General features: G+C 60.9%; 40 protein-coding genes and 2 pseudogenes. 20 read left to right on the top strand and 22 right to left on the bottom strand.

The features are described from left to right. Window positions 1–107: pseudogene (locus AAFO90_RS15155) on the top strand (IS5/IS1182 family transposase); the annotation flags it as partial. Between the two features lie 13 nt (window positions 108–120). Here AAFO90_RS15155 and AAFO90_RS15150 read toward each other — a convergent pair. The 3 genes from AAFO90_RS15150 to AAFO90_RS15140 all read right to left on the bottom strand — a co-directional run bounded on the left by AAFO90_RS15150 (window position 121) and on the right by AAFO90_RS15140 (window position 3,622). Further along, window positions 121–1,494 (bottom strand): aspartate aminotransferase family protein, encoded by a 1,374-nt coding sequence (locus tag AAFO90_RS15150; RefSeq protein ID WP_347509900.1) that lies wholly within the window; start codon window positions 1,492–1,494, stop codon window positions 121–123. Window positions 1,495–1,574: 80 nt separating this feature from the next. Beyond that, complete coding sequence (locus AAFO90_RS15145) at window positions 1,575–3,050, bottom strand: NAD-dependent succinate-semialdehyde dehydrogenase (RefSeq protein ID WP_347509899.1); 1,476 nt, start codon at window positions 3,048–3,050, stop codon at window positions 1,575–1,577. Window positions 3,051–3,133: 83 nt separating this feature from the next. Beyond that, complete coding sequence (locus AAFO90_RS15140) at window positions 3,134–3,622, bottom strand: Lrp/AsnC family transcriptional regulator (protein WP_347509902.1); 489 nt, start codon at window positions 3,620–3,622, stop codon at window positions 3,134–3,136. Between the two features lie 321 nt (window positions 3,623–3,943). Here AAFO90_RS15140 and AAFO90_RS15135 point away from each other — a divergent pair, with 321 nt between their 5' ends. The 10 genes from AAFO90_RS15135 to AAFO90_RS15090 all read left to right on the top strand — a co-directional run bounded on the left by AAFO90_RS15135 (window position 3,944) and on the right by AAFO90_RS15090 (window position 12,088). After that, window positions 3,944–5,248 (top strand): M24 family metallopeptidase, encoded by a 1,305-nt coding sequence (locus AAFO90_RS15135; protein ID WP_347509898.1) that lies wholly within the window; start codon window positions 3,944–3,946, stop codon window positions 5,246–5,248. Next, entirely contained in the window at window positions 5,136–6,293 is a 1,158-nt protein-coding gene (argE, locus tag AAFO90_RS15130; protein ID WP_274836080.1) for an acetylornithine deacetylase, read from the top strand. The genes AAFO90_RS15135 and argE overlap by 113 nt, the downstream gene beginning before the upstream one ends. A gap of 62 nt (window positions 6,294–6,355) precedes the next feature. After that, complete coding sequence (locus AAFO90_RS15125) at window positions 6,356–7,051, top strand: GntR family transcriptional regulator (RefSeq protein WP_347509897.1); 696 nt, start codon at window positions 6,356–6,358, stop codon at window positions 7,049–7,051. A gap of 193 nt (window positions 7,052–7,244) precedes the next feature. Continuing rightward, window positions 7,245–7,859: a ribonuclease D gene (locus tag AAFO90_RS15120; protein ID WP_065272107.1), complete on the top strand. Its 615-nt coding sequence runs from the start codon at window positions 7,245–7,247 to the stop codon at window positions 7,857–7,859. Beyond that, the gene (locus AAFO90_RS15115) at window positions 7,856–8,824 is read left to right on the top strand and encodes a KpsF/GutQ family sugar-phosphate isomerase (RefSeq protein WP_347509896.1); all 969 of its coding nucleotides are present in this window, start codon (window positions 7,856–7,858) and stop codon (window positions 8,822–8,824) included. The genes AAFO90_RS15120 and AAFO90_RS15115 overlap by 4 nt, the downstream gene beginning before the upstream one ends. A gap of 33 nt (window positions 8,825–8,857) precedes the next feature. Beyond that, entirely contained in the window at window positions 8,858–9,457 is a 600-nt protein-coding gene (gene lptC / locus AAFO90_RS15110) for an LPS export ABC transporter periplasmic protein LptC (RefSeq protein WP_065272105.1), read from the top strand. 69 nt (window positions 9,458–9,526) lie between these two features. After that, window positions 9,527–9,970 carry an LptA/OstA family protein gene (locus AAFO90_RS15105; protein WP_347509901.1) on the top strand — a complete coding sequence of 148 codons (444 nt, stop codon included), beginning with the start codon at window positions 9,527–9,529 and terminating at the stop codon, window positions 9,968–9,970. After that, window positions 9,970–10,731 carry an LPS export ABC transporter ATP-binding protein gene (lptB, locus tag AAFO90_RS15100; protein WP_065272103.1) on the top strand — a complete coding sequence of 254 codons (762 nt, stop codon included), beginning with the start codon at window positions 9,970–9,972 and terminating at the stop codon, window positions 10,729–10,731. Before AAFO90_RS15105 ends, lptB begins: the two co-directional genes overlap by 1 nt. A gap of 274 nt (window positions 10,732–11,005) precedes the next feature. After that, window positions 11,006–11,569, top strand: coding sequence for a ribosome-associated translation inhibitor RaiA (gene raiA / locus AAFO90_RS15095; RefSeq protein WP_065272102.1), 564 nt, complete (start codon window positions 11,006–11,008; stop codon window positions 11,567–11,569). Between the two features lie 54 nt (window positions 11,570–11,623). Further along, window positions 11,624–12,088 (top strand): PTS sugar transporter subunit IIA, encoded by a 465-nt coding sequence (locus AAFO90_RS15090; RefSeq protein ID WP_065272101.1) that lies wholly within the window; start codon window positions 11,624–11,626, stop codon window positions 12,086–12,088. A gap of 55 nt (window positions 12,089–12,143) precedes the next feature. On the opposite strand, the gene AAFO90_RS15085 is transcribed toward AAFO90_RS15090, so the two are convergent. From AAFO90_RS15085 to cysQ, 8 genes are all read right to left on the bottom strand, one after another. Next, window positions 12,144–13,580 (bottom strand): nodulation protein NodH, encoded by a 1,437-nt coding sequence (locus AAFO90_RS15085; RefSeq protein ID WP_347509895.1) that lies wholly within the window; start codon window positions 13,578–13,580, stop codon window positions 12,144–12,146. A gap of 6 nt (window positions 13,581–13,586) precedes the next feature. Further along, on the bottom strand, window positions 13,587–15,326 hold the full coding sequence (locus AAFO90_RS15080) for a beta-1,6-N-acetylglucosaminyltransferase (RefSeq protein WP_347509894.1): 1,740 nt from the start codon (window positions 15,324–15,326) through the stop codon (window positions 13,587–13,589). Then, window positions 15,323–16,309: a glycosyltransferase family 2 protein gene (locus tag AAFO90_RS15075; RefSeq protein ID WP_347509893.1), complete on the bottom strand. Its 987-nt coding sequence runs from the start codon at window positions 16,307–16,309 to the stop codon at window positions 15,323–15,325. The genes AAFO90_RS15080 and AAFO90_RS15075 overlap by 4 nt, the downstream gene beginning before the upstream one ends. 187 nt (window positions 16,310–16,496) lie before the next feature. Next, window positions 16,497–17,540, bottom strand: coding sequence for a glycosyltransferase family 2 protein (locus AAFO90_RS15070; protein WP_347509892.1), 1,044 nt, complete (start codon window positions 17,538–17,540; stop codon window positions 16,497–16,499). A gap of 2 nt (window positions 17,541–17,542) precedes the next feature. Next, on the bottom strand, window positions 17,543–18,526 hold the full coding sequence (gene galE, locus AAFO90_RS15065; protein ID WP_347509891.1) for a UDP-glucose 4-epimerase GalE: 984 nt from the start codon (window positions 18,524–18,526) through the stop codon (window positions 17,543–17,545). Between the two features lie 66 nt (window positions 18,527–18,592). Continuing rightward, the gene (gene galU / locus AAFO90_RS15060) at window positions 18,593–19,486 is read right to left on the bottom strand and encodes a UTP--glucose-1-phosphate uridylyltransferase GalU (protein ID WP_274836072.1); all 894 of its coding nucleotides are present in this window, start codon (window positions 19,484–19,486) and stop codon (window positions 18,593–18,595) included. A gap of 187 nt (window positions 19,487–19,673) precedes the next feature. Further along, window positions 19,674–20,474, bottom strand: coding sequence for a manno-octulosonate cytidylyltransferase (locus AAFO90_RS15055; protein ID WP_347509890.1), 801 nt, complete (start codon window positions 20,472–20,474; stop codon window positions 19,674–19,676). Continuing rightward, complete coding sequence (gene cysQ, locus AAFO90_RS15050) at window positions 20,474–21,271, bottom strand: 3'(2'),5'-bisphosphate nucleotidase CysQ (protein WP_347509889.1); 798 nt, start codon at window positions 21,269–21,271, stop codon at window positions 20,474–20,476. The genes AAFO90_RS15055 and cysQ overlap by 1 nt, the downstream gene beginning before the upstream one ends. Window positions 21,272–21,392: 121 nt before the next feature. On the opposite strand from cysQ, the gene AAFO90_RS15045 reads away from it, so the two are divergent. Together AAFO90_RS15045 and AAFO90_RS15040 are read left to right on the top strand one after the other, a co-directional pair. Further along, window positions 21,393–22,214 (top strand): ABC transporter permease, encoded by an 822-nt coding sequence (locus AAFO90_RS15045; protein ID WP_065272092.1) that lies wholly within the window; start codon window positions 21,393–21,395, stop codon window positions 22,212–22,214. Continuing rightward, a complete protein-coding gene (locus AAFO90_RS15040; protein WP_347509888.1) occupies window positions 22,214–22,498 on the top strand; it encodes a hypothetical protein in 285 nt (94 codons plus the stop codon). Before AAFO90_RS15045 ends, AAFO90_RS15040 begins: the two co-directional genes overlap by 1 nt. Here the strand turns inward: AAFO90_RS15040 and AAFO90_RS15035 are convergent. Further along, window positions 22,470–23,072 carry an alpha-ketoglutarate-dependent dioxygenase AlkB gene (locus AAFO90_RS15035; protein WP_274829352.1) on the bottom strand — a complete coding sequence of 201 codons (603 nt, stop codon included), beginning with the start codon at window positions 23,070–23,072 and terminating at the stop codon, window positions 22,470–22,472. The two genes, AAFO90_RS15040 and AAFO90_RS15035, sit on opposite strands and share 29 nt — an antisense overlap. Window positions 23,073–23,283: 211 nt before the next feature. On the opposite strand from AAFO90_RS15035, the gene dnaK reads away from it, so the two are divergent. From dnaK to radC, 3 genes are all read left to right on the top strand, one after another. Continuing rightward, entirely contained in the window at window positions 23,284–25,203 is a 1,920-nt protein-coding gene (gene dnaK / locus AAFO90_RS15030) for a molecular chaperone DnaK (RefSeq protein ID WP_347509887.1), read from the top strand. 82 nt (window positions 25,204–25,285) lie between these two features. Then, on the top strand, window positions 25,286–26,440 hold the full coding sequence (dnaJ, locus tag AAFO90_RS15025) for a molecular chaperone DnaJ (protein ID WP_065272088.1): 1,155 nt from the start codon (window positions 25,286–25,288) through the stop codon (window positions 26,438–26,440). Between the two features lie 136 nt (window positions 26,441–26,576). Further along, entirely contained in the window at window positions 26,577–27,341 is a 765-nt protein-coding gene (radC, locus tag AAFO90_RS15020) for a DNA repair protein RadC (RefSeq protein ID WP_347509886.1), read from the top strand. Window positions 27,342–27,364: 23 nt separating this feature from the next. On the opposite strand, the gene AAFO90_RS15015 is transcribed toward radC, so the two are convergent. The 3 genes from AAFO90_RS15015 to secA form a co-directional block, all read right to left on the bottom strand. Beyond that, window positions 27,365–28,918, bottom strand: coding sequence for a substrate-binding domain-containing protein (locus AAFO90_RS15015; protein WP_347509885.1), 1,554 nt, complete (start codon window positions 28,916–28,918; stop codon window positions 27,365–27,367). 24 nt (window positions 28,919–28,942) lie between these two features. Beyond that, entirely contained in the window at window positions 28,943–29,872 is a 930-nt protein-coding gene (locus AAFO90_RS15010; RefSeq protein ID WP_347509884.1) for a hypothetical protein, read from the bottom strand. A 202-nt stretch (window positions 29,873–30,074) separates the two neighbouring features. Further along, a complete protein-coding gene (secA, locus tag AAFO90_RS15005) occupies window positions 30,075–32,801 on the bottom strand; it encodes a preprotein translocase subunit SecA (RefSeq protein ID WP_347509883.1) in 2,727 nt (908 codons plus the stop codon). Between the two features lie 178 nt (window positions 32,802–32,979). Here secA and AAFO90_RS15000 point away from each other — a divergent pair, with 178 nt between their 5' ends. From AAFO90_RS15000 to mutT, 3 genes are read left to right on the top strand one after another with little or no spacing between them, the layout of a single operon-like run. Next, on the top strand, window positions 32,980–33,831 hold the full coding sequence (locus AAFO90_RS15000) for a peptidylprolyl isomerase (protein WP_274829347.1): 852 nt from the start codon (window positions 32,980–32,982) through the stop codon (window positions 33,829–33,831). A gap of 4 nt (window positions 33,832–33,835) precedes the next feature. Next, on the top strand, window positions 33,836–35,062 hold the full coding sequence (gene argJ / locus AAFO90_RS14995; RefSeq protein ID WP_347509882.1) for a bifunctional glutamate N-acetyltransferase/amino-acid acetyltransferase ArgJ: 1,227 nt from the start codon (window positions 33,836–33,838) through the stop codon (window positions 35,060–35,062). Continuing rightward, window positions 35,059–35,457, top strand: a complete 399-nt coding sequence (gene mutT, locus AAFO90_RS14990; protein ID WP_347509881.1) for an 8-oxo-dGTP diphosphatase MutT — start codon at window positions 35,059–35,061, stop codon at window positions 35,455–35,457. The genes argJ and mutT overlap by 4 nt, the downstream gene beginning before the upstream one ends. A gap of 517 nt (window positions 35,458–35,974) precedes the next feature. Here the strand turns inward: mutT and infB are convergent. From infB to pip, 6 genes are all read right to left on the bottom strand, one after another. After that, the gene (gene infB / locus AAFO90_RS14985) at window positions 35,975–38,461 is read right to left on the bottom strand and encodes a translation initiation factor IF-2 (protein ID WP_065272080.1); all 2,487 of its coding nucleotides are present in this window, start codon (window positions 38,459–38,461) and stop codon (window positions 35,975–35,977) included. Window positions 38,462–38,469: 8 nt separating this feature from the next. Then, on the bottom strand, window positions 38,470–39,090 hold the full coding sequence (locus AAFO90_RS14980; RefSeq protein WP_274831714.1) for an RNA-binding protein: 621 nt from the start codon (window positions 39,088–39,090) through the stop codon (window positions 38,470–38,472). 29 nt (window positions 39,091–39,119) lie between these two features. Next, a complete protein-coding gene (nusA, locus tag AAFO90_RS14975) occupies window positions 39,120–40,754 on the bottom strand; it encodes a transcription termination factor NusA (RefSeq protein ID WP_347509880.1) in 1,635 nt (544 codons plus the stop codon). Continuing rightward, complete coding sequence (gene rimP, locus AAFO90_RS14970) at window positions 40,754–41,371, bottom strand: ribosome maturation factor RimP (protein WP_065272077.1); 618 nt, start codon at window positions 41,369–41,371, stop codon at window positions 40,754–40,756. The genes nusA and rimP overlap by 1 nt, the downstream gene beginning before the upstream one ends. A gap of 164 nt (window positions 41,372–41,535) precedes the next feature. Further along, entirely contained in the window at window positions 41,536–42,381 is an 846-nt protein-coding gene (locus AAFO90_RS14965; RefSeq protein ID WP_347509879.1) for an ABC transporter substrate-binding protein, read from the bottom strand. Beyond that, window positions 42,378–43,358 (bottom strand): prolyl aminopeptidase, encoded by a 981-nt coding sequence (gene pip, locus AAFO90_RS14960; protein ID WP_065272074.1) that lies wholly within the window; start codon window positions 43,356–43,358, stop codon window positions 42,378–42,380. The genes AAFO90_RS14965 and pip overlap by 4 nt, the downstream gene beginning before the upstream one ends. Before the next feature lie 49 nt (window positions 43,359–43,407). Here pip and ubiG point away from each other — a divergent pair, with 49 nt between their 5' ends. Next, window positions 43,408–44,157, top strand: coding sequence for a bifunctional 2-polyprenyl-6-hydroxyphenol methylase/3-demethylubiquinol 3-O-methyltransferase UbiG (gene ubiG / locus AAFO90_RS14955; RefSeq protein WP_347509878.1), 750 nt, complete (start codon window positions 43,408–43,410; stop codon window positions 44,155–44,157). Between the two features lie 339 nt (window positions 44,158–44,496). Here ubiG and AAFO90_RS14950 read toward each other — a convergent pair. Next, window positions 44,497–44,590, bottom strand: a pseudogene (locus AAFO90_RS14950) (IS5/IS1182 family transposase); the annotation flags it as partial.

Below are 44,590 nucleotides of genomic sequence, written 5' to 3'. Positions count from 1 at the left end.
TCGCAAAGATCAAGGAATTCAGAGCCATAGCGACCCGCTACGAAAAGACAACGTCCAGCTACGCCGCCAATTGGCATCTCGCGGCTGCCATCATCGCCTCACGATGAATGTCCACAGACCCTAGCCCAGAACCGCTTTCACGGCCCGCGCGGTTGCCGCAACCACGGTGTCGGCCTCTTCACGGGTCAGGCAGAAGGGCGGTGCAAAGCCCAGGATATCACCCTGCGGCATGGCGCGGGCAATCACCCGGTCCTGCTCCAGGAGCTTGGCCGAAATCTGCGGACCGATCTTGTCCGCCGCGTCAAAGAAGGTGCGGCTATCCCGACCCTTCACGAATTCTACCGCACAGAGCATGCCTTCGCCGCGGATGTCGCCGACATGGGCATGATCGCCCAGCGCGTCCTTCATCGACTGGTTCAGGTAGGCGCCAACGCTGCCTGCGTTTTCAACCAGATTCAGTTCATCGATCAGCTTGAGGTTGGCAACGCCCGCCGCAGCACCGATGGGGTGCGCCGAATAGGTCCAGCCGTGGCCGATGGGGCCGTTCTCATCGGTGCCCTGCTCCAGCACCTTCCAGACCTTGTCGGATACGATCGAACCGGACAGCGGCGCATAGGCCGAGGTCAGGCCCTTGGCGATGGTGATGATATCCGCTTCCAGCCCGTAGTGATCGCTGCCGAACATAGTGCCGAGACGGCCAAACCCGGTGACGACCTCATCCACGACCAGCAGGATGTCGTGCTTTTTCAGCACGGCTTGGATCGCTTCCCAGTAACCGGCGGGAGGCGGCACGATGCCACCGGTGCCCAGAACCGGCTCACCGATGAAGGCGGCGATGGTGTCGGCGCCTTCGCGCTCGATCAGCGCTTCCAGTTCTGCGACGCAATGGGCAACGAATTGTTCTTCGGTCTGGTTCTGATCCTCGCGGCGGAAATAATAGGGCGCATCGGTGTGCACCACCTGCGCCAGCGGCAGGTCGAATTTCTTGTGGAACAGCTCAAGCCCCGTCAGCGAGCCGGTGACCAGCCCAGAGCCGTGATAGCCGCGCCAGCGCGAGATGATCTTCTTCTTCTCGGGGCGACCCAGGATGTTGTTGTAATACCAGATCAGCTTGACGTTGGTTTCATTGGCGTCCGAGCCGCCGAGGCCAAAATAGACCTTGGACATATTCGACGGCGCCCGGTCGAGGATCATCTTCGACAGGGTGATCGAGGCCTCGGTGCCATGGCCGACATAAGAGTGGTAATAGGCCAATTCGCGGGCCTGATCTGCGATGGCTTCGGCGATTTCCTGACGGCCATAGCCCACGTTCACGCAGTACAGCCCGGCAAAGGCGTCCAGCAGCTTGGTGCCGTCGCGGTCTTCGATATGCACGCCGCTGGCGGTCTTGATCACCCGGTTCGGGCTTTCACCGCGCGCGTGCTGCGCCAGATGGGTCGAGGGGTGAAAGAAGTTGTCGCGGTCCCATTGGTCCAGTTGATCGTTTTTCAGCATATCTAGTCCTTCTGCGTTTCCCGGTGCCCGCACGGCCCGGGTGTGATCGTTTGATATTCAATTGCCCGGCAAGGGGCCCGTCATGCCCAGTCGCGGCAGACGTATTTGACCTCGGTGAATTCTTCCATGCCCAGACGCGCGCCTTCGCGGCCCAGACCGGATTGCTTGGCGCCGCCAAAGGGGATCGGCGCCCCGGTCACCTTGGTCCGGTTCACGGCCACCATGCCGAATTGCAGGGCGCGCGACAGCCGGTAGATGCGGCGTGGATCCTGCGTATGCACATAGGCCACCAGCCCGTATTCGGTGTCATTGGCACGCTGGGTGATTTCCTCTTCGCTGTCAAAGGGAGCCACCGGCGCCACCGGGCCAAAGGTTTCCTCGTGCATGATCTTCGCATCCTGCGGCACGTTGGTCAGCACGGTCGGCTGATAGAACAGCGGCCCCATGGCGTGGCGTTCGCCGCCGCAGGCCAGTTTGGCGCCCTTCTCAAGCGCGTCGCGCACGTGTTCTTCCTGCTTGGCCACAACCCGGTCGTGCATCAGCGGCCCGATGTCCGGGTCGTCCATGCCTAGACCAACGGTCAGCTTCCTGGTTGCCGCCGTCAGCCGTTTGCAAAACTCCGGGTAGATGCTGCGCTGCACGAAGATCCGGTTGGCGCCGAGGCAATCCTGACCCGAGGTCGCGAACTTCGCCTTCATGGTCTCTTCGACCGCCTGATCAAGATCGGCATCCTCGAAGACGATCACGGGCGCGTGGCCGCCCAGTTCCATCACCAGCCGCTTCACCGTATCGGCGCTTTGCCGGTACAACAGCTTGCCCACTTCGGTAGAGCCGGTGAAGGACAGCGCCCGCACACGGGTATCTTCGGTCCAGGGTTTGACCACGGTGGGCGCATCGCCGGTGACGACGTTGAACACCCCGGCAGGCACGCCCGCGCGCTCGGCCAATTCGGCCAGGGCCAGAGCGCTGAACGGGGTTTCCGCCGAAGGGTGCGCCACAACGGTGCAGCCCGCCGCCAGCGCCGCTGCTGCCTTGCGGGTCAGCATCGCGGATGGGAAGTTCCACGGCGTGATCAGCGCCACCACGCCAACCGGCTCGCGCCACAGCTCGACCTCGGCATCGGGCAGGTGGCTGGTGACGCCTTCGATGTTCGGACGCTTGGCCTCTTCGGCGTAGAACTCCACAAAACCCGCGCCATAGTCGATTTCGCCCATCGCCTCGGACAGGGGTTTACCCTGTTCCAGCACCATGATGCGGGCCAGATCCTCCTTATGGTCCAGCTGCAGCTGATACCACCGGCGCAGGATGGCCGAACGTTCCTGCGGCAAAAGCCCCGCCCAAGCGGCGAAAGCATTCTGCGCGGCATCGACCGCAGCAGAGGATTCTTCTGCCGAAAGGCTCGCGACATGGCCAACCACATTTCCGGTTCCGGGGTCCTTCACGGCAAAGGTATTGCCGTCTTCAGCCGTCTGCCACCGGCCATTCACATAAGAAAATGAACGGACTAGCGTTTTGTCCGCGATATCGCTGCGGGCAGAAAGGGCGGTGTCAGCCATGGCAAATCCTCCTGAAGTTCAGGAGGACATTCCTCTGCCCGATCCAGAAACAGTAGCCAAAGTTCCCCCATGACGGAGAAGATTCAGCTGCTGCGCCCCCCTCCCAGCAAAATATCCAGCGGCGGACCGCCCGGACCTTTGACCGGTTTGGTCACGATATAGGTGAAATAGCGCGACAGGCCGATGCGGGCATCCAGCATCGAATCGATCAGCCGCTGATAGGCATCGATGTCATGGGTGACGATCTGCATCAGGTAGTCGAAGCCGCCGCCCAGCGCCCAGCAGGCGGTGACCTCGTCATAACGCTGGATCGCCAGCTCAAATGCCTGAAACCGGGCTGCCGTGTGATCGGCGATTTCCACCGCCACAAACACCGTTATATGCGGCGCCAGTTTGCGCAGGTTGATGCGGGCGCCGTAGCCTTCGATCAGCCCGGCCTTTTCCAGCTTGCGCAGCCGGTCCCAACACGGCGTCGGAGACAGGCCGATGCGTTCGGCCAAGGCCGCTTTGGTAATGCGCCCCTCCTGCGTCAGCACGCGGAGAATGGCGATATCCCGGTCATCAAGACGTATCATGCGTCAGGGCTGTATCACGGGTGTGATCACTGGAAAAGCGCCCCGCGAATCTGTGAACACTGCGCCACCTGCCGTGCCGGAGAGAACACAGGTGACCGCGATACCGGCGTAGGTTCTACTCTGGACCAAAATTGTCCAAAGATTCGCCGGTTGTGCACAACAATCACGCAACCTGCCGCTCACGACGTCGTAAATGCCGATTATGCGTGTCGTTTTGAGCAAATCCTTTGCCGCGAATAGATCGGAATCGGAGGATGTACTCATCTACAAAGATTACAGTCCCTATTTCCGACACCCCTCCTTTGAACAGAGGTCCCCATGCCACTGGAACTTGCTCCGTTTACTGAGGGCGAATACGCCCGCCGCATCGCCAAGACCCGCAAAGCCATGGAGGCCGCCGGGATCGACGTTCTCTTCGTCACGGACCCGTCCAATCAGGCCTGGCTGACCGGCTATGACGGCTGGTCCTTCTATGTCCACCAGGGTGTCATCCTGGGGCTGAACGGTGATCCGATCTGGTGGGGCCGCACGATGGATGCCTTTGGCGCCCTGCGCACCGTCTGGATGGAAGAGCGCAGCGTCATCGGCTACGACGACCGCTATATCCAATCGACCACCTGCCACCCGATGGAAGATCTGGCCGCGCATCTGACCCGGCTCGGATATGGCAAGGCCCGCGTCGGCGTGGAAATGGAAAACTACTATTACTCCGCCAAGGCCCACGCTGTCCTGCAAAAGAACCTGCCCAACGCCAGCCTGCATGACGCCACCGCGCTGGTGAACTGGCAGCGTGCGGTGAAGTCAGACGAAGAGCTGATGTTCATCCGACGGGCCGCCCGCATCACCGAAAACATCGTCAATCTGGCCATCGAACGCGCACGCCCCGGATTGCGCAAGAACGAGCTGGTGGGCGACCTGCTGCAGGCCGGCACCTATGGGGTTGGCGAAGACTGGGGTGATTACCCGGCCATCGTGCCGCTGACGCCCTCGGGCCTGGATGCCACCGCCGCGCATATGACCTGGGACGGGCGCGAGATGCAGACCGGCGAGGCAACTTTCTTTGAACTCTCTGGCTGCTACCGCCGTTACCACGCGCCGCTGTGCCGTACCGTGCACCTGGGCCAACCGCCGCAGGAGATGCTGGACGCTTCTTCCGCGCTGAACGAAGGGATCGAGGCCGGGATCGAGGCTGCAAAGGCCGGCAACCGCGCCTGCGACATTGCCAATGCCCTGAATGGCGCCCTGAAAAAGGCCGGAATCGACCGCAACGGACGCTGCGGTTACCCGATCGGCCTCAGCTACCCGCCGGACTGGGGTGAGCGGACCATCTCGCTGCGGGACACCGATGAAACCGTGCTGATGCCGGGGATGACCTTCCACTTCATGCCTGCGCTCTGGATGGACAGCTGGGGGCTTGAGACCACCGAGACGATCCTGATACGCGAGAACGGACCAGCCGAAGCTCTCTGCGATGTGGAGCGCAAAATCTTTGTGAAAGACGAGGTTCTGAATGACCTTCCTGCCCCGAACGACGGATTTGTTGGGAGAACTCATCGCGCAACCGACCGTGTCCGCGAGCAGCAACCTGACATTGATGTCGCTATTGGCGGACCGGCTGGATAGCGCAGGCGCACAGGTTCATCTGTGGACCGACGACACCGGCAGCAAGGCCAATCTTTTCGCCACCATTGGTCCCGATACCGATGGTGGCATCGTTCTCTCGGGCCATTCGGACGTGGTGCCTGTGACCGATCAGGACTGGTCCAGCGATCCCTTCCAGATGGTGGAGCGCGACGGCAAGCTGTTCGGGCGTGGCACCTGCGACATGAAGGGATTCATCGCGGCAGCAACCGCGATGGCGCCGCATTACGCGGCGCTGAACCCATCCCGGCCGATCCATTTCGCCTTCACCTATGACGAAGAGGTCGGCTGCTTTGGCGCGCAGGCTCTGGCCAAGTCGCTGAAAGAACGGGAGATACGCCCCTCGGTCTGCATCGTCGGAGAGCCTACGATGATGCGCATCATCGAAGGCCACAAAGGCTGCTATGAATATTCGACCCATTTCACCGGGCTCGAAGGGCACGGATCCGGGCCGGATCTGGGGGTCAATGCTGCGGAATACGCAGCGCGCTACGTCGCCCGCCTGCTGGAGCTGAAGGACGCCCTGCGTGCCCGCGCCCCCGAAGGCAGCCGGTTCGAACCGCCCTGGACCACCATCAACACCGGCGCGCTGGTCAGCGGCCACGCCCATAACGTGATCCCCGGCAAAGCGAGGGTCGACTGGGAAATGCGCCCGGTGCAGAAATCCGATGCCGACTTCGTCAAAGAAGACCTGCACCGGCTATGTACTCACTCCCTGATCCCGCAGATGCAGGCGGTGTTCCCCGAGGCTGGTATCGTCACCGAGGTGATCGGAGAGGTCGACGGTTTGGAGCCAGTGACCGACAACGAGGCCCGCGAGATCCTGCAGGAGCTGACCGGGGCAAATGGCGCCGACCTGGTGGCATTCGGCACCGAGGCCGGGATTTTCCAGGGGCTTGGTATGAATGTCGCCGTCTGCGGACCGGGATCGATCGAACAGGCGCATAAACCCGACGAATACGTCTCGCTCGACCAGCTGTCGCAATGCCTCGGGCTGCTCGAAGGGCTCTCTGCCAAACTGGTCTGAACAGATATTTGCGCCGACGGGCGGGGACAGCTACACAGGCACCCAACCAAGGGAGGCCTCCAATGACCTCATCCTCGCCCAACACGGCGCTGGATCTCGACAATGCCGACTATAGTGCCCGTGACCGGTTCGAACTGATGCACCGGGAAATCCGGGATCGTATCTGTCTGCTGGACTATGCGCCCGGAACCCGCCTGTCGGAAACCGAACTGGCCGAGGAATTCGGCGTCAGTCGCACCCCGCTGCGCCGGGTTCTTGCCCGGCTCGAAGACGAAGGGCTGGTGCAATCGGTACACGGCGTAGGCACCTTCGTCACCGATGTGAACCTTGAGGAACTGGCGCAAACCTACCAGCTGAGGATGGAACTGGCCGGCATGATGGGCCACATCATGCCCCTGCCGCCCAGCGACGCGCTGCTTGCCGAGTTCCGCGCCCTGTCGGATCGCTCACAATCGCTGCTGCAGGACCCGGCCCCGCGCGAATTTGCCCGGCTGATCACCGATTTCTTCCTCGCCACGCTGAAACTGACCGGCAACATGCCGCTGCGCACCACAGCCGAACGGCTGTATTATCAGACCTCGCGGATCTGGCTGACCTCGGTGATCGATTCCATCATCGACCTTTGCGATGAAATGCGCATCTTCGATGGCGAGATCAGCACCGTCACTGCAGCGCTGGAGGCTGGCGACCTTCAGGCTGCCGCGATGCTGCAACAGGCTCATATCTCGATGAGTTTCAGCCGCATGAGAGCTGGATAAAGACTGCCGGGCCGAATGCTTTGGCAGGTTTCCTATTTGGCTGACCTGCCTTAAACCCCATGTTAGCAGAAATATCGTCCAGTGCTGCCCAACACCAAGGGCTGGGCTGGGCTACAGTTGAGTTCAGAGGCTTTAGCCCCTATTTCGGCAGAAAGGCGGGCCACGCGCCCTGCCCAGACAAAGGACCGCTCCATTGGCCAATCATCTTTACAAAAACGACCTGCCGGACGGGCTTGACCTTGGCCCGGTTGTTGCAATCGATTGTGAAACCATGGGGCTCAACCCCCACCGCGACCGGCTGTGCGTGATCCAGATGTCCGGCGGTGACGGCAACTCCCATATCGTTCAGATTGAGAAGGGCCAGAGCGAAGCACCGAACCTGTGCCGTATGCTGGAAGATCCCAATGTGCTGAAGCTGTTCCATTTCGGGCGTTTTGACATCGCCGCCATGTACCACGCCTTTGGCGCGCTGGCAGCGCCGGTTTACTGCACCAAGATCGCAAGCCGCCTGATCCGCACCTATACCGACCGCCACGGATTGCGGAACCTGTGTCAGGAACTGATCGGTGTCGATATCTCGAAACAACAACAGATGAGCGACTGGGGTGCCGAAACCCTGACCGAAGCGCAGCTGGACTATGCCGCCTCGGACGTTTTGCACCTGCACCGCCTGCGTGAAGAGCTGGACAAACGTCTTGCCCGTGAAGGCCGCACCGACATGGCGCAGGCCTGTTTCGACTTCCTGCCGATGCGCGCGCGCCTTGATCTGGCGGGCTGGCCCGAAACCGATATCTTTGCGCACTCATGAGCGGGTCGGAACACTTTCTCGCCACGGCGCGTCAGGTCGTGACCGACGAAGCCCGCGCACTGGATGCGCTGGCTGCCGGTTTTGACGAGCGGTTCGCCGATGCGGTGCGCCTGATCCTGAAGGCCGAAGGGCGGGTGATCGTCAGCGGTATCGGCAAATCCGGCCACATCGGTCGCAAGATCGCAGCGACATTGGCCAGCACCGGCACACCTGCCCATTTTGTGCATCCGGCCGAGGCCAGCCACGGCGACCTTGGAATGCTGTCCAAGGGCGATGTGGTTCTGGCCATCTCCAACTCGGGCGAAGCGCCGGAGCTGGCCAACCTTCTGGTCTTTACCCGCCGCTTTGAAATTCCGTTGATCGGCCTCTCCAGCAGGTCGGAAAGCACCCTGATGACCCAAGCCGACGTGCAGCTGGAAATCCCGGCCCTGGGCGAGGCCTGCGGATACGGGATCGTGCCGTCGATTTCGACCACACTGACGCTGGCCATGGGCGATGCGCTCGCCATTGCCATTATGAAGCACCGCGATTTCCGCCCCGAGAACTTCCGCGATTTTCACCCCGGCGGCAAACTCGGTGCGCGCCTGTCCAAGGTCCGCGACCTGATGCACGGCGGAGATGCCCTGCCACTGGTCGCTGAAGCCAACCCGATGTCCGAGGCGCTGCTGGAAATCAGCCAGAAGGGATTTGGCGTGGCCGGTGTCACCGGTGCTGAGAACGCCCTGACCGGCATCATCACCGACGGCGACCTGCGCCGCCACATGGACGGGCTGCTGAGCCAGACCGCTGCCGATGTCATGACCTCCTCGCCGACAACCATCGGCCCCGACGCCCTCGCCGAAGAGGCGCTTGCGGTGATGAATGCCCGCAAGATCACCTGCCTGTTTGTGGTGGATCCCACCCAGGGCCCGCAGGCACTGGGCCTGATCCACATCCACGATTGCCTGCGCGCGGGCCTCGGCTGAACCGCAACGCCAAAAAAAGAAAGGGGACACCGGATGGACCGCTATTCGCGCACAGTCGCCTATCTCAAGGTGCTGCTGCCGCTGGCCGCGCTGGCGCTGCTGTCGACGCTGTTCCTGATTTCGCGCGGCGTCGACACCGAGGCGGTCATCCCCTTTGCGCAAAAGGAGATCGAGGAACGCATGCGCGGGCAGCAGGTTACCCGCCCCTTCTTTTCCGGCACCACCGCGCAGGGCGATGAGATCATGGTGATGGCCTCGGTTGCTCAGCCCAACAGCGACAGCGGCGGCGCCACGGCCACCAATCTGCAGGCCGAAATCCGCATGGCCGAGGGCGGCCGCATGACGTTGGTCTCTGACAGCGGCGCGGTGCATCCCGATCAAGGTCTCGCGCGGTTCAGCGGCAACGTCAAACTGACATCCGCGGATGGTATGACGGTTGAGACAGAATTACTGGAAACCGCCCTGGACGGAGTGCGCGCAGAAAGTCCCGGACCGGTTCATGCCACGGGCGCCCTTGGCGTTCTGACTGCAGGGCAGATGCTGGTGACGGCAAAAACCGAGGGCGGACCGGTGCAAATGGTATTCAAAAACAGAGTCAAGCTGGTATACGATCCCAATACTAAAGAAAGATAGCCCGTGTTCAGATTGCCCACCTTGCTGATTTGCCTGTCTTGCACCCTTGCATCGGTTGCACCGGTTGCGATGGCCCAGACGGACGTGATTGCCTTTGGCGAGGTTAAGGCCGACCCCAAGGAGCCTGTCGAGGTGACAGCCGATGCGCTGGCGGTCAACCAGGCCGATGGCTCGGCCGAATTCACTGGCAATGTGCTGATCATCCAAGGGGTGATGCGACTGTCTGCGAACCGGGTTCTGGTGATCTACAAGACCGATGAGACCGGCAAACGTGGCATCGACCAGCTTGAGGCGTCCGGCGATGTGCTGCTGGTCAGCGGCCCGGACGCCGCAGAGGCCGAGAAGGCGGAATACACCATCGACAGCGGCACCATTGTGATGACCGGAAATGTCCTGCTCAATCAGGGAGCCAGCACGCTGACCTCGAACCGGCTTGAGGTGAACCTGACCACCGGCACCGCGAGCATGGCCGGACGGGTCAAAACCATCCTCAACCCGGATGGCGGCAACTGATGGCGACAAAACCCGAACTAAAGGTCACCGAAGGCTCGTCCGGCCTCAGGATCGAACACCTGCGCAAAAGCTATCGCAAGAAGGTGGTGATTCGTGACGTGACCATGCGTCTGGACCGGGGCGAGGTTGTCGCCCTTCTGGGGCCGAACGGGTCCGGCAAGACCACCAGTTTCTACGCCATCGCGGGCCTTGTCTTTCCCGAGGCGGGCACCGTCACCATCGACGGGCAGAACGTCACCAACCTGCCGATGTACCGCCGCGCGCGGCTTGGCATTGGTTACCTGCCGCAGGAAATGTCCATTTTCCGGGGCCTGTCGGTCGAGGACAATATCTCGGCCGTGCTGGATATTGCCGTCAAACACGACCACAAGCGGCGCGAACGGCTAGAAGAGCTGCTGTCGGATTTCTCTATCGAACATCTGCGCCGCGCCCCTGCGCTGGCCCTGTCGGGCGGTGAACGGCGCCGGGTGGAAATCGCCCGGTGCCTGGCGGCGGATCCGAAATACCTGCTGCTGGATGAACCCTTTGCCGGGGTCGACCCGATTTCGGTTGGCGATATCCGCCATCTGGTCGCCGATCTGAAGAAACGCGGCATCGGGGTGCTGATAACCGATCACAACGTGCGCGAAACCCTCGAAATCGTTGATCGTGCCTATATCCTGCATGACGGTCAGGTTCTGATGTCCGGCAGCCCCGAAGAGGTGGTCGAGAACGAAAACGTGCGCCGCGTTTATCTGGGTGACAATTTCCGTATTTCCTGAACCGAACCGTGCCTTTCGGGCCTCGGCCTGTTCCTGCCGGTTTCCTATTCCTTCACCATCTGCATCGCTTCTCCATTGACTCTTTTCGTCAGTTGTCATGGAATTGAAGTATGGCAAATGTGCAGTCCGATGCAGTCCGCAAGCTGGCCTTGGCAACAGGGTCCGCATGGTTGCTTCCGGCGTATTTGCCTAATCCCCTCATCCGCAGCTGACGATAGTCTGCCGGGCTTGGCCCCGGCGGTGTTGCGGGTGGTATTATTGTGAAGGAGATCACATGCGTTACAAAATCAGCGGTCAACAGATCGACATCGGCGAAGCGTTGCAGTCCCACGTTAAGGATGAACTGGGAACGGCTGTCGCGAAATACGCAGAGCGCCCGACGGACGCCACCGTGGTCTTTTCCCGTTCGGCGCATGAATACGTCTGCGAGGCCACCGTTCACCTGTCCACCGGTCTGACCGCTCAGGCCAAGGCTCATGCCACTGAAATCTATGCGTCTTTCGAAGGCTGCTGCAACAAGATGGAAAAACAGCTGCGCCGCTACAAACGCCGCCTGAAGGACCATCACCGCGACCGCAGCGAACCGGTTGAACATTTGGGCGCCAGCTCTTATATCCTCGCCTCTGATGAAGCGGAGACCGGGACCGAACCCGACTCGCTGCAGCCGATCATCGTGGCCGAGATGGAAACCAAGATCCCGTCCCTGTCCGTTGGCGAAGCAGTGATGCAGATGGAACTGGCCGGGGCGCCCGTTCTGGTTTTCCGCAACGAAGGCAAAGACGGATTGAATGTGGTTTACCGCAGGGATGATGGCAACATCGGTTGGATCGATCCTTAAGCAGTAGCCCAGCGGCCCACCGGATAAGGTGGTCGAGCGGAGCAAATGACCGAGATGCAGATTTCCAAGATCCTCAAACCGGACGCCGTCCGCGTGATTGGTGCAGCCTCAAGCAAGAAGCGGCTGTTTCAGGAGATCGCCGAGGTCGGGCATCTCGCCTATGGTCTCAATCCGCAACCCACGGTTGAGGCGCTGCTTGATCGGGAAAGCCTTGGCCCGACAGGGGTAGGACACGGTGTTGCCCTGCCCCACGCCCGCCTTGATGGCCTGTCCGAGGTCTGCGGCGTCTTCGTGACCCTGGAAAAACCGCTGGATTTCGCGGCCGTCGACCGGCAGCCCGTCGATATCGCCTTTGCCCTTTTTGCGCCCGAGGACGCAGGCGTTGAACATCTGAAGGCGTTGGCCCTGGTGTCCCGCACCCTGCGGGAGCAGAATTTCTGCACCAAACTGCGCGCCAATAACGATCCGGCGACGCTGTTCACCATTCTCACCGAAAACCAGCCCGTTCAGGCCGCCTGAGAGCGGCATTGAACAGTCTATGGGGAAAACTGCCCTTGTTCAGGGCAGACACTCTTCAGCGCTGCGGCCTCCAGGCATCGAACCCCAGCATCATATAATCCCGCTGATAGAGCGCTGTGATCATCTCCTCCAGCGCTGCATCATGAATATCGCCCAGCGTATAGGGCTGCGATCTCGGCTGTGACGGCGCATAGGCGGGCGCGGAGGCTGCAAACCTTTGTGCCAGGGCGGGCAGTTCCACCACCAGTTCCTCTTCGCGCAGGATCATGTCTGGCGGCCCAAGCTCGGCAAAGCCCGACAAGGCCTGTGACTGGCTGGACCATTCGGCATCCACCCGGATCGAGGTCTGCCCGGCAAGGTTGGCTTTGACGAAACCCAGAAACCCTTCAAAGGCGGCGCGGTGATCGGTGCGGGAATAATCCTCATCCGGGCCATCCTTGGGCAGCGGCACCTTGAATTGACGGCGCAGGGTTTCGCGAATGGCACCATAACTGCCCGGCCCCTTTTGCAGAATGCGCTGGCAAAACACCTGGTGAATTCGCTCGGCCGGGTGACGCAGAACGGTGAAACTGCGAAAGCCCTTGTTCTGAGTTTTCCACTGGCGCAGCTCTTTCTGGTTCATCCCGGAGATCAAATCCTCCGACGTCACACCATCCAGCGCTGCCAGCCATTCCGACATGGCTTCCTCGGGCCCGCCCCGCATCGGCAGGTAAAGGAGCGGCGTCTTGGCGGCGGCCAGATAGCCGCGCACCGCCGGGCCACGGCGCGGTTCGAAATTCGGCGTGCGCGACAGGTTGAACCAATCCATTGCCGCCAGTGCTGCCGTCATCTCATCCGGGTTGGCCACCTTGGACAGGGTCGGCGCCGGGTTCTGCCGCTTCAGCTTGTCATCCAGTGCCACCAACCGGGAGTTGACGCCCAACCATTGCGCCAGACCGTTCATCACATCCAGATTCTGCAGGTCTTCATAATCCACATAGAACGCGGTCTGGCCTGAGGACTGAAGCCGGTTCATCAACGTGATCTGAAATGCCTGAAGATCCTCGACATGGCGGGAAAACTCCGTCGCATCGAACTCCGCCTGCGCTTCTTTGCGGCGCTTGATATTGGTCAGCTTCCACTGGCCGGTGGCCGCAGCGATCTTGCGCGAGACGTAGCTGTCCAGCGGGTTGCGGGTCAGGATGATCTTGGCGCAGCGAGGATCCTCCAGCGCAATGTCCAGAACCCGCGGATCGTGATCGTGGAAATACCGAAAGCCGCCAAAGGCATCGGGCTGCGACCGGATCCGATCGATCAGCTTGCCAGGGTCCGCTTCGCGCATCTCCTGCGTCAGGCCCAGAACCTCGGTGCGGTTCGGGTAGCCTATGAAATGAGGATTGAAGGCCTCTCCGTGGCAGATCACCCCTTCTAGCGCGTTGAGGTTGGCCTCCAGAAAATTGGAGCCCGTGCGCATTTCAGCAAAAACAACGAAGTAATCAAAGGGTTTGGTCATCAGAACCTATCGCACCAAATACGGTTTTCGGGGGGACTTTGGCATGCTCACCGGTCCTTGTTCCACCGGGAAATCCCCCATCAAATAGGGGTGCATGCCCTGGTTCTTGAGGTTCTGCAGAAACTGTCCAAAGCCCTCCAGATCCGCCATCGTCGGCGCCTCGTTCAGATGGCGCGGGGCCTGCGCCCCCAGATCGTCCAGAATGGCCTGCAGGGGCTCCATCGGTGCCTCGACAAATTCCGCCATGGTCCAGATGCGGACGCGGGCCTTGGTATGCTGATCACGCAGCAGATGCAGATGCGCAGCCTCGATCCGCTGCAGGCGCGCCGCGATGCGCCGCAATTCGGAAAAACTCTGCGTCGAGCGGAACAAGGGCACTGCCCAGGCGCCGCTGATCACCGACACATGCGCATTGGGATCGCCTGCGATAAAGGCGCCGATTTTCTGGTTGTCCTGCGGGCCGAACTGGAAGCTTTGCCGTTGCCCCCGGGTATTCCAGATCAGATTGGTGAGGAAGCTTTCGGGATTATAGTCGCGCAATTTTGCCGTATCGCTGAGTGCGCCATTGATCATGCTGTCGCCGTCGGCGAATTCGGCCCTATCCGGCGCAAACAGATGGCCATGCACCCGGCTGCCCGTGGTCCGGTTCAGCCAGCTTTCAAAATCGACGAAGAGCTCAGCAAAGCCCTGGAACACCGAATAGGGATTGGCGGTCACATTGCTCACCGACCATTTGCTCGGGAACCGGCTTTGCATGTAAAGACCCGGTCGCCCCCGGGTGCGCCGCTCCACCGCCTTGGAGAAGACCCGGTCGATCTTGCCTGGGTTGGGTTCCGTCCGCTTCATCGCACCTGCCGGATGGGTCAGGAAGGCATCATAAAGCCGCTGCGCCCGTGGCCAGATCTTGCGGGCAACGAAACAGTCGGACCGGCGCAACAGCTGCAGGTGATCGTCATAGAAGATATGCGGTTTGCCCTCGAAATCGAACTTCGACAGGGTCAGCGAACGGCTTTCGATCTGCGCCGAATGCTGCCGCGCGAGGGTCTGGAAATAGCTTTCGTCGGGGATCCAGACCTTCTTGAAGTAGCGATCATGGATTGGCCGGTCCGGGTCCTCAAGAATCGCCGACAGGGTGCGGCGGGTCAGGCACCACCATTGGCTGCCCATGTGGGGCACCAGACCGGGGGGAATGCGCCGCTTGATCCCTAGCCTGCGCTGCAGATTGACATAACCATCGAATAGCGCGCGCTGCTTTTTCCAGGAAAAGGGAAAGCGCAGGGTGAAACGTTCCACATCCAGACCGCCCACGATCCATGGCACATCGGCGGTGGTGGCACTTTCGATGAAATCGGTCTGCGGGCGGGCGGCCAAATAATCGACAAGTTCCTGCACCGGTCTGAGCGGCAGGCAAGAGCCTGACGACAGGTAGACGTGGCGCACGCCGGGACAGGACCGCAACATCATCTCCGCTGCCGATTGCGAGGCGGCGACGATGCCCCAGGTGCCCCATTCGCAGGTGTGGCGCGGCGAAAACCGGATCAGCTGCTCATCCGACAGCCCGTCGCGGAAGGTTTTGAACGTGGTCTGCGGCACCTTACGGTCCACATGGATCACCACTGGGCAGCCCGCCGCCGCCCAGTGGCGCGCCACCTGCTCGGCCCGCTCCAGCGCCGTATGCACCAGCATGACGATGCCGACCGTGCCCTTGGTGGCCTCTTCCTTGCTAGTTTGGCCTGCGCTGCTCATGCCCAGTTGCCCTTGGACATGAGACCCAGAATCTCAAGCTGGCGCCAGTTGATGTATTTCTCGCTCCATTTGCACCACAGGTCCGGTTGCTCGGCCAAGAACGCGGCATAGGCCTTGTACTCGGCCGATTGCGCATAGTGCTGGCTGCGCGTCACCTCTTCGCGGGCCTTGTCACCAAAGGTGTCCAGAAACTTGGTATGGAGCAGCGCGCCGCTGGTCTTTTCGCCGCCATTGGTCTCATAAACTCGGTTCAGCCCGCGCGGCAGCAGGGCGTGGGTCGAACTGACATAGGCGTATTTCCGGTCCCATTTGACCAGTGGTATCTTGTTCAGCGCCGGTGCCTTCTTTGGCCGGTCGGCAAAGAACATGCGGGCACGGGGGCCGCCCTGAATCCACAGGTTGCCATAGGTCGGGTTCGGGCTGATCGTGTAGTTGCCGCTGTCGAACCAGTTGGCGATTTCCAAAGGATCCTGACCGGGCTGATAGGCTGCATCGGTGATGCGCCCCTTGGGATAAACATCGATCAGCATGGCGGCAAAACTGCGGATCGCGGAATTGTCCAGCCAATCGGTCAGCGCCCGGATCGGGCGCGTGTCGCAGAACGGATAGATGAACAGCTCATCCGGATCGACCACCAGCACCCAATGCCCATGGGCATAGCGGCGCTTGAGCGCATTCATCCAGTCCACACCGTAGTTTGCCCGCCGATAGCTCGCATCACTGTGCCAGAGAGACACATCCGGCATGCCTTGCAGATAGTCGCGGGTGCCGTCCTGCGATCCGTTATCGACAAGGAGAAAGTGATCGACCCCAAGGTCCCGGTAATAGTCGAGAAAATAGGGCAGGCGGATCTTCTCGTTCCGCATCGTGGAAACCAACAGGATATCATCCGGCCGGATCTGGCCGGTGTTGTCCTGAATGGTCTTGAGTTCACGGGATTTACGCAAGGCCCGGGCCAGCCTGTACCTGCGCCGTACACGCATACGGTAAGAATCCCAAAGACCCACGGCTACTCCATATCCGTCTGTTTCCGACCCTGTACGCTCCGCGCGGGTAGGCCCCGGCGCGCGACTGCCTGCGCGCAATATGTCACGCGCCAAGTCTATTAACAACGAATTTAGAAACAGTTACGGGGGCTACCCGCACCACCGAACTCGGGTAATTCACACCCTACCACGCGGGCGCCCGCATCAACCCCAGATCGGCCAGTTGCTCTGGCCCCGTGTATTTCAAAGCGTTCTCAAACCACAGGTCCGGGGCCGAGGTCAGATGGTCATAATAGGGCTCGAAATCCTCGGGCGTATGGAAGTGCTGTTTTCGCTGCTTTTCTGTTGCCGATTTTGCGACAATTTCGGGCAGGAATTTTGTGTGCAGCAGCACGCCCGACGGCTGCGGCCCGCCCGGCCCGTCGTATAGGGCGTTCAGCGCCGGCGGCAGCGCCGCATGGGTCGAATTGACATAGGCGTAGCGGCGGTTCCAGCGGATCAGCGGGATCTTGTTCAACGTCGGAGAGCGATGTGGCTCCCCGGCAAAGAACACCCGCTCCCGCGCGCCGCCCTGCAGCCACAGGTTTCCCATCGGGTGCTGCCGGACCGCACGGTAAGGCACCGCATCGAACCACTGCAAAACCTCCAGCGGGTTCTGACCCGGCCTGTAGCTGACCTGATTCAGCGGCCCGCGCGGATAAAGATCCAGCATCATGGCGCCAAACCCGACCTGCCCGCTGCGGTCAAGCAGTTCGGTCAGCGCGCGCAGATCATGGGTGGCAATGCCGCCATAGGTCAGCAGTTCATCCGCATCCACCGTCAGGCACCAGTGATCCCTGCCATAGGTCATCAGCAGGAAGGTCAGCCAGTCCAGCCCGAAGCGGGAGGCCTTGTAGCCCGCGGACGTCTGCCAGAGCGAGACATCGGATTGCTGCCGCAGCATCTCTGCGCTGCCATCATCACTGCCATTGTCGATGATCAGGAAGTGCCCGACGCCGAGGCGCCGGTAATAGTCCAGGAAATACGGCAGCCGCGTCGCCTCGTTACGCAGCACAACAAAGGCCAGAATGTCCTCTGCCCCGATTGCCGCTGTCTGATCGCGCAACAGGCTCAGCTGGTGACGAGAGCGCCAGGAGCGCCACAGAAGCCGCCGCCGTTTCCACCGCATCCGGTAGGCTGCACGCCAGCCGATATCCGGCATCTCGGCGGCGGGGCGGAGCGGCTCCATGCTCAGGCCTCGTAATTGCCCGTCTGATGCCATTTCCAGGCATCAGCGATCATCATCTCAAGACTGGAACGCTGTGGGTCCCAGCCCAGATCTGTGATCGCCCGGGTCGATCCCGACACCAGTTTGGTGCAATCGCCCGCCCGGCGTGGCCCCACGGTGCAAGGTACCTTGCTGCCGGTGACCTCTTCAGCCTTATCCATGACCTCGCGCACCGAAAACCCGCTGCCGGTACCGAGGTTGAAGATCTGGCTGCCCTTGCCATCCTTCAGCCACTGGAGACCCAGAACATGGGCATCCACCAGGTCGCAGACATGCACATAGTCGCGGATGCAGGTTCCATCGGGGGTGTCGTAATCGGTGCCAAAAATGGTCAGCGCATCGCGCTTGCCGTCGATCGCATCCAGCACCAGCGGCACCAGGTGGGTTTCGGGGCGATGGAATTCGCCGACTTCAGCCTCGGGATCTGCGCCTGCCACGTTGAAATAGCGGAAGACCACCGAACGCAGCCCATAGGCCGCGCCGAAATCCTTCAGGATATCCTCGACCGCACGTTTACTGGCACCATAGGCGTTGAGCGGCAGCTGCGGCGTGTTTTCATCCAGCACCACGTTATCGTGCTCGCCATAGGTGGCACAGGTCGAGGAAAACACGAAATCAAGGCATCCGGCAGCAACGGCGGCCTCGATCAGGTTCAGCGATCCACCGGTGTTATTGGCCCAGTAGCGGCCCGGCTGGCTCATCGCCTCACCGACCTGGCTGAGAGCCGCAAAATGCATCACCGCAACCGGTTTATAGGTGGCAAAAACCTCGTCCAGACGGGCGCGATCCGCAAGGTCGCCCTTTTCAAACGGGCCGAATTTGACTGCGTCCTGCCAACCCGTGACCAGATTGTCATAAGTGACGGGTGTAAACCCCGCCGCCTTCAGCGCCTTGCATGCATGCGAGCCAATATAGCCGGCACCGCCGGTTACCAGAACATTTGCCACTGTCCGTATACCCCTAATTCGATCTTGTATTGTCCGGTCTCAATACCAGAGGCTGGCCAGTGTTTCCTACTCGGCAGCCTGTCCGACCTGAGCGATTTCGGTGATATACTGCAGCAGCTCATCCCGCAATTCCTCACGCCCCAGGGCGAAGGCGACAGTGGCCTGGAGGAAACCTGCCTTGGAACCGCAATCAAAGCGCTGGCCGCGGAAGCGATAGCCATAAACAGGCACATCTTTTTCGATGTCCTGGGCAATGGCGTCGGTCAGCTGAATCTCGCCGCCCGCCCCCTGCTTCATCTTGTTGAGATTGCGCAGCACCGAGGGCTCAAGAATGTAACGGCCAATCACCGCCAGATTGGAGGGCGCCTCGCCCATAGCCGGTTTTTCGACCATGCCGCGGGCCTCGACCACGGATCCCATGTCGTTCTTCACGTCCAGAACACCATAAGCACCTGCCTTCTCTGGTGCGACTTCCATCGCAGCCACCATATTGCCGCCGGTTTCGCTATAGGCCTCAACCATCTGCTTGAGGCAGGGGGTCTCTGCCGCGATCACATCGTCGGGCAGGATCACTGCGAAGGGCTCATTGGCGATCAGCCGCCGCGCACACCAGACCGCATGGCCCAGACCAAGTGCCTGATGTTGGCGGATATAGGCGATGGCGCCGCTTTCCATATTGGTGTGCTTCAGAGTTTCGAGCAGCGCATCCTTACCTTTCTTGCGCAGCTCCTGCTCCAATATCGGGGCTTGGTCAAAATAGTCTTCCAATGCCCCCTTACCGCGCGAGGTTACGAAGATGAATTCCTTGATCCCCGCCTCGCGAGCCTCGTCGATGGCATATTGCACCAGGGGGCGATCCACCAGCGTCATGATTTCCTTGGGCACCGATTTGGTCGCAGGCAAAAACCGTGTGCCCAGACCCGCCACAGGGAAAATCGCCTTCGTCACTTTTTTACGCATGGTGTTCTCTCAATTATTTTCGGGGCATACTGCCCTCACTGGTTCCGGCCCCACAGGGTCACGCACTTCACCTGTTGCGCAATCCCTATCCGTTTCACCCTATACAAAAACACCAAAAAAAGGGTTTTTGATGACATTGGGCCATGTTTTGCCCCTATTCAGAGACCTGCCGTTGGCCTCACTTTGGTTAGGCCGCTCCCATCCGAGACATCATCTCCTCTATCCTGGGCACATCTTCCGGATTGTTCAGCTCCCAGAATTCGCGCCCCCGCGCGGTGACTTCGACACACAGAACCTTGCGACCGTTTTCAAGAAAACGAAGCTGCTCCAGCCCTTCCAAGGTTTCCAGCGGCCCTGTCTGCCAATCAGGATAGGCGGCAAGTGCGTCGGGACGGTAGGCGTAGACGCCCACATGGTGGAAAACTGGCGTATTTTCGCCATCCTTATAGGCATTTGCACAAAAAGGCAGCACTTCTTTGGAGAAATAGAGCGCGCTGTGGTCCGCAGCGAAGACCGCAGTGGTGCCACCGACGCGGCCCGCGCGCCGATCTGCCAAAAGACTGTTGAGCGTTGCGCCATCACAGCGCAGCACCGGCGTCGCCAACCCCATGCCCGGGGCTGCGCGCAGAGCTTTGACCAAATCCTCGATGAACCAATGCGGCGTCAGCGGCGCATCCCCCTGAAGGTTCACGACGACCTCGTAGCCGCCGCCCAGCGCCGCATGGGCCTCGGCGCAGCGCTCGGTGCCGTTGGCGCAGCTTTCCGAGGTCATCACTACCTCGGCGCCAAAGCCTTCTGCCGCGCTGCGAATCCTGTCGTCATCCGTCGCGACAACGACCCGTTCGACCCCATCGACAGCACAGGCCGCCCGCCAGGATCGTTCGATCAGGGTCTGCTTTTCGCCGGTGGCTCCGGTCAATTCCACAAGCGGCTTGCCCGGATAGCGTGTCGACGCGTAGCGCGCGGGGATGACGATCAGGACAGACATCAGGCCTCTTTCAATTCAACGCCCGGAGCGTAAGCGATGAAAAACGGGTTCGCATAGCCGCCTTTGCCGTAAACAAGGGGGGAATGATCGTCGAAACGCACCACTTTGCCACCTGCACCCGACAGGACCGCGTGGCCGGCCGCTGTATCCCACTCCATGGTGCGGCCCACGCGGGGGTAAAGATCCGCTTCGCCGGTGGCCACGAGGCAGAACTTAAGCGAAGAACCCGCGCTCTTCATGTCCTTGACGCTGTACTTGTTGATGTAGTCGTCGGTCGCCTGATCCCGGTGCGATTTCGAGGCCACCACCATCAGCGCCGCATTGTCGCTGGAGGCAACGCGGATCGGAGATGTGGCTCCAACAGTCTCAGGGTCAAAGTCACCGGTTTCCTCTACCGAAGAGCCATCAGCGAGAGTGAAGAACATACGCTCCTTGGCCGGGGCATAGACGACGCCGCGGGTCGGCACGCCTTTTTCCACCAGCGCGATGTTCACGGTGAAATCGCCGCGGCGGTGAATGAATTCCTTGGTGCCATCCAGCGGGTCGACAATCAGGAAGGTGTCACCGCGTTCCTTGTGCGAGGCGCTCTGCTCTTCGGTGACCAGCATCATATCCGGGAACGCCGCACGCAGGCCTGCCGAAATCAGAGCATCCGCGGCCTCGTCAGCGGCGGTGACGGGGCTGTCGTCCGATTTCACCTTCACATCGAAATCATCCGAATTGTAGATCTCCATGATCTTGTTGCCGGCTTCGATCGCCAGCCGGCGGATCACGGGTACGAGCTCTTCATAGGTCAATTCGGCGTCTCCCAGACCAGGGGTTAATTGAAAATTTTCCTGCGCCCCCTTATGGTGGCTCTGTTTTGGAACGGCAAGCAGGCCGTCCCCCAATCCGCAACAAACGCAGATTACAGGCCACATGTTTCAGGTTCGCACGCAAAAAACGTCGGTTTCCGGACTCATCGCCATGGGCGAGGTGGTCTTTCATTCGGTCGTGCGGAGCGTACGGTCGAAACACAACAACGCGCTGATCGCACTGGGGCTCAACCTGTTGCAGGCTGTTCTGTTCGTCGCGGCCTTTTACATCATGTTCGCGGTTCTGGGCATGCGCGGCTCTGCCATTCGCGGCGACTTTCTGCTTTATGTGCTGTCGGGGATCTTCCTGTTCCTCACCCATACCAAAACCGTCAGCGCCGTCGCCGGCGCAGAGGGGCCCAGCAGCCCGATGATGCAGCACGCGCCGATGAACACCATGGTGGCGATCCTGTCAGCGGCGCTTGGCTCACTTTATATTCAGGTGCTGTCGCTGCTGATCATCCTGTTCGTCTATCACGTCGCCTTTACCCCGGTGCATATCGAACAACCCATCGGCGCCTTTGGTATGGTTCTGCTGGCCTGGTTCACTGGCGCGGCGGTAGGGCTTGTTTTTCTGGTGATGAAGCCTTGGGCACCCAGCCTCGTTGGTATCTTCTCGATGATCTACCAGCGCGCCAACATGATCGCCTCGGGCAAGATGTTCCTCGCCAATACTCTGCCGACCTTCATGCTGGCCATGTTCGACTGGAACCCACTGTTCCACTGCATCGACCAGTCGCGCGGCTATGTCTTCATCAACTACAATCCTCACCACAGCACATGGCAATACGCCGCCTGGGTGGGGCTGGTGCTGGTGATGATCGGCCTGATGGGTGAATTCTACACCCGCCGCCACGTCTCGCTCAGCTGGAGCGCGCGCCGATAGTGGCGCACCCACACCACGTTCTTGCCTCGGTCAACCTGCCTGACGGCACCAACAGCATCTGCGTCGATATCTTCCGGCGGGATGATGGCTCGTTCGGGTTTGACCTGTTCCGGCGCGAACCCGAAGACGGGCGTGGCTGGTTTTCTATCGGCTATTTTGGTGATCGCCGTTTCAACAGCGCCGCAGGGGCAGCTGTGGCAGCCGGCGCCGACGTACATTGGCTGGAAGACGCAGCCCCCGACCTGATCCAACGCTTTAAGTCACAACGCGCAGCGTCAGATTGAGCCGCCCACCTTTGGGCAAGAGCCGCGAAGACTTGAACCGGATCCGGTCCACCCCATGATAGGCCAGCCGCGCCTCTCCGCCCATGACCACCACGTCGCCGGAATTGAGCCAGAGCGAATCCGTCTTGCCGCCGCGTGTCGGATTACCAAGGCGCAGCAGCCCGTCATCACCAAGGGAAATGGACACAACCGGATAGGAGAAATCCGCCTCGTCCTTGTCTTGATGCAGACCCATGCGCGCGTCTTCGCCGTAGTAGTTGATGAGACAGCAATCGGGCAGACGCTCCAACCCCGTCAGCTCCCGCCAGATGTCGAGAATCGGTTCAGGGATCGCGGGCCAGTCGCTGCCGCGCGGATGCTTTGGAGCGTAGCGGTAGCCCTCTGCATCAGAATACCAGCCGAACGCCCCAGCCGAGGTCATGCGCACCGACATCTGCCCGCCTCCAGGCACCACAGGCGAAAACAGCGGCGCCGCCTTCAGAACCGGGCGCAACGCCGCGATCAGGTTCCGCTGCGCATCGGGGGTCAGATGGCTTTTGTAAATCTCGAACCCGCGCAGGCGCAGCTTGCTCATTGCCGTTATTCCATTCTTAACCACGGCCCATGCAAAAAAGCGCATTGAATCGTCTTTCTCGACGCGTTCAGGCGCTTGCAGGGGCAAATTCCGCTCCCTATATACGCCGTGACGCCGGGAGATGCAGACCTCCTGGCACCGAAATCGGGGTCTGGATGCCAAAACGGGTCCAGGTCTCGGGAAATCGCCTTGAAAAGAAAAGGGATCGAAAATGAGCAAAGTTATCGGGATCGACCTCGGGACCACCAACTCCTGCGTTGCCATCATGGATGGTTCGCAGCCGCGCGTGATTGAAAACGCCGAAGGGACCCGCACCACTCCGTCCATCGTCGCATTCACCGACGAAGAGCGTCTGGTTGGCCAGCCCGCCAAACGTCAGGCCGTCACCAACCCGGACAACACCATCTTCGGCGTCAAGCGCCTGATCGGCCGCCGGTTTGACGATGCGGATCTGGCAAAAGACAAGAAAAACCTGCCGTTCAACGTGATCAGCGGCGGCGATGGCGACGCATGGGTCGAAGCCAAGGGTGAGAAGTATTCGCCGAGCCAGATCTCGGCCTTCATTCTCGGCAAGATGAAAGAGACCGCGGAGTCCTACCTCGGTGAGGAAGTGACCCAGGCCGTCATCACCGTGCCTGCCTATTTCAACGACGCACAGCGTCAGGCCACCAAAGACGCAGGCAAGATCGCCGGTCTTGAAGTCCTGCGTATCATCAACGAGCCGACAGCCGCCGCGCTGGCCTATGGCCTCGACAAGGAAGACACCCAGACCATCGCGGTTTATGACCTTGGTGGTGGTACCTTCGACGTGACCATTCTGGAAATCGACGACGGCCTGTTCGAAGTGAAGTCGACCAACGGCGACACCTTCCTCGGTGGTGAAGACTTTGACATGCGCATCGTCAACTACCTGGCAGATCAGTTCAAGAAAGAGCACCAGGTCGACCTGACCAAGGACAAGATGGCCCTGCAGCGACTGAAAGAAGCCGCTGAAAAAGCCAAGATCGAACTGTCCTCCAGCTCGCAGACCGAAATCAACCAGCCGTTCATCTCGATGGATCCGTCCTCGGGCCAGCCGCTGCACATGGTCATGAAACTGACCCGCGCCAAGCTGGAAAGCCTGGTTGGCGACCTGATCAAGGCTTCGATGAAGCCCTGCGCCGCAGCTCTGAAAGACGCCGGCCTGTCCGCGTCCGACATTGATGAGGTGGTTCTGGTCGGTGGTATGACCCGGATGCCGAAAGTCATCGAAGAGGTGACCAAGTTCTTCGGTAAAGAGCCGCACAAGGGTGTGAACCCGGACGAAGTGGTTGCCATGGGCGCCGCCATTCAGGCCGGTGTTCTGCAGGGGGACGTGAAAGACGTTGTTCTGCTCGACGTGACCCCGCTGAGCTTGGGTATCGAAACCCTGGGTGGTGTCTTCACCCGCCTGATCGACCGCAACACCACTATCCCGACCAAAAAGTCGCAGGTGTTCTCGACCGCGGAAGACAACCAGAACGCCGTGACCATTCGTGTGTTCCAGGGTGAGCGCGAGATGGCTGCCGACAACAAGATGCTCGGTCAGTTCAACCTCGAGGACATCCCACCGGCACCGCGCGGCATGCCGCAGATCGAAGTGACCTTTGACATCGACGCCAACGGTATCGTTTCGGTCGGCGCCAAGGACAAGGCGACCGGCAAAGAGCAGACGATCACCATTCAGGCTTCGGGCGGTCTGTCCGATGACGACATCGAAAAGATGGTCAAGGACGCCGAGGACAACGCCGAGGCGGACAAGGAACGCCGCGAGCTGATCGAAGCGAAGAACCAGGCCGAAAGCCTGATCCATTCGACCGAGAAGTCGCTCGAAGAGCACAGCGACAAGGTGGACCCGTCCACCGTCGAAGTGATCGAACTGGCGGTTGCCGCGCTGAAGGACGACCTGGAAAGCGACAAAGCCAACGCCGAGAAGATCAAGGCTGGCATCCAGAACGTCACCGAAGCGGCGATGAAACTGGGCGAAGCGATCTACAAGGCGCAGGCTGAAGAAGGTGAAGAAGAACCCACAGCCGCTGACGAAGCCAGCGGCCCGGGCGACGACGACATCGTGGATGCCGAATTCGAAGACCTGGACGGCGACAAGCGCTAAGGTCTGAATCATTGGCTTGACCCTCGGGCCGGTCCGGACCCCGGACTGGCCCGTTTTACGTTGAGGCAGAAGGGGTAAACCGATGTCAAAACGCGACTATTACGACATTCTCGGGGTGGCCAAAGGCGCCACCGCCGAGGAAATCAAAAAAGGCTATCGCAAGAAAGCCAAGGAACTGCACCCGGATCGCAATGCCGATAACCCGGATGCCGAAGCGCAGTTCAAAGAGGCCAACGAGGCCTACGAGGTTCTGAAGGACGCCGAGAAGAAGGCAGCCTATGACCGCTATGGTCATGCGGCCTTTGAAAACGGCATGGGCGGCGGCGGCGGTCCCCGCGGCGGCCATCCGGGCGGCGGCGATTTCTCCTCGGCCTTCTCGGATGTGTTCGACGACCTGTTCGGCGACTTTATGGGCGGACGCGGCCAAGCAGGCGGGCGTCAGCGCGCATCGCGCGGCGCGGATCTGCGCTATAACCTGCGCGTCACCCTGGAAGAGGCCTTCTCCGGGCTGCACAAGACGATCAAGGTTCCGACCTCGGTCGCCTGTACCTCCTGCGAGGGCACCGGTGCCGAAGGTGGGGTCGAACCCACCACCTGCCCGACCTGTTCGGGCATGGGCAAGGTGCGTGCGCAACAGGGCTTTTTCACGGTGGAGCGCAGCTGCCCGACCTGTTCGGGCCTGGGCCAGATCATCAAGAACCCGTGCAAAACCTGCCACGGCCATGGCCGGGTGGAAAAGGACCGCTCGCTGTCGGTGAATATTCCGGCGGGTGTGGAAACCGGCACGCGAATCCGTCTGGCTGGTGAGGGCGAGGCGGGCCTGCGCGGCGGGCCTCCGGGCGATCTCTACATCTTTGTCGAGGTTTCGCCGCACGATCTGTTCGAACGCGACGGCAACAATCTTTATTGCCGGGTGCCCGTGTCGATGGCCAAAGCTGCCCTGGGCGGTGCCATCGAGGTGCCGACCATCGACGGCGGCCGTGGCCGCGTCCAGATCCCCGAAGGCAGCCAGTCCGGCCGTCAGATGCGCCTGCGCGGCAAGGGTATGCCTGCGCTGCGTGGCGGTAGCCCCGGTGACATGTTCATCGAGCTGGCCGTGGAAACGCCGGTCAACCTGACCTCCCGACAAAAGGAACTGCTGCGCGAGTTCGAAGACCTCTCGGAAGAGAACACGAACCCGGAATCCCGCAGCTTCTTCTCCTCGGTCAAAAGCTTCTGGGACGGCATGAAGGGGTAATCCCTGAACCCTCCCCGGCTTTCGGGTCGAATACCATCGCAAAAACGCCCCCTCGTGGGGCGTTTTTACTTTGTGCAGCCCACTGCGCTGGCCCTTAATACCGAGGACAGGCCTGATACCTTCAACGATGGTGATCGTGGTGAAAGCTGGCGCATTCCGGGACAAGACCCTGCCACTGTTTGATTGCAGTGACGAAGCGCGCGATGCGCTGGTGCCTGCCGGACGCCTACCGTCCTATATCAAGGATCACCGCGTCCGGCTGCGCCTGCGGTTCATGGAGGGCGGCGCGGCAGCCATGCCAGACTATGAGCTGCTTGAACTGATACTGTTCCGGTCTATCCCGCGTCAGGACGTCAAACCGCTGGCACGTCGGCTGATGGATACCTTCGTCGATTTCAACCGGGTCATCACCGCCCCGGCAGAGCGCCTGTTGCAGGTAAAGGGCATTGGCGAAGCAGTGATCACCGATCTCAAGGTACTGGAGGCCGCCGCCCATCGCATGGCGCGTTCCCGCATCATGCAGCGGCAGGTACTCTCCGGCTGGGATGCGCTTCTGGATTACTGCCACACCACCATGTCCCACTCTGAGGTCGAGCAGTTCCGGGTGCTGTTCCTGGACCGCAAGAACGTGCTGATCGCGGATGAGGAACAGGCCCGTGGCACCGTGGATCATGTGCCGGTCTACCCGCGCGAGGTCGCCAAACGGGCTCTGGAGGTGAACGCCAGCGCGGTGATTCTGGTGCACAATCATCCCTCGGGCGATCCGACCCCCTCGGAAAGCGATATCACCATGACCGCAACCATTGAGAACGCCCTAGCCGCGCTTGGTATCACCCTGCACGATCACCTGATCATCGGAAAATCATCCGAACTCAGCTTTCGCAGCCACGGATATCTGTAGCGCTGGCAACCGCCGCAGGGAGGTCAGCGCACCCAGACCTCGACCCGGCGGTTCACCTCGCGGCCCCAGGCGCTGTCGTCGCAGGCCATGGGCAGCGCCTCGCCAAAGGCCGCCACGTCGATATCCACCCGGTCCAGATTGGCGGTCTCTGCCGCTGCCGCCACCGCATCGCGCACCGCATTGGCCCGCTTGATGGCGATCTTGCGGTTCGCCTCCGCCGGGCCCTCGCCATCGGAGAAGCCAACGAAGAGCAACCTGTGCGAGTCGTAGATCCCGGCCTCCAGCGCCCGGCCCAGTTGCTCGATATTGCTGCGGGATTGCGCATCGGGGCGGGTTGAGCCCGGTTCAAACCGGAAGGATGTTGTCAGCCTCTGGAGCCCGCGCAGAGTAGATGTCAGCCGCTGCAGTTCTTCCAGATCCACCTCTGGCCCTGCCGCCTCTATCGCGTTGGCCAGCCGGTCCCCCTGAGCAGCGATCGACACGCGTTCCGGCGCCTGATCGACAAACCCCGCCCTGCGGATCACAATCTGCGCACCGGGCCCACGCACGTAGCTGAGGAAATCCCGCGCCACCTTGGGCAGCCGCCGTTCCGGCAGATAGAGGAACATGGGAGAGGTCAGCGGGTAATCCTCAGTCTTGATCGACCGGCGCGTCGCGCGCAGGGAGAACCCACATGGCCCGGTCAGGGTCAGAGCCCGCGCGGTGCCCGTATTGGCAAAACTGCCGATAGCGAGTGCGAAGGGGTCCGTGGCAACCATGCGCACCATCGTGCTGTGCCGGTCATGGCGACGCAGATCAGGCATCAATGTCGCCTTGGCCGGGGCCAGCAGCTTGTCCTCGACCGCCTGGGCCAGGCCGGAGCCTTCGACCGGCAGGTGCAGGGAAATCGGTGCATCGGCGCCGCCCAGCTCGGACCAGTTGGTGATCTCACCGGAAAGGATCGCAACCAGCTGCGGCAGAGAGATACGCTGCACCGGGTTTTCCGGCGACACCAGCGGCACCATCGCATCAAGCGCCAGAACCCGGCTACGCGACGGGCCCGTCATATCCCCCATGCCAGCCGCCTGCGCGTGTTCGCGCTCGGCCGGGCGGATTTCCCGCAGCGCCATGACGATATCCGCCTCATCCGCCAGAAGATCTGCAAAGCCTTCGTCGGTATTGCTGACGAAAAAATCGAACCGGGCGGCGGGACGATCCCCGCGCAGCAGAACATATTCGAAATTGTCGCCGGGCAGCGGATCGCGGCGCGTCTGGTAACCGTTGCGCAGGGCAAACCCTTCGATCAGGGCGGGCAGCAGGACCTCTGCCATGGTCGAGGATCCCGACAGGGTGATCTCGGCCACGTAATCGGACAGGCTGGGACAGCCCGGACCGTCACAGCTGACCCCGGATCCGTCGACGGTCAACTCGCCGAACTTGGTGTCGACCCGGTAATATTCTCCGTCGAATCCCAACAGGTTGCCGGTGATTTCCACGGCCCCATCGGGAGAAGACAGCGTGACATCCTGGGCGGCCAGCGATGTGACAGTTCCGGACAGAAGAAGTGCGGCGCAAATCGCCGCACGAAAGAAAGCCATGAGGAATCCTGGAATGAATGCGGATCAGTTGGAGGCGATTTTCAGGTTTTCCAACAGATTATTCAACACCAGAAAGTCACCCTTGGCCGCGCAATCGGGGATTGCCAGCGTCAGGTCGCGGGTCTGCAGTTTACTCTGCCCGCCAGCCCGATGCAGGGTCAGGGCCTGCGCCTCAACATCACGGCCGCAGTTGATCGCGGTGATCTCTGCCTCGACGCTGATTTCCACCGTTTCTCCGACTTGTTCGGCGGCGCGCGGGAAACTGTAAACCTCGGCCAGACGCGGCGCCAGCTGGCTGTCATCGCCCAGCCGCACCATATGGCCCATGCCAGAGGCCGGGTCAGAACCATGCCAGACATGCCCCGGCGCGCCATAGTCGGCGCCGTTTTCGCGGGCATGAATTTCAAAACCGCTGTTGCCGGTCCATTGCAGCGCGACGCGGTCGATTTCGGCAAGATCCGGCACCGGTACCACCGCGACTTCGGCCATCCCGTCCTGCGGCTCGATGATGAATACCGCCGAGGTGGCCAGGGCCGGAACCTCTTGCGTCAGATGGCCCGCATCGTCCAGAGCCACTGTGAACATCATGCCCTGATGATGCACCGTCAGCCGCTGTCCCGCCTGGCAGGGCGCGGATACGTCGAGTTTAACCATGGCACCGGGCAGTGCATTGGCCGTGACCGACAGGGCGCAATCATCCTTGGCGACGACCGCTTCGGCCTGCACGGTCTCTGCCTGCTGCGGCGCCGGGTCGTCGCGCGGAACCGAGGTCAGCGTGATGTTCTCGATGGTCAGCTCGGACAGATCCGGTTCCGCCGGAACCTGCACTGGCGCGGCACTGATCTCCGATGTTTCATAGATACGCGGAGCGGCGGACTGCTGCATGAAAAAGCCGATCCCCAGCGCACAGGCCACGGTTCCGCTGCTCAAGATCAAGATACGTTTGTCCATCATCACACACTCCACACCCTGGATAGGTTAAGGAAGTGTAGCATGGGAAAGGCGGCCAGTTTGTGGCCGCCTGCGGGAGAGATTCGGGCAGAATAAAGAGAATTTTAATATCTCTGTCTGAATGGCCCCCGCGTGCGGTCAGGCCAAATCAGGGGCCGATCCCCGGTTAAAACTGCTGGCGTTCAACCGGGGATGCAGGCGTATCTCAGGCCAGACGCCCGTGGCAATGTTTGAACTTCTTGCCCGATCCACAGGGGCATTTGTCATTGCGCGACGGGTTGCCCCAGGTTTCGGGATCATCCTCGACAAATCCGGGCGCGGGCTCTTCCGCGAGTTCAGCAACAGCTTCGCCTTCTGCAGCAGGCGCAGGTGCGCCGCCAGCGGAGGCCATTTGCTGCATGGCGGCCTGGCGGGCTGCCATTTCCATCATCATCTGGCGCTGCTCTTCTTCGTTCATCGGACGCACGCGGCTCAGCTGCTTGGCAACGTCTTCGCGCAGGGAGTCGAGCATGCTTTCGAACAGCTGGAAGCTTTCGTTCTTATACTCGTTCAGCGGATCACGCTGCGCATAGCCGCGGAAACCCACGACCGAGCGCAGATGCTCCAGCGTCAGCAGATGTTCGCGCCACTTGGCGTCGATGGTCTGCAGCAGCACCTGCTTTTCGATGTTGCGCATGTTTTCCGGACCGAAGGCTTCGGTCTTTTCCGCCATCAGCGCATCGCTTGCGGCCTCAAGCCGTTCGCGGATCTGTTCGTCGTCGACGCCTTCCTCGGCAGCCCATTCGGCCACCGGCGCGTCGATGCCCAGCCCTTCAAGCACAGCAGCCTGAAGGCCTGCGGTGTCCCACTGTTCGGCGTAGGTCTTGGGCGGCATGTAAGTGTCGATCAGGTCGTCGATCACCTCGTGACGCATATCATTTACGATCTCGGACAGATCCTCTGCTGCCATGATTTCACGGCGCTGGCCAAAGATCACCTTGCGCTGGTCGTTCATCACATCGTCGAACTTCAGCACGTTCTTACGCATATCGAAGTTGCGGCCTTCGACCTTGGCCTGGGCGCGTTCCAGCGACTTGTTCACCCAAGGGTGAATAATCGCTTCGCCTTCTTTCATGCCCAGCGAGGACAACACCTTGTCGAGGCGCTCGGACCCGAAAATCCGCATCAGGTCGTCTTCGAGGCTGAGATAGAACCGGGTACGGCCGGGGTCACCCTGACGGCCCGAACGGCCGCGCAGCTGGTTGTCGATGCGGCGGCTTTCGTGGCGTTCAGAGGCCATCACGAACAGGCCGCCCGCGTCCAGAACCTTCTGCTTTTCTTCGGCGTGCTTGGCTTCCTCGGCGGCGCGCAGCTCGGCAGGATCGGCCTCGGGGTTGGCCTCAAGCGCCGCCATCACCTTGATGTCGACGTTGCCGCCCAGCTGAATATCGGTACCCCGGCCAGCCATGTTGGTGGCGATGGTCACCGCGCCAAGCCGCCCTGCATCGGCGACGATCTGCGCTTCCTGCTCGTGGTGGCGCGCGTTCAGCACGTTGTGTTCGATGCCTTCCTGCTGCAGCATCTGGCTCAGCAGTTCGGATTTCTCGATTGAGGTGGTGCCCAGAAGAACCGGCTGCCCCTTGGCATGGGCCTTCTTGGTCTCTTCGATCATCGCGCGGTATTTTTCCATCGCGGTGCGGTAGACCTGGTCGTCCTCGTCCACCCGTGCAATCGGCCGGTTGGTCGGAACCTCGACCACGCCCAGACCATAGATCTCGGCGAATTCCTCGGCTTCGGTCATGGCAGTACCGGTCATGCCCGACAGGCGGTCATAAAGGCGGAAATAGTTCTGGAAGGTCACCGAAGCCAGCGTCGTGTTCTCGGGCTGGATCTGCACCTCTTCCTTGGCTTCGATGGCCTGATGCAGGCCTTCAGACAGGCGGCGCCCAGCCATCATGCGGCCGGTGAATTCGTCGATCAGCACAACCTCGCCATCGCGCACGATGTAGTCCTTGTCACGCTGGAACAGTTTATGCGCGCGCAAGGCTTGGTTGACGTGGTGCACCACGGTGGTGCTTTCGGGGTCATAGAGCGAGGCCCCCTCTTCCAGCAGGCCGCGTTCGATCAGCTTCTGCTCAAGGTATTCATTGCCCTCTTCGGTGAAGGTCACACCGCGGGTCTTCTCGTCGATCTCGTAGTGTTCCTCGCTCAAGAGCGGGATCACCGTGTCGATGGTGGTATAAAGCTCGGAGCGGTCTTCAGCCGGGCCGGAAATGATCAGCGGCGTACGTGCCTCGTCGATCAGGATCGAGTCGACCTCATCGACGATGGCAAAGTTGTGATACTTCTGGAACACCTGATCCAGGCTGGGCTTCATGTTGTCGCGCAGGTAGTCAAAGCCCAACTCGTTGTTGGTCGCATAGGTCACGTCGGACTGGTAAGCGGCCATCTTCTGATCGTCGGGCTGACCGGACCAGATCACGCCTGTGGTCATGCCCAGCTGTTCAAAGACCTTACCCATCCATTCGCTGTCACGTTTGGCCAGGTATTCGTTCACCGTAACCACATGCACGCCCTTACCGGTCAGCGCATTGAGGTAGGCCGGGAAAGTGGCGACAAGTGTCTTACCCTCACCCGTTTTCATCTCGGCGATATTGCCCTGATGCAGGAAGACACCGCCCATCAGCTGCGTATCAAAGGCCCGAAGACCCAGCGCCCGGCGGGCCCCTTCGCGTACGTTGGCAAAGGCTTCGGGCAACAGAGCGTCGAGGGCTTCACCGTCCAGCGCGCGTTTGCGCAGTTCTTCGGTTTTCTCGATCAGACCCTGGTCGCTGAGCTTTTCGAATTCGGGCTCCAGCGCGTTGATCTTTGCGATCAGCGGCCGCGTCGCCTTGATTTTTCGGTCATTCGGTGTGCCGAAAATCTTTTTGGCGAGTGTTCCGATACCCAGCATGTGCTCTCCCACGGTCCTGTCATGGCTTCTGACCTAAGGCAGGCTTGCCCGCCCTGCCCGCAACCCATAAACAAAGGTGGAAACGACGGTCCTGCCATTGGCCCTTAGGCGATGTAAGCGGCAGGCATATAAGTGTCAACGCCGCGCCATGCTGCGGCCCGGGAATAGGAAGAATTGAATGCTGAAAGGTCTCACTTTTCTGCGAGGCGCGGCAACTGCGGCCCTGATGGCGCTGCCTTTGTCGGTACAGGCCGCACCGCATGCCAATACCGTGGTGGCCTCAGTCAACGGCGAAGAGATTACTTTGGGTCACATGATCATGGCCCGTGAAAACCTGCCACAGCAGTACAAGCAACTGCCGGACGAGGTGCTGTACAACGCCATTCTGGACCAGCTGATCCAGCAGACAGCGCTGAAACAGCAACTGCATGGCGAAGTGCCCCACTACGTGGAGCTGTCGGTCGAAAACGAAAGCCGGGCATTGCTGGCCGCTGATGTCATCGAAATGGTGATGGCCAACGCAACCGGTGAGGAAGCCCTGCGCGCGGCCTATGACCGTAAATACTCCACCGGCGATGGCGGCGATGAATTCCACGCGGCGCACATTCTGGTGGAAACCGAAGAAGAAGCCAAAAAGATCAAGATGGAGCTGGAAGACGGCGCCGATTTTGCCACCACTGCCAAGGCGCGGTCGACCGGCCCCTCCGGGCCAAGCGGCGGTGATCTGGGCTGGTTCGGGCTGGGTAGTATGGTTCCCGAATTCGAAGAGGCTGTACTTGCCATGCGGTCGGGGGATATCTCTGATCCGGTGAAAACCCAGTTCGGCTGGCACGTGATCCTGCTGCGCGAACGGCGCAAATCTGCCGCGCCCAGCTTTGACGAAGTGCGCGGCGAGCTGGAGCAGGAACTGCGGACACGCGCCGTCGAAGATCGCGTCAACGCACTGACAGCTGAGGCCACCATCGAACGACCCGAAATCGAAGGGCTGGACCCCGCGATGATTAAAGATCTTGGCCTTGTAAGGAACTGATCCGATGGCAAAACCTCTGCCCCGTTCTCCACTGGCTCCGGCCGGATTTCCCGATCTTCCCACGATCAAAGGCGTGCGGTTCGCCACCGCAGCTGCTGGTGTAAAATACCAGGACCGGACCGATGTGATGCTGGCGGTACTGGATCCGGGCACCACGGTTTCCGGGGTGTTCACTCGCTCCAAGACGCGATCTGCACCTGTGCGCGATTGTCAGGAGAAACTTGGGGCAGATCCCTCGGCGAGCGCCGCTATTCTGGTCAACTCGGGCAATTCCAATGCCTTTACCGGTCATCACGGGCAAACCTCGGTGGCAGAGATCGTCGCCGCCGTCTCCGGCATCACTGGGGCACCAGCGGGGCGCGTCTTTACCGCCTCGACCGGGGTGATTGGTGAACCGCTGCCGCATGATCGGATCGTCGCCAAAATCGCCGAGCTGAATGATGGGCTGAATGCCGATGCGCTGGAAGCAGCAGCAGCCGCCATCATGACCACCGATACCTTTGCCAAGGGCGCTGGCGCCACCGTCACCATCGACGGGCAGACCGTGAACATCGCCGGGATCGCCAAAGGATCTGGCATGATTGCGCCTGATATGGCGACCATGCTGGTCTATATCTTCACCGATGCCAAGGTCGAGCAAAGCGCGCTGCAGGCACAGCTGGCCAAAATCTGTGACCGGACCTTCAACTGCATCACGGTAGACAGCGACACCTCGACCTCGGACAGCCTGATGCTCTGTGCGACCGGCGCATCGGGCGTTGATGCAACCGGGAACCCGGAGTTTGAGCAGGCGCTGGAGGGCGTCATGCTGGATCTGGCGCATCAGGTCGTCCGCGATGGGGAAGGCGCTACCAAGTTCGTCGAGATCCAGGTGACCGGCGCCGAAAGCGACGCAGATGCCAAGACCCACGGGCTGGCGATTGCCAATTCGCCTCTGGTGAAAACCGCAATCGCGGGTGAGGATCCCAACTGGGGCCGCGTGGTGATGGCAATCGGAAAATCCGGCGCTGCGGCGGACCGGGACCTGCTGTCGATCTCCTTCGGCGATGTTCTGGTGGCCGAAAAAGGCTGGGTTGCGCCCTCATACAAGGAAGAGGACGGCGCCGCGCAAATGCAACAGGACGAGATCACGATCAAGGTGGATCTGGGTCTTGGCGATGGCGCGGCAACGGTCTGGACCTGCGATTTGACCCATCAATACATCACCATCAACGCGGATTACCGGTCATGAAAACGGTTCTCGTCTCGGCCGTGGCCCTGATCGATGTCGAAGGGCGGATCCTGCTGGCGCAGCGCCCCGAAGGCAAATCCATGGCCGGGCTTTGGGAATTCCCAGGCGGCAAGGTTGAAGCCGGGGAGACCCCCGAAGTGGCGCTGATCCGCGAGCTGGATGAGGAGCTGGGCATCAACACCTGGCAATCCTGCCTGGCGCCACTGACCTTTGCCAGCCACAGCTATGAAGATTTTCACCTGCTGATGCCGCTGTTTGCATGCCGAAAATGGGAGGGCCTTCCGCAGGCCCGGGAAGGTCAGGTTCTGAAATGGGCTCGGCCGCAAGAGCTGCGTGATTACCCGATGCCTCCGGCCGATATTCCGCTGATTCCGATCCTGCGGGATTGGCTGTAGCGTTCCAAAACTGGCGGTCCGCCCGGCGGGCTGCCCTCTGCATACCCCGAACTTCCCCTCCAATCCGGACGCAATTTACTACCGGATATTGGAGATTTGTCGGTAGAAACACTAGCCATTGTAGCTTTGGCGCAAGTCGTCAAGATTTTGTTAACCAATTTGTCAAAAACTGGTTACACTATCTGGCAGTGAACCTTTTTGAACTTCTCCCTGACGAAGGATCAGACAACAGGTGGACCTATTTGGGCACATGTTTTCTGGTCCGGGACAGGTTCATGCAGGCACACATTAACGACCGCAACGGGGTGCCGGTAGGCGCGGCAGAACGCCTCCGAATACCACCGATTTCCGCGGCACACTGAAGACCCACTGAAGACCAATCACTCACGGCAATAGAGGGCAGCCCGGCGGCTGCCCTCAGCCGTTTTGGCGGGCACTAGACCTCCCACCACCTCAAAGATGCAAAAACCCCGGCACAGAGGCCGGGGTTTTGACTGTTTCTGAGTGTCGCAGCGCCTTAGTCGAGCTTACGTTCAACTTCCTGACGCTCGAAGATCTCGATGACATCGCCTGCGCGGATATCTTCGTAGTTCTCAAAGGCCATACCGCATTCCTGACCGGACTGAACCTCTGCGACTTCATCCTTGAAGCGCTTCAGCGTTTTCAGCGTGCCTTCGTGGATCACAACGTTGTCACGCAGCAGACGCACACCAGCCGAGCGACGGGCAACGCCTTCGGTGACCAGACAGCCGGCAACCTTGCCGACGTTGGAGACCTTGAACACGTCCTTGATGGTCGCGTAGCCGATGAAGTTTTCCTTGATCTCGGCCGACAGCAGGCCCGAGGCCGCCGCTTTCACGTCATCCACAAGGTCATAGATCACCGAGTAATAGCGGATCTCGACGCCCTTCTGGTTGGCAGTGTTACGGGCCGAGGTATTGGCACGGACGTTGAAGCCCATGACCGGCGCACCGGAAGCTTCGGCCAGGCCGATATCGGTTTCGGTGATGGCACCAACACCCGAGTGCAGCACGCGCACGCGCACCTCGTCGTTGCCGATCTTCTCCATCGCCTGAACGATCGCTTCGGCAGAGCCCTGCACGTCTGCTTTGACCAGGATCGGCAGTTCGGAGACGTTTTCGTCTTCCTTAGCCTTGGCCATCAGCTGTTCCAGAGTGGTCGCAGCACCGGCTGCGGCGCGTTTGTCCTTGGCGGCCTGCTCGCGGTACTCCGCGATTTCGCGGGCCTGAGCCTCGGTCTCGGTCACGTTCAGCACGTCACCCGCTTCGGGCGTGCCATTGAGACCCAGAACCTCGACCGGAACCGACGGACCAGCTTCCTTGACGCGTTCACCCTTGTCGTTGATCAGCGCACGGACCTTACCGTACTGCTCACCCACAACGAAGATGTCGCCCTGATGCAGGGTACCGTTCTGAACCAGAACAGTGGCAACCGGGCCGCGGCCCACGTCCAGCTGTGCTTCGATCACGGCGCCTTGGGCGGCACGGTTCGGGTTGGCTTTCAGTTCCAGGATTTCCGCCTGAAGCGCGATGGCTTCCAGCAGTTCATCCAGGCCCTGGCCGGTCACGGCGGACACTTCCACGTCCTGAACGTCGCCGGACATGGCTTCCACGATCACCTCGTGTTGCAGCAGCTCGGCACGCACCTTGTTCGGATCGGCCGCAGGTTTGTCGATCTTGTTGATCGCCACGATCATCGGAACACCGGCAGCCTTGGCGTGGTTGATCGCCTCGATGGTCTGCGGCATGACCGAATCGTCGGCAGCCACAACCAGAACCACGATATCCGTCACCTGAGCACCGCGAGAGCGCATCGAGGTGAAGGCCGCGTGGCCCGGCGTATCGAGGAAGCTCAGTACGGTACCGCTATCGGTGGTCACCTGATACGCACCGATGTGCTGGGTGATACCGCCTGCTTCGCCAGCCACAACCCGCGCATCGCGGATCGCATCCAGTAGCGAGGTTTTACCGTGGTCGACGTGACCCATGATGGTGATCACCGGCGGACGCGGCTGCAGATCTTCTTCCTTGTCCTCGACCTCTTTGATCACGTCTTCGACGTCAGAGTCGGAAACGCGGACAACTTTGTGGCCGAATTCTTCGATGATCAGCTCAGCCGTATCGGCGTCGATCGACTGGTTTTGGGTGACCATCATGCCCATGTTCATGAGCGATTTGACCACGTCACCAACGCGTTCTGCCATACGGTTTGCCAGCTCGGAAACAACGATGGTTTCCGGCAGCTGCACGTCACGGATGACCTTTTCACGCTCGACGGTGCCCATTGCCTTCTGACGCGCGCGCTCCTGCTTGCGCTTCATTGCGGCCATGGACCGCTGGCGGCCACCTTCGCCGGTTGCCTGACCCAGTGTCAGCTTACCCGAACGACGGCCCTGATCGCGGCCTTTGCCACCACGGCCACGCTCTTCGCGTTCGCGGTCGGCTTTGCGCGGGGCCTGGGCTGCGGGTTTGGCCGCAGAACGACCTGCGGCGGGACCGGCAGATTTTGCCTTCTCCGGCTCTGCTGCCGGAGCCGCTGCTGCACGCTTGGCCGCTTCTTCAGCTTCGAGGCGCTTGCGCTCTTCCTCTTCCGCCTTGCGACGGGCTTTTTCCTCGGCTTCGCGCTGTTCGCGTTCCTTGGCTTCCTGCTCGGCGCGGCGGCGCTCACGCTCTTCGGCACGGGCCTTTTCCTCGGCCTCGCGCTGCGCGGCTTCTTCGACTTCACGCGCCTTGGCAGCCTGCAGCGCCTTCAGGCGGCGGGCCATTTCCGCGTCGGTGATGCCGGCAGGTCGACGGGATCCATCCGTCGCGGGAGACGCACCACTGCCGCCTTTACCCGCACCCGGCTTGGGAACCACAACGCGTTTGCGCTTGGTTTCCACTACGACATTCTTGGTCCGCCCATGGCTGAAGCTCTGTTTCACGTTCCCAGGCCGGGAACCACCACGCAAACCCAATGTCTTTTTGCCGTCACTATCGCTCATAAAGCTCTTTATCCTTCCGTGCGGCCCTTGCCGCCCACCATTTCGCGCAAACCCTGCAATCGTTGCGCTTCCTCTACAACACGTTTGCTGAGTCCACCAGAGGCCAGCGCCGCATGTATCACAGTTTGACGCCCAAATGCCATCCCCAGCTCATCCGCAGAGAGGCAACCGATATAGTTCCCCCGGTGCGGCGTGCTCAGTTTCGACTTTCCACGCCCGGATCCGTCAGCCGCCTGAATCAGCACACTCGCCTCTTCCTTCAGCAGCCAATCCTTGACTTTTTCATAGCCACCGACCGCATCACCCGACTTGCGGGCCAGGCTGATCAGATCAACGAGACGGCGCAGAACCTGCCGCTCCACCTCGTCTGCAAGGTCTTCGGGCACCTTCACCTGGGCCTTGAAGCCACGGGCGAAGAGTTTCTTCTTTACCGCCGTATCTAACGCAGAACGGCTGGCGGTCACATAAACACCCCGACCGGGGAGTTTACCGAACACATCCGCAACGACCTGCCCGTCGGGGCCCATCACGAACCGGATGAGACCCTGCTTGGGCTGGATCTCACCTGTTGCGATGCACTTTCGCTCCGGGCCGTCTGACCGGTCTTTTTCGGCGCCTCCGCGAGCCATTCAGCGTCTCCTTTCAGGAGCAGCGGGGATCAGACCCCGGCCCCTGTGTCAGCGGCTTCTTCGTCGCCTTCGGCCTCGTCATCTTCCGAGACTTCCGGTTCCAGTTCGGCAGGATCAACCCAGCCCAGCAATACGCGGGCGGTCATGATCATATCCTGTGCCTCTTCCAGCGACATGCCGAAAGGTTCCAGAATACCGTCGTCCTTGATCCGTTCGCCGCCATCCGTGGTCCAGCCGCCGGCCAGTTCCCAGTCCGCGCAGGTGGCAAAGTCTTCCAGCGTCTTGATGCCGTCCTTTGCCAGTGCCTCAATCATCTGGGGTGTCAGACCGTCAAAGTCAATCAGGCTGTCCTCTGCGCCCAGCGCACGGGCGGCATCAATCGCTGCCTTGGCCTTGGCTTCGAGGTAGTCACGGGCCCGGGCCTGCAGCTCTTCGGCGGTGCCTTCGTCAACACCGTCGATGACCAGCAGTTCATCGAGCTCCACATAGGCAACCTCTTCGAGGCTGGTGAACCCTTCGGAAACCAGCAGCTGGGCAAAGAATTCGTCCAGATCCAGAGTTTCCATGAACAGGCCGGTGCGCGCTTCGAATTCCTTCTGGCGACGCGCCGATTCCTCTTCCTCGGTCATGATGTCGATGTCGAGACCGGTCAGCTGCGAGGCCAGACGCACGTTCTGACCACGGCGGCCGATCGCGAGGCTCAGCTGTTCCTCGGGGACCACAACTTCGATCTTGCCAGCTTCTTCGTCCAGAACCACTTTCGACACTTCGGCCGGCTGCAGCGCGTTAACGAGGAAGGTCGGCTGATCTTCGTTCCACGGGATGATGTCGATCTTTTCACCCTGCAGCTCGTTCACAACGGCCTGCACGCGGCTGCCGCGCATACCGACGCAGGCGCCCACGGGGTCGATGGAACCATCATAGGAAATCACGGCGATCTTCGCGCGCGAACCGGGATCACGGGCAACGGCCTTGATCTCGATGATACCATCATAGATTTCAGGCACTTCCATCTTGAACAGCTCGGCCATGAATTCCGGCGCAGTACGGCTGAGGAAGATCTGCGGGCCGCGCGGTTCGCGGCGCACATCCTTGATGTAGCAGCGGATACGATCGTTCGGACGATAGCTTTCGCGGCCGATCTTCTCGTTGCGGCGCAGGATCGCTTCGCCAGCGCCCACATCGACGATGACGTTGCCAAATTCTTCGCGTTTGACCAGACCGTTGATGATGGTACCGGCGCGGTCCTTGAATTCTTCGTACTGGCGGTCACGCTCTGCTTCGCGCACCTTCTGCAGGATGACCTGCTTGGCCGATTGGGCCGCGATACGGCCCATTTCTACCGGCGGAACCTCTTCCACATAGGTGTCGCCCACCTTGGGATCAGCCATGTACTGCTTGGCCTGTTCGACGGTCATTTCCGACTGGTAGTTTTCCAGTTCTTCATCTTCGACGACCGAGCGGACGCGGGTAAAGGTGGCCTTGCCAGTCTTGCGGTCGATGGACACACGGATGTCCATTTCGCTGCCGTAGCGGCTTTTGGCCGCCCGGGCGAGGCTTTCTTCCATGGCTTCGACCACCAGGCCGGGGTCGATCATTTTCTCGCGCGCCACGGCTTCGGCGGTTTGCAACAGCTCAAGCTGGTTTGCAGAGGTGATGGCCATTACTTGTTCTCCTCTTCGGACCCTTCGGTCACCTCGCCCTCAAGGGGCGTATCTTCGATAACGTCGTCAAAAGCATCTTCGTTCAGCGTGCCAGCCGCCTTGCGCTGGCGCAGCATTTCCTTGATCAGATCGTCGGTCAGCACCAGCTTGGCATCGCTCAGCCAGTCGAACTTCAGACCGATGGTCACGGGCTCGCCATGTTCCTCGATATTGATCAGAACCTCGTCATCCTCGACACCTGCCAGCTCGCCCTTGAAGCGGCGACGACCGTCGATCAGTTCGGCGGTTTCCAGCTTGGCCTCATAGCCTTCGAACATGTCAAAGTCCTTGAGACGCGTCAGGGGGCGGTCGATGCCGGGGCTGGAGACCTCAAGCGCGTAGGCGTCAAGGATCGGATCCTCGACGTCCAGAACTGCGCTGACGGCATTCGAAATATCGGCACAATCATCAACTTCGATCCCGCCATCGGGTTTGTCGGCCATGATCTGCAGGGTTGTCGTCTTGCCGGACATCAGCCGGATACGGACCAGCTCATAGCCCAGATCCTCGATCACCGGGGTGATGATCTCGGCAAGGCGGCGGTCAATCGCGGCTTTGGCAATCAGGTCGTTGGTCATTCGGGTTCCAGCTGTCTTTCGGACACAAAAAAACGGGCGCGCGGCCCGTTGAAAATCCCGGTGGAGCCTTGGACCAGAGCCCAACGCGCCGCTGTTGTGAAAGGCATATACGCTTGATGGGGCGAATCTGCAAGGAGAAGTTCGAAACCGGGCCTGCGCCCCGGTCAGATCCGCCACCAGCGTTCGGCAATACGGCCATCATCCAGCGCCGCGCGGCGGCCCACGGTGCGGGGCATGCCCACATCGCTGCGCGCCGCCAGCGCCATGTCGCTGGCCGAAGGATGATACAGGAATCCGCCCTTTTCGATCAGCGCTTCTGGCGCGGGCAAGGCGGCCACATCCACATAGCCATCGCGCAAGGCTTCGGCCCGCACACGGGCATCGGGGATCACGATCACCTCGACCGTATCCACCCATCCAGCCTGCCCGGCCTTGTAGTGATCGGCCAGTTTTGCCGCGCGGAAATGCCGCCCGTCCTGCGCCCGCTCGACGCGGTAACTGCCGGTGCCCACGGCCTGCGCCAATGGCAGATCCACCTGGCCCGCCGGAGCGATGACATGCGCCGGATCCGCCAGAAGATAAGGAAGATGGGGGTTTGCGGCCGTCAGCTGGATCTCGATCCGATGGTCGGCGACCTGCTGCACCAAGGCAACCTCGGCGCCGTCGATGCCGCGCCCGCTCAGCGAGGCAACCACATCCGCCGCCGTCATGGCCGCGCCATCATGGAACCGCACATCGCTGCGCAGATCAAAGGACCAGGTCCGGGCCGCGTCGCTGCTGTGCCAGCCCTCGGCCAGCTCGCCCCGCAACACGCCATCGGGCGCGATCTCTGTCAGGGTGTCGAAGACGGCGCCACGCGCCACCTGCTCCATCAGCCCGTCCTGACGCGGCACCGCAAGACGCAACACCCCGCCCGCGCGCGGCGCCGCCGCCAATGACGTGCCTGTCGCCGCCAGCAAGGCAGCCGCAGCACCAGAGGTGAACAGCGCGCGGCGGTCGATACGGGTCATGGCAGCATCTCCTCGGCAATCCGGTCCATCGTGCGCACCAGTTCGGCACTGATTCCCGGCTCCGACAAGGCATGACCTGCATTGCGGATCATTTTCAACTCGGCATTTGGCCACAGCTCGTTCAGGCGCCAGGCCGAGGTCGGCGGGCAGATCATGTCGTAACGGCCCTGCACGATGATGCCCGGAATATGGGAAATCCGCCCCATATTGGCGAGGATCTGCCCATCGAAATCCAGAAAACCGCCATTGATGAAATAGTGGTTTTCCAGCCGGGCAAAGGCGCGGGCATAATCGCCGGGGCTTTCGCCGCCATGACCGTTAGAATGGACCGAGGCCAGGGCGTTCTCCCAGGATGACCAGGCACGACCGAATCGGATTTCCTCGTTCACATCGCCGGAAAACAGCCGCTTGTTATAAGCGGCGATCATATCGTGCCGCTCGTCATGCGGGACCAGCGCGACAAACCGCGCCCAGGTTTCCGGCCAGAACCGCCCGGCGCCGCCCCCGTAAAACCAGTCGAGTTCGCTTTGTGTCATCAGGAAGACACCGCGCAGGATGATGTGCTGCACGCGCTCCGGGTGCGTCTGCGCATAAATCAGCGCCAGCGTCGCCCCCCAGCTGCCACCGAACAATAGCCAGCTGTCGATCTCCAGCAGGCGGCGGATCTCCTCCATATCGGCAACCAGATGCCAGGTGGTGTTATCCTCGCAAGAGGCATGCGGGCGCGAGCGGCCGCAGCCGCGCTGATCAAAAAGAATCACCCGATAGATATTGGGATCGAAATAGCGCCGCATCGCCGGGCTGCTGCCGCCGCCGGGACCACCATGACAGACAATCACCGGAATGCCCTTGGGGTTGCCCGATTGCTCAACATAAATGCTGTGGCCCTGCCCCACATCCAGCATACGCTGGTCGTAGGCATCGACCGGAGGATAAAGATACTGCACTGCGCGCTTTTGGTCCGAGTATTTGTCCATTACTGACCTAACTAGTCTGTTAGACACAAAAGAACACACGGAGACAGGAATGCAAGCGCCTCAGTCAACGGTAGACCCGTCCGAGATCGCCAAATTCGAAGCAATGGCCGCGGAGTGGTGGGATCCCAACGGCAAGTTCAAGCCGTTGCATATGCTGAATCCCTGTCGGCTTGATTACATCACCCAGCAGATCGCCGGGGAATTCGGCCGTGATCTGACGCAGCCGGAGCCATTCAGGGGCCTGCGCCTTCTCGACATTGGCTGCGGCGGCGGGTTGTTGTCGGAACCGATGGCGCGCCTTGGCGCCGAGGTCGTGGGGGCCGATGCCGCCGCCGGGAACCTGCCGGTGGCGCGGATTCATGCGGAACAATCCGGCCTTACCATCGATTACCGCCACACCACTGCCGAGGCCCTGGCCGAAGCCGGTGAACAGTTCGACGTGGTTCTCAACATGGAGGTGGTTGAACATGTGGCCGATCCGCTGAGCTATCTGACCGCAACGCGGGAGTTGCTGAAACCGGGCGGCTTGCAGATCTGTTCCACCATCAACCGCAATCCCAAAAGCTATGTCATGGCCATCTTTGGCGCCGAGGTGGTGATGCGCTGGCTGCCGCGCGGCACGCATGAATGGAACAAATTCATCACCCCGGACGAGCTGTTCGAGCTGCTGCGCAAGGCGGGGCTGGAGCCGGTCGACCGTAAGGGGTTCGTGTTCAACCCGGTGACCTGGGGCTGGTCGATTTCTCCGCGCGATCTTTCGGTCAACTACGTCACGGCCAGCACCAAACCCACCCCATAACAAGGTGGCGGATAACCGCCTCCTATCCTTTCGTATAGGAGACCTAATCCCTCTGCGTACTTGGCGTTTGACTCGATTTAGTATAAAATCGTCCGATCGGTTGGGTTTTAGTCTGACCGATACCGGGCCTTGGCCCTTAACAGAGTGAATGCTGTACCCGATGGCCTATCGGCGCAATGCGAAATGATCGCTGCCACCACTCACGCGGCCGGATGGGAAATTGAGACAGGGATGCCCGTTACACGGCATCCCTTTCTTTTTGGGGCATAGGCAAACGCAAGGGCATGGAGGCCGCACCGGGCGGCGCTTAGAGTCTGATTCAAAACTTTTCGAGTGAATTCATTGTCTTGCGAGCATCCGCGTGACGCGGCGGATGTGTGCGATTGTGACCCAAGCTGCCGCGCTGGCGATGGATTTTTCCCAATCCTTCGAT

The organism is Phaeobacter sp. CAU 1743, assembly GCF_039839315.1.
In the GTDB taxonomy this organism is placed as follows: Bacteria; Pseudomonadota; Alphaproteobacteria; order Rhodobacterales; family Rhodobacteraceae; genus Phycobacter; species Phycobacter gallaeciensis_A.
Note: the sequence above shows the minus strand (reverse complement) of the source record. Positions and strands in the feature narration are given on the sequence as shown.

Bases quoted from the DNA above. Each gene is read 5' to 3' on its own strand.
- AAFO90_RS15150 (WP_347509900.1), bottom strand. From the start codon at position 1,494: ATGCTGAAAAACGATCAACTGGACCAATGGGACCGCGACAACTTCTTT.
- AAFO90_RS15145 (WP_347509899.1), bottom strand. From the start codon at position 3,050: ATGGCTGACACCGCCCTTTCTGCCCGCAGCGATATCGCGGACAAAACG.
- AAFO90_RS15135 (WP_347509898.1), top strand. From the start codon at position 3,944: ATGCCACTGGAACTTGCTCCGTTTACTGAGGGCGAATACGCCCGCCGC.
- argE (WP_274836080.1), top strand. From the start codon at position 5,136: ATGACCTTCCTGCCCCGAACGACGGATTTGTTGGGAGAACTCATCGCG.
- AAFO90_RS15125 (WP_347509897.1), top strand. From the start codon at position 6,356: ATGACCTCATCCTCGCCCAACACGGCGCTGGATCTCGACAATGCCGAC.
- AAFO90_RS15115 (WP_347509896.1), top strand. From the start codon at position 7,856: ATGAGCGGGTCGGAACACTTTCTCGCCACGGCGCGTCAGGTCGTGACC.
- lptC (WP_065272105.1), top strand. From the start codon at position 8,858: ATGGACCGCTATTCGCGCACAGTCGCCTATCTCAAGGTGCTGCTGCCG.
- AAFO90_RS15105 (WP_347509901.1), top strand. From the start codon at position 9,527: ATGGCCCAGACGGACGTGATTGCCTTTGGCGAGGTTAAGGCCGACCCC.
- lptB (WP_065272103.1), top strand. From the start codon at position 9,970: ATGGCGACAAAACCCGAACTAAAGGTCACCGAAGGCTCGTCCGGCCTC.
- raiA (WP_065272102.1), top strand. From the start codon at position 11,006: ATGCGTTACAAAATCAGCGGTCAACAGATCGACATCGGCGAAGCGTTG.
- AAFO90_RS15090 (WP_065272101.1), top strand. From the start codon at position 11,624: ATGCAGATTTCCAAGATCCTCAAACCGGACGCCGTCCGCGTGATTGGT.
- AAFO90_RS15085 (WP_347509895.1), bottom strand. From the start codon at position 13,580: ATGACCAAACCCTTTGATTACTTCGTTGTTTTTGCTGAAATGCGCACG.
- AAFO90_RS15080 (WP_347509894.1), bottom strand. From the start codon at position 15,326: ATGAGCAGCGCAGGCCAAACTAGCAAGGAAGAGGCCACCAAGGGCACG.
- AAFO90_RS15075 (WP_347509893.1), bottom strand. From the start codon at position 16,309: ATGCGTGTACGGCGCAGGTACAGGCTGGCCCGGGCCTTGCGTAAATCC.
- AAFO90_RS15070 (WP_347509892.1), bottom strand. From the start codon at position 17,540: ATGGAGCCGCTCCGCCCCGCCGCCGAGATGCCGGATATCGGCTGGCGT.
- galU (WP_274836072.1), bottom strand. From the start codon at position 19,486: ATGCGTAAAAAAGTGACGAAGGCGATTTTCCCTGTGGCGGGTCTGGGC.
- AAFO90_RS15055 (WP_347509890.1), bottom strand. From the start codon at position 20,474: ATGTCTGTCCTGATCGTCATCCCCGCGCGCTACGCGTCGACACGCTAT.
- AAFO90_RS15045 (WP_065272092.1), top strand. From the start codon at position 21,393: ATGTTTCAGGTTCGCACGCAAAAAACGTCGGTTTCCGGACTCATCGCC.
- AAFO90_RS15035 (WP_274829352.1), bottom strand. From the start codon at position 23,072: ATGAGCAAGCTGCGCCTGCGCGGGTTCGAGATTTACAAAAGCCATCTG.
- dnaK (WP_347509887.1), top strand. From the start codon at position 23,284: ATGAGCAAAGTTATCGGGATCGACCTCGGGACCACCAACTCCTGCGTT.
- dnaJ (WP_065272088.1), top strand. From the start codon at position 25,286: ATGTCAAAACGCGACTATTACGACATTCTCGGGGTGGCCAAAGGCGCC.
- AAFO90_RS15015 (WP_347509885.1), bottom strand. From the start codon at position 28,918: ATGGCTTTCTTTCGTGCGGCGATTTGCGCCGCACTTCTTCTGTCCGGA.
- AAFO90_RS15010 (WP_347509884.1), bottom strand. From the start codon at position 29,872: ATGATGGACAAACGTATCTTGATCTTGAGCAGCGGAACCGTGGCCTGT.
- secA (WP_347509883.1), bottom strand. From the start codon at position 32,801: ATGCTGGGTATCGGAACACTCGCCAAAAAGATTTTCGGCACACCGAAT.
- AAFO90_RS15000 (WP_274829347.1), top strand. From the start codon at position 32,980: ATGCTGAAAGGTCTCACTTTTCTGCGAGGCGCGGCAACTGCGGCCCTG.
- argJ (WP_347509882.1), top strand. From the start codon at position 33,836: ATGGCAAAACCTCTGCCCCGTTCTCCACTGGCTCCGGCCGGATTTCCC.
- mutT (WP_347509881.1), top strand. From the start codon at position 35,059: ATGAAAACGGTTCTCGTCTCGGCCGTGGCCCTGATCGATGTCGAAGGG.
- infB (WP_065272080.1), bottom strand. From the start codon at position 38,461: ATGAGCGATAGTGACGGCAAAAAGACATTGGGTTTGCGTGGTGGTTCC.
- AAFO90_RS14980 (WP_274831714.1), bottom strand. From the start codon at position 39,090: ATGGCTCGCGGAGGCGCCGAAAAAGACCGGTCAGACGGCCCGGAGCGA.
- nusA (WP_347509880.1), bottom strand. From the start codon at position 40,754: ATGGCCATCACCTCTGCAAACCAGCTTGAGCTGTTGCAAACCGCCGAA.
- rimP (WP_065272077.1), bottom strand. From the start codon at position 41,371: ATGACCAACGACCTGATTGCCAAAGCCGCGATTGACCGCCGCCTTGCC.
- AAFO90_RS14965 (WP_347509879.1), bottom strand. From the start codon at position 42,381: ATGACCCGTATCGACCGCCGCGCGCTGTTCACCTCTGGTGCTGCGGCT.
- pip (WP_065272074.1), bottom strand. From the start codon at position 43,358: ATGGACAAATACTCGGACCAAAAGCGCGCAGTGCAGTATCTTTATCCT.
- ubiG (WP_347509878.1), top strand. From the start codon at position 43,408: ATGCAAGCGCCTCAGTCAACGGTAGACCCGTCCGAGATCGCCAAATTC.